General features: G+C 29.9%; 60 protein-coding genes and 1 tRNA gene (1 of these 61 running past the window's edge). 20 read left to right on the plus strand and 41 right to left on the minus strand.

Annotation, left to right across the window (positions count from 1 at the left end; translation table 11 throughout):
- Positions 1–442 (minus strand): transposase (locus ACIQ2Z_RS04225; protein ID WP_396182913.1); only part of this gene is annotated, 442 nt, incomplete at its 3' end.
- A gap of 198 nt (positions 443–640) precedes the next feature.
- On the opposite strand from ACIQ2Z_RS04225, the gene ACIQ2Z_RS04230 reads away from it, so the two are divergent.
- From ACIQ2Z_RS04230 to ACIQ2Z_RS04290, 13 genes are all read left to right on the plus strand, one after another.
- A complete protein-coding gene (locus ACIQ2Z_RS04230; protein ID WP_396182914.1) occupies positions 641–1,537 on the plus strand; it encodes an EamA family transporter in 897 nt (298 codons plus the stop codon).
- Positions 1,538–1,621: 84 nt separating this feature from the next.
- Complete coding sequence (locus tag ACIQ2Z_RS04235; RefSeq protein ID WP_396182915.1) at positions 1,622–1,933, plus strand: DoxX family protein; 312 nt, start codon at positions 1,622–1,624, stop codon at positions 1,931–1,933.
- Between the two features lie 65 nt (positions 1,934–1,998).
- Positions 1,999–2,706 (plus strand): aquaporin Z, encoded by a 708-nt coding sequence (aqpZ, locus tag ACIQ2Z_RS04240; RefSeq protein WP_396182916.1) that lies wholly within the window; start codon positions 1,999–2,001, stop codon positions 2,704–2,706.
- A gap of 64 nt (positions 2,707–2,770) precedes the next feature.
- On the plus strand, positions 2,771–3,373 hold the full coding sequence (locus tag ACIQ2Z_RS04245) for an alpha-ketoglutarate-dependent dioxygenase AlkB family protein (RefSeq protein WP_396182917.1): 603 nt from the start codon (positions 2,771–2,773) through the stop codon (positions 3,371–3,373).
- Positions 3,374–3,420: 47 nt separating this feature from the next.
- The gene (locus ACIQ2Z_RS04250; RefSeq protein ID WP_396182918.1) at positions 3,421–4,245 is read left to right on the plus strand and encodes a sterol desaturase family protein; all 825 of its coding nucleotides are present in this window, start codon (positions 3,421–3,423) and stop codon (positions 4,243–4,245) included.
- Positions 4,246–4,347: 102 nt separating this feature from the next.
- The gene (locus tag ACIQ2Z_RS04255) at positions 4,348–4,620 is read left to right on the plus strand and encodes a TIGR03643 family protein (RefSeq protein ID WP_396182919.1); all 273 of its coding nucleotides are present in this window, start codon (positions 4,348–4,350) and stop codon (positions 4,618–4,620) included.
- Positions 4,621–4,687: 67 nt separating this feature from the next.
- Positions 4,688–4,975, plus strand: a complete 288-nt coding sequence (locus ACIQ2Z_RS04260; RefSeq protein WP_396182920.1) for a TIGR03643 family protein — start codon at positions 4,688–4,690, stop codon at positions 4,973–4,975.
- 126 nt (positions 4,976–5,101) lie between these two features.
- A complete protein-coding gene (locus ACIQ2Z_RS04265; protein ID WP_396182921.1) occupies positions 5,102–5,389 on the plus strand; it encodes a DUF2089 family protein in 288 nt (95 codons plus the stop codon).
- Complete coding sequence (locus tag ACIQ2Z_RS04270) at positions 5,382–5,861, plus strand: hypothetical protein (RefSeq protein ID WP_396182922.1); 480 nt, start codon at positions 5,382–5,384, stop codon at positions 5,859–5,861. Before ACIQ2Z_RS04265 ends, ACIQ2Z_RS04270 begins: the two co-directional genes overlap by 8 nt.
- A gap of 11 nt (positions 5,862–5,872) precedes the next feature.
- On the plus strand, positions 5,873–6,451 hold the full coding sequence (locus ACIQ2Z_RS04275) for a hypothetical protein (protein ID WP_396182923.1): 579 nt from the start codon (positions 5,873–5,875) through the stop codon (positions 6,449–6,451).
- An 11-nt stretch (positions 6,452–6,462) separates the two neighbouring features.
- Positions 6,463–7,860 (plus strand): alpha/beta hydrolase family protein, encoded by a 1,398-nt coding sequence (locus ACIQ2Z_RS04280; protein ID WP_396182924.1) that lies wholly within the window; start codon positions 6,463–6,465, stop codon positions 7,858–7,860.
- A gap of 109 nt (positions 7,861–7,969) precedes the next feature.
- Positions 7,970–9,829, plus strand: a complete 1,860-nt coding sequence (locus tag ACIQ2Z_RS04285; RefSeq protein WP_396182925.1) for a peptidase M61 — start codon at positions 7,970–7,972, stop codon at positions 9,827–9,829.
- 140 nt (positions 9,830–9,969) lie between these two features.
- Positions 9,970–10,698: a DUF4369 domain-containing protein gene (locus ACIQ2Z_RS04290; protein ID WP_396182926.1), complete on the plus strand. Its 729-nt coding sequence runs from the start codon at positions 9,970–9,972 to the stop codon at positions 10,696–10,698.
- Between the two features lie 236 nt (positions 10,699–10,934).
- On the opposite strand, the gene ACIQ2Z_RS04295 is transcribed toward ACIQ2Z_RS04290, so the two are convergent.
- The 8 genes from ACIQ2Z_RS04295 to ACIQ2Z_RS04330 all read right to left on the minus strand — a co-directional run bounded on the left by ACIQ2Z_RS04295 (position 10,935) and on the right by ACIQ2Z_RS04330 (position 17,157).
- Positions 10,935–11,008, minus strand: a tRNA-Thr gene (locus ACIQ2Z_RS04295).
- A gap of 79 nt (positions 11,009–11,087) precedes the next feature.
- A complete protein-coding gene (locus tag ACIQ2Z_RS04300; protein WP_396182927.1) occupies positions 11,088–11,354 on the minus strand; it encodes a hypothetical protein in 267 nt (88 codons plus the stop codon).
- Positions 11,355–11,424: 70 nt separating this feature from the next.
- Positions 11,425–12,390 (minus strand): type I phosphomannose isomerase catalytic subunit, encoded by a 966-nt coding sequence (locus ACIQ2Z_RS04305; protein ID WP_396182928.1) that lies wholly within the window; start codon positions 12,388–12,390, stop codon positions 11,425–11,427.
- A gap of 61 nt (positions 12,391–12,451) precedes the next feature.
- Positions 12,452–12,907, minus strand: a complete 456-nt coding sequence (locus ACIQ2Z_RS04310; RefSeq protein WP_396182929.1) for a peroxiredoxin — start codon at positions 12,905–12,907, stop codon at positions 12,452–12,454.
- A 1-nt stretch (position 12,908) separates the two neighbouring features.
- The gene (locus ACIQ2Z_RS04315; protein WP_396182930.1) at positions 12,909–13,319 is read right to left on the minus strand and encodes a 6-pyruvoyl trahydropterin synthase family protein; all 411 of its coding nucleotides are present in this window, start codon (positions 13,317–13,319) and stop codon (positions 12,909–12,911) included.
- Positions 13,320–13,349: 30 nt separating this feature from the next.
- Positions 13,350–13,877 (minus strand): isopentenyl-diphosphate Delta-isomerase, encoded by a 528-nt coding sequence (idi, locus tag ACIQ2Z_RS04320; protein ID WP_396182931.1) that lies wholly within the window; start codon positions 13,875–13,877, stop codon positions 13,350–13,352.
- Between the two features lie 89 nt (positions 13,878–13,966).
- Positions 13,967–15,532, minus strand: a complete 1,566-nt coding sequence (locus ACIQ2Z_RS04325) for an NAD(P)/FAD-dependent oxidoreductase (RefSeq protein ID WP_396182932.1) — start codon at positions 15,530–15,532, stop codon at positions 13,967–13,969.
- A 95-nt stretch (positions 15,533–15,627) separates the two neighbouring features.
- Entirely contained in the window at positions 15,628–17,157 is a 1,530-nt protein-coding gene (locus ACIQ2Z_RS04330) for a T9SS type A sorting domain-containing protein (RefSeq protein WP_396182933.1), read from the minus strand.
- A gap of 136 nt (positions 17,158–17,293) precedes the next feature.
- Between ACIQ2Z_RS04330 and ACIQ2Z_RS04335 the strand changes: the two genes are divergently transcribed.
- Positions 17,294–17,536 (plus strand): hypothetical protein, encoded by a 243-nt coding sequence (locus tag ACIQ2Z_RS04335; RefSeq protein WP_396182934.1) that lies wholly within the window; start codon positions 17,294–17,296, stop codon positions 17,534–17,536.
- A 49-nt stretch (positions 17,537–17,585) separates the two neighbouring features.
- Here ACIQ2Z_RS04335 and recQ read toward each other — a convergent pair whose 3' ends face one another.
- A complete protein-coding gene (gene recQ, locus ACIQ2Z_RS04340; RefSeq protein ID WP_396182935.1) occupies positions 17,586–19,781 on the minus strand; it encodes a DNA helicase RecQ in 2,196 nt (731 codons plus the stop codon).
- A gap of 85 nt (positions 19,782–19,866) precedes the next feature.
- On the opposite strand from recQ, the gene ACIQ2Z_RS04345 reads away from it, so the two are divergent.
- The 4 genes from ACIQ2Z_RS04345 to lptB all read left to right on the plus strand — a co-directional run bounded on the left by ACIQ2Z_RS04345 (position 19,867) and on the right by lptB (position 22,868).
- On the plus strand, positions 19,867–20,832 hold the full coding sequence (locus tag ACIQ2Z_RS04345) for an SIS domain-containing protein (RefSeq protein WP_396182936.1): 966 nt from the start codon (positions 19,867–19,869) through the stop codon (positions 20,830–20,832).
- A complete protein-coding gene (gene tatC, locus ACIQ2Z_RS04350) occupies positions 20,832–21,671 on the plus strand; it encodes a twin-arginine translocase subunit TatC (protein ID WP_396182937.1) in 840 nt (279 codons plus the stop codon). The genes ACIQ2Z_RS04345 and tatC overlap by 1 nt, the downstream gene beginning before the upstream one ends.
- A 3-nt stretch (positions 21,672–21,674) precedes the next feature.
- Positions 21,675–22,022 (plus strand): carboxymuconolactone decarboxylase family protein, encoded by a 348-nt coding sequence (locus ACIQ2Z_RS04355; protein ID WP_396182938.1) that lies wholly within the window; start codon positions 21,675–21,677, stop codon positions 22,020–22,022.
- Positions 22,023–22,127: 105 nt separating this feature from the next.
- Complete coding sequence (gene lptB, locus ACIQ2Z_RS04360) at positions 22,128–22,868, plus strand: LPS export ABC transporter ATP-binding protein (RefSeq protein ID WP_396182939.1); 741 nt, start codon at positions 22,128–22,130, stop codon at positions 22,866–22,868.
- Positions 22,869–22,875: 7 nt separating this feature from the next.
- Here lptB and ACIQ2Z_RS04365 read toward each other — a convergent pair whose 3' ends face one another.
- A complete protein-coding gene (locus tag ACIQ2Z_RS04365) occupies positions 22,876–23,733 on the minus strand; it encodes a glycoside hydrolase family 25 protein (protein ID WP_396182940.1) in 858 nt (285 codons plus the stop codon).
- Positions 23,734–23,762: 29 nt separating this feature from the next.
- Positions 23,763–24,494 carry a CDP-alcohol phosphatidyltransferase family protein gene (locus ACIQ2Z_RS04370; RefSeq protein ID WP_396182941.1) on the minus strand — a complete coding sequence of 244 codons (732 nt, stop codon included), beginning with the start codon at positions 24,492–24,494 and terminating at the stop codon, positions 23,763–23,765.
- 263 nt (positions 24,495–24,757) lie between these two features.
- Between ACIQ2Z_RS04370 and ACIQ2Z_RS04375 the strand changes: the two genes are divergently transcribed.
- Together ACIQ2Z_RS04375 and ACIQ2Z_RS04380 are read left to right on the plus strand one after the other, a co-directional pair.
- A complete protein-coding gene (locus ACIQ2Z_RS04375; protein ID WP_396182976.1) occupies positions 24,758–25,741 on the plus strand; it encodes a PorV/PorQ family protein in 984 nt (327 codons plus the stop codon).
- 5 nt (positions 25,742–25,746) lie between these two features.
- Positions 25,747–26,874 carry a DUF4105 domain-containing protein gene (locus ACIQ2Z_RS04380; RefSeq protein ID WP_396182942.1) on the plus strand — a complete coding sequence of 376 codons (1,128 nt, stop codon included), beginning with the start codon at positions 25,747–25,749 and terminating at the stop codon, positions 26,872–26,874.
- Between the two features lie 4 nt (positions 26,875–26,878).
- On the opposite strand, the gene ACIQ2Z_RS04385 is transcribed toward ACIQ2Z_RS04380, so the two are convergent.
- The 29 genes from ACIQ2Z_RS04385 to ACIQ2Z_RS04525 form a co-directional block, all read right to left on the minus strand.
- Entirely contained in the window at positions 26,879–28,273 is a 1,395-nt protein-coding gene (locus ACIQ2Z_RS04385; protein ID WP_396182943.1) for an exopolysaccharide biosynthesis polyprenyl glycosylphosphotransferase, read from the minus strand.
- A 56-nt stretch (positions 28,274–28,329) separates the two neighbouring features.
- Complete coding sequence (locus ACIQ2Z_RS04390; protein ID WP_396182944.1) at positions 28,330–29,340, minus strand: glycosyltransferase family 4 protein; 1,011 nt, start codon at positions 29,338–29,340, stop codon at positions 28,330–28,332.
- A 32-nt stretch (positions 29,341–29,372) separates the two neighbouring features.
- Positions 29,373–30,050: a class I SAM-dependent methyltransferase gene (locus ACIQ2Z_RS04395; RefSeq protein WP_396182945.1), complete on the minus strand. Its 678-nt coding sequence runs from the start codon at positions 30,048–30,050 to the stop codon at positions 29,373–29,375.
- Positions 30,037–31,629 (minus strand): hypothetical protein, encoded by a 1,593-nt coding sequence (locus tag ACIQ2Z_RS04400; RefSeq protein WP_396182946.1) that lies wholly within the window; start codon positions 31,627–31,629, stop codon positions 30,037–30,039. Before ACIQ2Z_RS04400 ends, ACIQ2Z_RS04395 begins: the two co-directional genes overlap by 14 nt.
- Positions 31,622–32,596 carry a glycosyltransferase family 2 protein gene (locus ACIQ2Z_RS04405; protein ID WP_396182947.1) on the minus strand — a complete coding sequence of 325 codons (975 nt, stop codon included), beginning with the start codon at positions 32,594–32,596 and terminating at the stop codon, positions 31,622–31,624. The genes ACIQ2Z_RS04400 and ACIQ2Z_RS04405 overlap by 8 nt, the downstream gene beginning before the upstream one ends.
- Positions 32,586–33,473, minus strand: a complete 888-nt coding sequence (locus tag ACIQ2Z_RS04410; protein ID WP_396182948.1) for an O-antigen ligase family protein — start codon at positions 33,471–33,473, stop codon at positions 32,586–32,588. The genes ACIQ2Z_RS04405 and ACIQ2Z_RS04410 overlap by 11 nt, the downstream gene beginning before the upstream one ends.
- A 618-nt stretch (positions 33,474–34,091) precedes the next feature.
- Positions 34,092–35,228: a glycosyltransferase gene (locus ACIQ2Z_RS04415; protein WP_396182949.1), complete on the minus strand. Its 1,137-nt coding sequence runs from the start codon at positions 35,226–35,228 to the stop codon at positions 34,092–34,094.
- Positions 35,225–36,346: a glycosyltransferase family 4 protein gene (locus ACIQ2Z_RS04420; RefSeq protein WP_396182950.1), complete on the minus strand. Its 1,122-nt coding sequence runs from the start codon at positions 36,344–36,346 to the stop codon at positions 35,225–35,227. Before ACIQ2Z_RS04420 ends, ACIQ2Z_RS04415 begins: the two co-directional genes overlap by 4 nt.
- The gene (locus ACIQ2Z_RS04425) at positions 36,334–37,131 is read right to left on the minus strand and encodes an FkbM family methyltransferase (RefSeq protein WP_396182951.1); all 798 of its coding nucleotides are present in this window, start codon (positions 37,129–37,131) and stop codon (positions 36,334–36,336) included. The genes ACIQ2Z_RS04420 and ACIQ2Z_RS04425 overlap by 13 nt, the downstream gene beginning before the upstream one ends.
- A gap of 32 nt (positions 37,132–37,163) precedes the next feature.
- A complete protein-coding gene (locus ACIQ2Z_RS04430; RefSeq protein ID WP_396182952.1) occupies positions 37,164–38,453 on the minus strand; it encodes a glycosyltransferase family A protein in 1,290 nt (429 codons plus the stop codon).
- 50 nt (positions 38,454–38,503) lie between these two features.
- Complete coding sequence (locus tag ACIQ2Z_RS04435; RefSeq protein WP_396182953.1) at positions 38,504–39,406, minus strand: hypothetical protein; 903 nt, start codon at positions 39,404–39,406, stop codon at positions 38,504–38,506.
- A 3-nt stretch (positions 39,407–39,409) separates the two neighbouring features.
- The gene (locus tag ACIQ2Z_RS04440; RefSeq protein WP_396182954.1) at positions 39,410–40,837 is read right to left on the minus strand and encodes an MBOAT family O-acyltransferase; all 1,428 of its coding nucleotides are present in this window, start codon (positions 40,835–40,837) and stop codon (positions 39,410–39,412) included.
- A 9-nt stretch (positions 40,838–40,846) separates the two neighbouring features.
- On the minus strand, positions 40,847–42,058 hold the full coding sequence (locus ACIQ2Z_RS04445; protein WP_396182955.1) for a glycosyltransferase family 4 protein: 1,212 nt from the start codon (positions 42,056–42,058) through the stop codon (positions 40,847–40,849).
- Positions 42,018–43,199: a glycosyltransferase family 4 protein gene (locus ACIQ2Z_RS04450; protein ID WP_396182956.1), complete on the minus strand. Its 1,182-nt coding sequence runs from the start codon at positions 43,197–43,199 to the stop codon at positions 42,018–42,020. The genes ACIQ2Z_RS04445 and ACIQ2Z_RS04450 overlap by 41 nt, the downstream gene beginning before the upstream one ends.
- Positions 43,189–44,580 carry an asparagine synthase-related protein gene (locus ACIQ2Z_RS04455; protein ID WP_396182957.1) on the minus strand — a complete coding sequence of 464 codons (1,392 nt, stop codon included), beginning with the start codon at positions 44,578–44,580 and terminating at the stop codon, positions 43,189–43,191. Before ACIQ2Z_RS04455 ends, ACIQ2Z_RS04450 begins: the two co-directional genes overlap by 11 nt.
- A complete protein-coding gene (locus tag ACIQ2Z_RS04460) occupies positions 44,580–45,674 on the minus strand; it encodes a glycosyltransferase family 4 protein (protein WP_396182958.1) in 1,095 nt (364 codons plus the stop codon). Before ACIQ2Z_RS04460 ends, ACIQ2Z_RS04455 begins: the two co-directional genes overlap by 1 nt.
- Entirely contained in the window at positions 45,656–46,606 is a 951-nt protein-coding gene (locus tag ACIQ2Z_RS04465) for a glycosyltransferase family 2 protein (protein ID WP_396182959.1), read from the minus strand. Before ACIQ2Z_RS04465 ends, ACIQ2Z_RS04460 begins: the two co-directional genes overlap by 19 nt.
- Positions 46,607–46,673: 67 nt before the next feature.
- Positions 46,674–47,255, minus strand: a complete 582-nt coding sequence (locus ACIQ2Z_RS04470) for a serine acetyltransferase (protein WP_396182960.1) — start codon at positions 47,253–47,255, stop codon at positions 46,674–46,676.
- Between the two features lie 139 nt (positions 47,256–47,394).
- Positions 47,395–48,120 (minus strand): class I SAM-dependent methyltransferase, encoded by a 726-nt coding sequence (locus tag ACIQ2Z_RS04475; protein WP_396182961.1) that lies wholly within the window; start codon positions 48,118–48,120, stop codon positions 47,395–47,397.
- A gap of 53 nt (positions 48,121–48,173) precedes the next feature.
- A complete protein-coding gene (locus ACIQ2Z_RS04480; RefSeq protein ID WP_396182962.1) occupies positions 48,174–49,427 on the minus strand; it encodes a glycosyltransferase family 4 protein in 1,254 nt (417 codons plus the stop codon).
- A 79-nt stretch (positions 49,428–49,506) separates the two neighbouring features.
- Positions 49,507–50,448 (minus strand): glycosyltransferase family 2 protein, encoded by a 942-nt coding sequence (locus ACIQ2Z_RS04485; RefSeq protein ID WP_396182963.1) that lies wholly within the window; start codon positions 50,446–50,448, stop codon positions 49,507–49,509.
- Complete coding sequence (locus tag ACIQ2Z_RS04490; RefSeq protein WP_396182964.1) at positions 50,441–51,415, minus strand: glycosyltransferase family 2 protein; 975 nt, start codon at positions 51,413–51,415, stop codon at positions 50,441–50,443. The genes ACIQ2Z_RS04485 and ACIQ2Z_RS04490 overlap by 8 nt, the downstream gene beginning before the upstream one ends.
- Complete coding sequence (locus ACIQ2Z_RS04495; protein WP_396182965.1) at positions 51,408–52,193, minus strand: hypothetical protein; 786 nt, start codon at positions 52,191–52,193, stop codon at positions 51,408–51,410. The genes ACIQ2Z_RS04490 and ACIQ2Z_RS04495 overlap by 8 nt, the downstream gene beginning before the upstream one ends.
- Positions 52,194–52,195: 2 nt before the next feature.
- Positions 52,196–53,641, minus strand: a complete 1,446-nt coding sequence (locus tag ACIQ2Z_RS04500) for a hypothetical protein (protein WP_396182966.1) — start codon at positions 53,639–53,641, stop codon at positions 52,196–52,198.
- Positions 53,631–54,311: a cytidylyltransferase domain-containing protein gene (locus ACIQ2Z_RS04505; RefSeq protein WP_396182967.1), complete on the minus strand. Its 681-nt coding sequence runs from the start codon at positions 54,309–54,311 to the stop codon at positions 53,631–53,633. Before ACIQ2Z_RS04505 ends, ACIQ2Z_RS04500 begins: the two co-directional genes overlap by 11 nt.
- 1 nt (position 54,312) lies before the next feature.
- Complete coding sequence (locus ACIQ2Z_RS04510; protein ID WP_396182968.1) at positions 54,313–55,359, minus strand: nucleotidyltransferase family protein; 1,047 nt, start codon at positions 55,357–55,359, stop codon at positions 54,313–54,315.
- Complete coding sequence (gene neuC / locus ACIQ2Z_RS04515; protein WP_396182969.1) at positions 55,356–56,459, minus strand: UDP-N-acetylglucosamine 2-epimerase; 1,104 nt, start codon at positions 56,457–56,459, stop codon at positions 55,356–55,358. The genes ACIQ2Z_RS04510 and neuC overlap by 4 nt, the downstream gene beginning before the upstream one ends.
- Entirely contained in the window at positions 56,456–57,475 is a 1,020-nt protein-coding gene (neuB, locus tag ACIQ2Z_RS04520; RefSeq protein ID WP_396182970.1) for an N-acetylneuraminate synthase, read from the minus strand. The genes neuC and neuB overlap by 4 nt, the downstream gene beginning before the upstream one ends.
- Positions 57,472–57,671, minus strand: partial view of a NeuD/PglB/VioB family sugar acetyltransferase gene (locus tag ACIQ2Z_RS04525; protein ID WP_396182971.1) — the end only. It continues 439 nt past the right edge of the window; 200 of the gene's 639 nt are visible here — the last part of the coding sequence; its start codon lies off the right edge, out of view; its stop codon occupies positions 57,472–57,474. The genes neuB and ACIQ2Z_RS04525 overlap by 4 nt, the downstream gene beginning before the upstream one ends.

A 57,671-nucleotide genomic window follows, 5' to 3' on the forward strand; every position in this document is an offset into this window, starting at 1 on the left:
AACCAAGTGAACATTGACCTCGTTGTGCTATTCCTTTGAAGGTTTTATGTTGATGAATTCGTCGATTATCACAAACCCTTAAGGGAGTCGAATCAATAAAACTTATCCCTGTGCAATCTCCTAATCCAAAACTTTTTAGATAGGCAAAAAGATGCAACATACTTTTAGAGTTAAGATCTGTCATGCGATTGTAACTGACTGTTTTTGGAAACAAATCATTCAAATGAATACAAACGTATCCTAAGTAAAAATCTTTGAAGGTTCTGAAACCAGAATGATGGAAAATAATTTGTATAGTCATTACTTCAGACATAGAAAGTTTGCTGGGTGTATTCCTAATTTTTGCCTTACCTATGCGCTTGGAATTCAACATTGGTTCAAATTCTTGACAAAAATCGTCAACGGAAACAAAAATTTCTGTAATTTTATATCTTGAAAGCATAGCGGATTATTTAGTTAAATGTTTGTATTTCAGCACTATAAATATACTAAATAATTCGTTTTTTTAATACTTTTTTTTGATTTTTTATATCGAACTCACGATAAATAGTATTGACAATACAAAAAAAATTAAACTTGAAACTCTCAACCCGCAACTCGTAACTTTTCCCTATCTTTGCCCGCTTTTTAAAAATCAAATATGTTCGGAAATCGAGTACTGAAAGGAGTTTTCTTAGTTGCCCTTGGAGCGACAAGTTATGGCATGTTGGCTACGTTTGTTAAATTAGCTTATGACGAGAATTTCACAACTGCTGAAGTCACTACAGCTCAATTTGTATATGGAATCATTGGTGTGCTTCTTATCAACTCTTTCCAACTAGTTAAAAATAAAAACATAGCTTTTAAAGCAACCAGGAAAAATATTTTTCATTTAATGTTGGCAGGAACTTCTTTAGGCATGACAAGTGTTTTCTATTACTTAAGTGTGAAATACATCGATGTTTCCATTGCTATTGTCTTACTCATGCAAACCGTTTGGATGGGGGTATTATTAGAAATGATTTTAGATAAAAAACTACCTTCGATTCAAAAAATAATGGCTGTTTTCATTGTATTAATTGGAACAATTTTAGCAACAAATTTAATTCAAAATGAAATTGCTTTAGATTGGCGTGGATTATTTTGGGGAATTTTAGCAGCTGCCTCCTTTACGACTACCATGTTTACAGCCAATCGCGTGGCCACAGAAATTACCTCTGCACAACGAAGTCTATACATGCTCCTAGGGGGAGCAATCATCGTTTTTCTCTTTTCAATAGTAACACAATCAACCCCGTTTAATTTTGAAATCTTTTTAAAATGGGGAATTATTGTTGCTCTTTTTGGCACTATTATTCCACCAGTGCTATTAAATTCCGGTTTTCCTTTGACAGGCATTGGACTTGGAAGTATTGTATCCTCGCTAGAATTACCGGTTTCAGTTCTTATGGCTTATTTCCTTTTAAGTGAAAAAATAAATGGTTTGCAATGGTTTGGAATTATTCTTATCATTCTTGCGATTGTTGTCATGAATATCAATTTGATAAGAAAGATTTAATGCTTATTTCGAAAAAATATTTTACTGTTCTACTTTTTATTAACATTTTTTTTATAAATTCGTATTAAACAAAGCAATTCATTTATGAATTTACCTTGGCATTTGTACCTTATGTCAGCTACAGATATAATAGCCGCCGTATTTAGTGATTTTCGAAATCCGAAATTTTTTTTAAAAATAATTCCTCCCTATTTTTCAAATCCCAAATTATTGAATTACACTTCAGGAATTGCGGAGATTTTATTGGGATTCTTACTATGTATTCCAGAATTCAGCCCTTTTGCGTCTTGGGGAATAATCATATTATTACTGGCACTATTTCCGACAAATCTAAATATGTATAAGAATGAAAATGGATATTGGGATTACCAAAATGGATTAGAATATTACGTTTAACTTTACAATTTGCTTTGATTTTTTGGGCTTATGACTACACTAAATATTAATTAAACTACAATTTTATGAAAAAACTATTTGCAGAATTTTTTGGAACTTATTGGTTGGTTTTTGGAGGTTGCGGAAGTGCACTATTTGCTGCAGGAATTCCCGATTTAGGAATCGGGTTTGCCGGAGTTTCGTTAGCTTTCGGTTTAACCGTACTAACGATGGCTTATGGTGTTGGGCATATTTCAGGTGGTCATTTTAACCCGGCTGTTTCATTTGGACTTTGGGCTGGCGGACGTTTTGACGCCAAAGAACTTTTACCTTATATCATTTCTCAATGCATAGGAGCTCTTGCCGCAGCTGCAACGCTTTACTTTATTATGAACGGTCAAGATAACTTTGTTGGTATTGACAACACCCAAGCTGGTGCTTTTGCATCCAATGGTTATGGTGCTTTTTCCCCTTCAGGCTATTCGATGACAACAGCTTTTGTAGCAGAATTCATATTGACAATGTTTTTCTTATTGATAATACTTGGAGCTACTGATAAATTTGCTAACGGTAAATTTGCAGGAATTGCAATCGGTTTAGGTTTAACGTTAATTCATCTAATCAGTATTCCTATTACAAATACATCTGTTAATCCGGCTCGTTCTACTTCCCAGGCTATTTTTGTAGGAGGAGAACCTTTGAGTCAACTATGGCTTTTCTGGCTTGCCCCAATTTTAGGAGCAATTGTTGCCGGATTTATTTATAAAAATGTGTTACAAAAAAATGAAGAATAATAATTTTACTTCTTAATTTACCTTAAGCGATGGAGTTTTCCATCGCTTTTTTTATTTTTACCAAATGAATTCATTATTTCCAAAAGAAAAAATTGTATTTGATCTACCCGACGCTGAAATCGAGTATTATCCAAATTTATTTTCAGTAGAAAAATCTAATGAATTATTTCAAAAATTAAAAAATGAAATTCCTTGGCAACAAGACAATATTACTGTTTTTGGTCAAACATATCCTCAACCTCGATTGACCTCTTTATATGGAAATGCTGGTAAAAAATATTCTTATTCTAATATCGTAATGCAACCTCATAAATGGAATCCTTTGCTAATGTTTATCAAAAATGAAGTGGAAGAAATTTGTCCTGAAAATTTCACAACAGTTTTACTAAATCAATATCGTGACGGTAAAGACAGTAATGGATGGCATGCAGATAATGAAAAAGAACTAGGTCGAAATCCAATAATTGCCTCAATTAGTTTTGGGGCAGAAAGAGTTTTTCATTTACAACATAATGAAATTAAAGAGTGTAAACAAAAAATTACGTTAGAACACGGTAGCCTGTTAATTATGAAAGGTGAAACACAACATTTTTGGAAACATCAAATTCCGAAAACATCAAAACCAATTGGCACTAGAATTAATCTAACTTTTAGAATTATAAGATAATCGCTAAAATTAAATCAAAATATTATTTAAATTAGTAAAAAAAATAAATGCAAACTATCATTGATTATTTTGAAAGCATTTCCTCACTTCACAGAGGTCTCATTCTAGTTGGAGGTATTACCCTTTTTTTGCTAATTGAAAACGCTTATCCATTATTCAAATTTCAATACAATAAAATTGAACATGCAGGAATAAATATTTTCTTCACGATAACCACTATAATCATCAATTTTCTGATGGCTTTTATTTTGTTATTAGCAGCCGATTTTGCCGTACAACAAAATTTCGGAATTCTACAATGGCTGCCGCAAATGAATATATGGGTTTACACCATTGTTGGTTTACTTTTACTCGATTTGATTGCAGCCTATTTGGTTCATTTGATTGAACATAAAGTAACTTTTTTATGGCGTTTTCATTTAATTCATCACACCGATACATGGATTGACACTACTTCGGCCAATCGACATCATCCAGGAGAAAGCATCATTCGTTTCATCTTTACTGTTATTGGTGTTTTAATAGTAGGAAGCCCGATGTGGATGGTTTTTTTATACCAATCACTTTCTGTATTTTTTTCACAATTTAATCATGCCAATATTCCACTTCCTAAAAAAATTGATAAATTGTTAAGTTATTTTATTATATCACCCGATATGCACAAAGTGCACCATCACTATAAATTACCTTACACAGACAGTAATTATGGAAATATATTTTCTGTTTGGGATAGACTATTTGGAACGTTTTCATATTTAGATAGAGAAAAAATTATTTATGGCGTTGATACCCATATGAAACCGGAAGAGAACAACCAACTAGTCAATTTGTTAAAAATACCATTTCAAAAATACAGAGCTCCTAAACTTTAATTTAAAAAAATAAGTGTAGTTTGAAAAAGTAATTTATTTTTTTACTAATATTGGTTTAGAATTTGAAACTTTAAATTAAATATTAATTGTGCTTTTGAACTAATGAAAAAAAGTAAAAGAGTGGAACTGGATAACGAACAAGTTGAACGCGTTATCAGTATGGCTCAAGAGGAAAAAAAACCTTTCGAAGTAATTAAGGTTGAATTTGGAATTTCCGAAAACGAAGTTACTGAAATCATGAGAAAACGACTTTCAAAAGATGATTTTGAACTTTGGAAAAAGAAAGTTACGGCTAGTAAACCTAAACCAAAACCAATTATTGATGATTTTGATGATTTAGACAGCAAATACTATATCAAAAATAAATTTGATTAAGTATATTTTAACTTTTGTTCACCAAGAGTTTTTTTATTTTCTGACGTTATTTGCTTTTTGATTAAAAATGTCTCTACTTCCAAAATATTTTACAGCGGTGCAAATAGACCGAATAATAGAAATGGCTTGGGAAGATCGCACCCCTTTTGAAGCCATCACTTTTCAGTTTGGAATTTCTGAACAGCAAACCATTGAACTCATGCGAACAGAAATGAAGGCTTCGAGTTTTAAAATGTGGCGGGAACGTGTACAAGGAAGAGCTACCAAACATGCTAAGAAAAGAGTAAATGGCATTGATCGCTTCAAATGTTCACTCCAACGTCAAATTACGCACAACAAGATATCCAAACGATAAAATATATTCAATAAACACATAGCATTCTTCTCTCGGAATGCTTTTTTTATTCAAAAATTAAAATAAACTTAAATTATATTGATATTTATTTAAACATTATTTACTTTTGAATAAACTTTGTTTAAAATGAAGCCTAAACTACCTATCCACTGTCCGAGTTGTGAAAGTTCCCTCTCTGTTTCACAATTAACTTGTGAAACTTGTCAAACACAAGTTTCCGGAAACTTTTCTTTACCATTACTATTGAAACTTTCGGAAGAAGAACAAAATTTTATACTGCAGTTTTTTCTTTCTAGTGGAAGTTTAAAAGAAATGGCCATTCAAATGGGCAATAGTTATCCAACTGTTCGAAATAAACTGGATGACATGATAGAAAAAATTAAAAAAACGCAAAATAAATTAGTCAATGAATGACAAACTATTATTTCAGGAAAATCAAAAATTCACACAATGGTGGGTTTGGACAATCATTATTGGAACAAATCTAACAGGCGGATATTTATTGTTAAATGAATTTGAAAACAATAAAATATCAATTTTATTTCTTAGTTTCTATTTTATATTTTTTGGGATTTTTATCTTAGTTTTTTATTTTTTAACCCTTGAAACAATCATTACAAAAGACTATATTTCAATACGTTTCTTCCCTTTTCATTGGAAAGAAAGAAAATATTTTTTTTCAGAAATAAGTCAAATGGATGTAATCAAATATAGTCCAATTTTTGATTATGGAGGTTGGGGTGTTCGATACGGCAGAAACGGAAAGGCATTTAATGTAGCCGGAAATATGGGCTTAGAATTGCATTTTTTAAACCGAAAAAATCTTTTAATTGGCACCCAAAAACCGGAAGAATTAAAAAAAATAGTAGAAACAATTATAAAGTAATTGACTAAATAATGAAACAATTATATAATCCTTTTGAACTTTACTCAGAACGTCAACTTTTAATTTTTGGATTAGTAATGACCTTAATTGGTTCCTTTTTAGGCTACTCTTTCAATGGTCGCTTTGACGGTATAATTGATTTTCATTTATTAGAATCAGTCACTTTTTTTGAAGTAGTTCTCGATAATTTTTTTAATACTGTCCTATTAACTACGCTATTGTTTATGACCGGGAAATTAATCAATTCGAAAACGCGTTTTGTAGATGTATTAAACGCTTCTTTAATTGCCCGAATTCCTTTTTATATATTACCTTTTTTTAATTTCAACAATGTAATGTATGACGTGAGTAATCGTACTTATGACATTATGGTAGCTGGAAGTTTTAATGCTATTTCAACTCCGGACATAATACTGTTAATGCTATTCAGCTTTGTAGCTATATTTACTTTGATTTGGTTTTCCGTGCTTTTATGGAATGGTTTTAAAGTAGCGACAAATGCTAAAGGAATTAAAAACATTATACTATTTATTTTTACCATTCTTGTAGTAGAAATTGTTTCAAAATATATAATTACCACTTTTAATTAATCTTTATAAAAATGAAAAAAATCAGTTTATTAGTTGTCCTTTTTTATTCAATAGCATCATTTTCTCAAGATATTACCGGTGAATGGTATGGAAAAATAAGTGTCACGGGATCCGAATTAAGACTAAGTTTTACAATTTCCAAAAATGAAAACAACTATTCCGGAACCATTAGTGTTCCGCAACAAAATGCAAATGGCATTCCCTTATCATCCGTTACTTTTCAAGATAATCTTTTAAAAATTACGTTTGACGCAGCCGGATTTTCTTATACGGGAAAATTAAATGCTGAAACTGTTTTTGAAGGTACTTTTTCTCAAAACGGCCAAAACTTTCCATTAAATCTGTCCCGGGAGAAAATGGAAGAAACCAAATTAAATCGACCACAAGAACCAAAAGGTAAATTTGATTATGGAATTGAAGAAGTAACTTTTGAAAATAAAAAAGACAAAATAACTTTGGCAGGAACCTTAACATATCCTCAAAACAACAAACCTTATCCGGTAGTGGTATTGATTTCAGGAAGTGGACCACAAGACCGTAATTCAGAAATTTTTGGACATAAATCTTTCTGGGTGATTGCCGATTACTTAACTAAAAATGGCATTGGAGTGCTTCGCTTTGACGACAGAGGCGTTTCAAAATCTCAGGGTGATCGTTCACTTGCCACTTCTTATGATTTTGCTACAGATGTTGAAGCTGCAGTCACATTTTTAAAAACAAAATCAGGAGTTGATTCTAAAAAAATTGGATTAATAGGGCATAGCGAAGGTGGTATGATTGCCCCTATTGTTGCTTCAAAAGATAAAACTATCGATTTTATCATATTGTTAGCCGGTCCCGGAATTCCGTGTATGGAGCTTTTATTGGATCAAGCCTATCAAATTGGAAAAGTTGCCGGTATGACGGAAGAACAACTAAGTGAAACCAGAAAAATAAATCAATCTATTTACACAATCGTAAAAAGTGATGCTGATGATGAAACGGTTAAAAAGGAATTAGTCACCATTCTGGAAAAAACAACAAATGAAAACTCCCAATTAGAACAACTTAGCGAATCTGATAAAAAGCAAATGATTGCTCAACAAATCGAACAATTAAGCTCTCCTTGGTATCGAAGTTTTATGAAATTTAATCCAAGTCTCTATTTAGAAAAAGTAAAATGTCCTGTTCTGGCTTTAAATGGAGAAAAGGATTTACAAGTTCCCTCTAAAGCAAATACAGAAGGCATTAAAAATTCGTTATCAAAAGGTGGAAATAAAAAAGTTACCCTTAAAGTATACCCTAATTTAAATCACTTATTTCAAGAATGTGAAACCGGTGCAGTTGAAGAATACGGAACAATTGAACAAACCTTTTCTCCTACTGTATTAACAGATATAAAAGATTGGATTCTATTACAAACTAAATAAACTTTATCAAACACTTAACAGTTAAACGCTTTGAATAAAAGCGTTTTTTGTTGTTATTTGTAACAAAATAAGAACTATTACAACTTATTATCAATTATATAATTATTTCATGAAAAAATCATTTTTATCGATAGTCGTTACCAATACATTTTTACTGTTAAACCTTTCCATTGCAACCGCTCAAAACAAAACCAACGAAGTTCAGGTTTCTATTGACTTAGTCAATATTAACAATGACAGAGTAGCGGTTACCATCATTCCACCAAAAATAAAAACCAATGAAACTACTTTCTATCTTCCTAAAATAGTTCCCGGAACCTATTCCGAAGATGATTACGGACGTTATATTGACAATTTCAAAGCCTATGATGCTAAAGGAAAAGAACTTGTGATAGCTAAAATGGATGAAAATTCATGGGTAATAAAAGAAGCTAAATCATTAGCAAAAGTTACTTATTTAGTAAATGATACCTATGATTCCGAATCAGGTTCTGAGTTTGGAAAAGGGGATATATTTTCACCGGCAGGAACTAACATTGCAGAAGGACTCAATTTTGTTATCAACACGCATGCTTTCGTAGGTTACTTCATAGACTTGAAAGAACTTCCTTATCGGTTATCAATCACAAAACCTACCAATTTATTTGGAGCTACTGCAATGATTGATTTGGATAAGAGTGAAAGTAGTGATGTATTTACAGCTTCAAGATATGCTGAATTGGTAGATCATCCAATTATGTATAATAAGCCAAATTACACCACATTTATGGTGGATGATATGGAAATTATTTTAAGTGTTTATTCACCTAAAGGAACATTCAAAGCGGAAGATTTGAAACCAACGATGGAAAAAATGATGAAAGCCCAAAAGAAATTTTTAGGAAAGGTAAATAGCACAAAAAAATATGCCATTTTACTTTATTTATCAGATTATGAAACATCGGATGCTAAAGGATATGGTGCTTTGGAACACAATACCTCAACAACTGTTGTTTTTCCTGAAGCAATGCCGGCAGAACAATTAGAACAAAGTTTAGTTGATGTGGTTTCGCATGAATTTTTTCATATTGTTACGCCTTTGAGTGTACATTCTAAAGAGATTCATTATTTTGATTTCAACACTCCAAAAATGTCACAGCATTTATGGATGTATGAAGGGATTACAGAATATTTTGCCAATTTATTTCAAGTGAACCAAGGACTAATTTCAGAAGATGATTTTTATGAAAGAATGGCTGGTAAAATTACTAATTCTAAACGCTATGATGAAACCATGCCATTCACTAAAATGAGTGCAGAGGTTCTAAAAAAACAATATAAAGATGCTTACTTAAATGTTTATGAAAAAGGAGCTTTAATTGGAATGTGTTTGGATATTCAATTACGGGAGAGCTCAAATGGGGAAAGAGGAATTCTTGATTTGATGCAAAAATTATCTAAAGAATTTGGTGATGCTAAACCATTTGATGACAGCGAATTGTTTGATAAAATTGTTTCTCTGACCTATCCTGAGATTCGAACATTTTTAACAACTTATGTAGCAGGTTCTACACCGCTTCCTTATGATGAATTTTTTGGCAAAATGGGTGTTACCCAAACTAAAATCCAAATTCCGGGAAATGTTTTTCTAAAAGGTCAAACACCCTATATCACCGTAAATCCTTCGACCAAAGAAATTATTGTTCTACCGGGAATTGAGTTAAATAGTTTTATGAAATCGCTAGGATTACAAGGCGGAGATATTATTCTTGCCGTTGATGATACAGCATATAATTTAGACAACATTTATGATATGATTATTGGAAGCATGTCATGGCAAGAAAATGACCCGATTACTTTTAAAATAAAAAGAGAAGATAAAGAAATTACCTTAAAAGGAACAGTACAAATTCCAATGGATGAAGTAGATGGATATCAAGCTACAGACGATGCCAAAAAAACAATTCGTGAAGCTTGGCTAAAAGGTTAAATCAAAAGATATCAAAAGATAAAAATCCCTGAAAGTAATCATTCAGGGATTTTTAATTTTTAAAACTATCCTCTAAAAAAGAACTTCAGTTTTTCAAAAAATCCCTATTTTGCAACCAAATTCAAAAGACATATAAACAAATGAAATTCATTACTAAAATAGCCCTACTTTTTACCATACTTCTTTTATTTGTAGCCTGTGAGAAAGAAAATAAAAAAGACTATAACCTACATATTTCAGGAAACATAAATGGAATCAAGCAAGGAAAATTATTCATACAACAACTAAAAGACACCAGTTTAGTTGTGATTGATTCTATAATTTTCAATGGAAAATCATCTTTCGACAGCTATTTGACAATTGATTCGCCGGAAATGTTATATTTCTTTTTAGACAGAGGTCAAACAAACTCCTTAGACAATAATTTAGTAGTTTTTGCTGAACCCGGAGAACTTTCATTAGAAACCAATTTAGAAACGTTTTATGCAGATGCTGTTGTAAAAGGTTCAAAAAATAATGACCTCTATTTGAATTTCAAAAAAATAAATGCTCGTTTTTCAAATCAACAATTAGGATTGATAGAAAAAGAAATAAATGCTCAAAAAAACTACAATCTTGTTCAACTAGACAGTATTCAAAAAGCAAAAGAACAATTACTTAAACGCAAATATTTATATGCTATAAACTTTGCTTTAACTCAAAAAGAATTTGAAGTGAGTCCTTATATTGCTTTGTCTGAGATTTATGATGCCCAAATTAAATATTTAGATACCATTCATCATTCAATGTCGCCCAAAGTAGCTCAGTCTAAATATGGAAAATTACTGACCGAATTTATTGAAAAAAGAAAAAAGGAAGAACAACAATAAAACTAAAAACCATAAGATTAAAACTTATGGTTTTTTTAAATACATTTAAAGCAACTTCCATACTATCAAATTAACTTATCTTTAGGTTCAAACTATTTCAAAAAAAAAGGACAACAGTAAAAGTTGTCCTTAAAATTGAGCCGATAGAGGGCCTTCCGTATAAAAATCGGGATAAACTTCTCGTACCGAATTTCACAAAAAAAGGATAACCGTTAAGTTATCCTTTCAAAAAATAGAGCCGATAGAGGGACTCGAACCCACGACCTGCTGATTACAAATCAGCTGCTCTAGCCAGCTGAGCTACATCGGCGTCTCAATCTGAGTGCAAATATAATTTTGAAATTGAATATTCCAAAACAAAAAGGCACTTTTTTTATCAAAAAATTGGATTAAAGTGCGTTCACTTTTTGAACCAATTGAATCGCAGCTGATTCCAAATCTTTTTCTACTTGTTTTAAATGAGCTTTACGACTTTCAACTTTTTTGTTGTTTACTTTAGAAATTAACGTGTCAAAAGTTGCAATAGCTTCATCAATCAACGCATTTGATTTCTCAGTTGGTTTTCCAGTAGTTGTCATTTCGTGGATATAAACCGCCTCAATAATATCTCCCATCACAAAATTGATGTCTTTCTTCAAATTTTTAATACTTGCCATTTTTATATATATTTTAATTGCGGTGCAAAAGTACGTAAAAAATTAGAATTAAATAAATTGGTTTCGTTTCCTAAACAGTAATTTCTAATAATGTTGCTTTTCCCTTTAATAAAAATGATGTTAGAACAGCCGATATTAAAACGGTATTACCTGCTTTGTAAAAGTACTTTTCATCATTTAAACATAACTCAAAATTTCCATCAGTACACATCAATACAGTAAATGCATCTTTGCTTTTATGAATTGGAATTTCTCCGTTGAGTTCAATAATATTTGTTTTAAAATAAGGACAATCAAGAACTGAAATCTTTTTGTTTTCAATTACCGAATATTCTTTTTTTGTTGATACTATTTGAAAGTTGATTGCTTCTAAAGCCAAATCCGTATGTAATTCACGCCCTTTTCCGTTGGAATCTACCCTGTCCCAATCATAAACTCGGTAAGTAATATCACTAGTTTGTTGAATTTCTGCTAATAAAATTCCACCACCAATAGCATGAACAGTTCCGGTTTCTAACAAAAAAACATCACCCTTTTTAACTGGAATTTCATTTAATATATTGAGTAAAGTTTTATTGTTTAAGTGGCTTAAATAGTCAGCTTGATTAGTTTCTTCTTTAAATCCAATAATCAAACGAGCACCCTTATCAGCTTGCATCACATACCACATTTCCGTTTTTCCAAAAGAATTGTGTCTGGCTTTGGCCAATTCATCATTTGGATGCAATTGAATCGACAAATCTTCCCGAGCATCTAGGTATTTGAATAACAAAGGAAATTGTTTTCCAAATCTGCTATAAACTTCTTTTCCTAAAATTTCTTCCGGAAATTGATCTATTAATTCATTTAGATTTTTCCCTTTTAAAATGCCATTATTGATAACACTTACATCATTTGGAACCGTTGATAATTCCCAGCTTTCTCCCGTAATTTCAGAAGAAATGGGTTTGTTCAAATAATCGTGTAGTTTTGTTCCTCCCCAAATGCGTTCTTTAAAAATGGGCTCAAAAGTAAAAGGATAAAGTGGTGTGGTCATTTTTTTTCTTGCAAAGGTCAAAAATAAGCAATTGATTTGATACTATCTTCTTATCAAACACTTATACTATTTTTTTAAGCATCTCAAGTGCTTTTTCAATGTGAATTTTAGCCGATAAATTGTCGAAAATCAATAGTATAATTCCATTTTCATCTGCTACATAAGTTACACGTCCCGGAAGAAGTCCAAATAAAGCGGTTGGTACACCAAAAAGTTTTCTGATATTTTTATCTTCATCCGATAATAAAATAAAAGGAAGCTTGTACTTCGAAACAAACTTTTGATGAGAAGCGATTGAATCACTGCTGACTCCTATTACTTCAGCACCTAAATAAGTAAAATCTTCATATTGATCTCTAAACGAACAAGCTTGCGTTGTACAACCCGGTGTATCGTCTTTTGGATAAAAATAAATTACTACCGGTTTTTTATTCAATACTATTGAACTGTCAAAAATATTTCCGTTTGTATCTTTTGCGGTAAACCGAGGAATTTTGTCTCCAACTTTCAGTGCCATTTTAGTTTCCTTTATAGGTTACAAAATTGCGTGGTGTTTCATACAAAACAACTTCCAATTCTAATTCATTTTTTATTTGATGTCGCAATTTATTCCAAATTACAACGGCAATATTTTCAGCTGTTGGATTCAAATCAAAAAAATCAGGTACATCTACATTTAGATTTTTATGGTCAAAAGCCTCTTCAATATGCTCTTTAATTAAATCGGATAAAATCTTTACGTCCAAGACAAAACCTGTTTCCGTGTCAATTTCTCCGGTTACACTGACAATTAATTCATAGTTATGTCCGTGAAAATTTGGATTATTACACTTACCAAAAACCAAATCGTTTTTTTCCATCGTCCAATCTTTACGATACAATCGATGAGCTGCGTTAAAATGAGCTTTTCTGGAAACAGTAACTTTCATGGCAAATGGTTAAAAGTAATTGGTAAAAGGTTATAGTTTGTGCTCTTCTAAATAATGATAAAACTCGTCAAAAATAATTTTAAACCAAACGGTATAAATGTCCGGGTGAATTTGCATGTCTTCTTTAATGGCTTCAATACTCATCCATTTCCAATCTTCCACTTCATCAGGATTAATTATTGGTTTGTTATTGTAATATCCAATCATCACATGATCTAATTCATGCTCTGTCAAACCATTATCAAAAGGAGCTTTATAAATAAAATGAAACAACTCCTTCAATTCGGCAGAAAAACCCATTTCCTCACTCAACCGTCTCGTCCCTGCTTGAATGTTGGTTTCACCTTCCCGTTGATGACTACAACATGTGTTTGTCCACAATAATGGAGAATGGTATTTTTGATGAGCTCGTTGTTGAAGCATGACTTCGTTTTTATCATTTAAAATAAAAACAGAAAAGGCACGGTGCAAAACCGCTTTTTCATGAGCTTCCAATTTATTCATCAAACCAATTGGTTCATCTTTCTGATTGACTAAAATTACTTTTTCTTCTTTCATAGCACTTTTATAGCTCTTCAAAGGTATGAAAAAGTTCGTTTTTATTTCGATTTATATGGTTTTGTGAAAAATTTAACGGGTGTTGAAGTCTATAAGATATGTAAACTCTCCTTAATTTTCACCGCACATTTTTCGCCGTCAATAGCAGCAGAAACAATTCCTCCGGCAAATCCTGCTCCTTCTCCACAAGGATAGAGTCCTTTAATTTGAAGATGTTCTAAGGTTTGAGTATCTCTGGGAATTCGAACCGGTGATGATGTTCGACTTTCCGGTGCATGCAAAATGGCTTCGTTAGTTAAATATCCTTTCATTGATTTACCGAATTGCAAAAAACCTTCTCGCATGATTTGGGCTAAAAATCCGGGAAAAACCTGTCCCATTTCAACCGAAGTTGTTCCCGGAACATAGGATGTTTTAGGAATCGAAGTAGAAATTTTATTTTGCGTAAAATCAATCATGCGTTGTGCAGGAACTTTCTGTGTCTGTCCAGCTAAATGCCACGCTTTTTGTTCGATGGATTTTTGAAATTCCATTCCGGCTAAGGCTCCAAATTTGGCAAAAGGTTTAAAATCTTCCAATTTTAATTCTACTACAATACCGGAATTGGCAGTAGCTTGGTCTCTTTTGGAAGGCGACCAACCGTTGGTAACCACTTCACCCGGACTGGTAGCACACGGAGCAATTACGCCACCCGGACACATACAAAACGAATACATCCCACGACCATTCACTTGCTTAACGATTGAATAGGGAGCCGGTGGTAAATAGTCACCTCGAAAATCGCAACTATACTGAATCGAATCAATCAATTCCTGTGGATGTTCTGCACGAACCCCTAAGGCAAAAGGTTTGGCTTCGATCAGAATTTTTTTTCTTTCTAGTAATTCAAAAATATCACGAGCGGAATGTCCGGTGGCTAAAATGACTTTGTTAGCCGAAATTGATTCTCCATTTTGGGTTACAATTCCTTGCATTTCATTGTTTTTGACAATAAAATCCGTCACACGGGTTTCAAACAAAACTTGTCCGCCGCATTCGATGATTTTTTCACGAATATCTTGAATAATTTGTGGTAATTTATTGGTTCCAATGTGTGGATGAGCTTCTATTAAAATATATGGAGAAGCTCCGAAACCTACTAATAATTGTAGAATTCTATCGACATCACCTCTTTTTTTGGATCGGGTGTATAATTTTCCATCGGAATAAGTTCCTGCTCCGCCTTCGCCAAAACAATAATTGGAATCTTCATTCACAATATGGTCTACATTAATGGCTTTTAAATCTCGGCGGCGACCGCGAACATCTTTCCCACGTTCAATAACAATAGGTTTTAAGCCTAATTCTATAAGTTGAAGAGCTGCAAAAAGCCCTGCCGGACCTGCCCCAATAATGATAACTTCTTTTTGATTGGCTACATTTGGATAATGGGGTAATTCGATTTTTTGTTCAGAAAAAGGTTCTCCTTGAAAAAAAACAATCAACTTCAAATTGATTTTAATAGCTTTCTGACGAGCATCAATTGAACGTTTTAAAATCGAAATATGCTGAACTTCTGATAGCGTAATACGAATCATCTTCGCCACATGATCTTTTAATAAAAAATCATTGGCGGCAACTTCGGGTACTACTTGAATGAGAAGTTCTTTGGGCATGGTTATCTTTTTGCAAAAGTAATTTTTTTAATTTGTACCGCATAAAAAAAGGTTCAGCAATTGCCAAACCTTTTAGAACAAGATTTTAAAAAAAACTAATTTTTAATGAACTTATAATTTAGTTTTTGATTATTTACTTCAATGTAGATAAAATATACTCCGGATTGTAGTTGACTCACATCTATATTTTGATAGGAATCAGAATTTTTCAATTCTTTGATTAGACTACCATTAATCGTAAATATTTTAAAATTATCAATTGAAAAAGTACTTAAATTATTGATGTTAATTACATTATTTGCCGGATTTGGGTAAATGGATATTGCTCTTTTTAACTCCGATACATCTGTTAAACTCAATGCTACACTTTCTTCTAAAAAGTCAGCAATTCCGTTAGAGTTTGTGTCATCATCCATCGGGTTATTATTTCCGTTGTAATCTTCATCAATGGTTAATATGCCATCTCCGTCATCATCATTATCAAGATAATTGGGAATTCCGTCTAAATCTGTATCAACATTAGTTATGTCATCTGAACTTCTTCCGGAATCAAAAACATATTCAAATTCGGTTAAAACCATATCTCCATCATCATCATTATCTAGAAAATCAGGAATTCCATCACCATCAGTATCGTCATTAGCTAAATTTCCATCACCATTTACATCTTCTAATTCGGTAGAAACAGAATCTGAATCATAATCATTTGCACAATTAACAACTGAAATTTCAACTTCTGTTATCGTACCGCCACCAACGGCATAAAGTGTTTGATTGTTTGGATTTATGTTAATATAATTTGTTCCAGACAAAGCATTTACTCCCGTTGTTGCATCTGATAATGTTTCATGAATTGTTACATTCTGCGGTAAATTAGAATCGATAGCTTCTTTGATTAAGTCCAAATTAAACGATTCAAATCCATCTAAATCATTATCACAAACCGTGTAATAATATACTGAACTTACATTTGGTCTTGCAAATCGCCATCCTTCATTTGATGCTGTCCAGACTCCTGTATTTCTTCCGGGAGGAGTGAAGGAAATACTACCACTTTCATTTATTATACCAATTAAAGCGTTTCCACCATTCCAAGCAGAACAAACCGGTTTGTCAACAATTTGTACATCGATGAAGTTAAATGTTTCATATAATATCAATTGAAATGTGCTTTTTAACTGCGAACAGGAAAAATGTGGTTGATTTTCGAACAAGACAACAAATTTTCTATATGGTGCATAACCAACTAACGAGTAAGTTATAGAACCTGTTTGATTTGAATTATACAAATCGTGATAACTTGCAAAAATTGAGTTCTTTATGTTAAGTTGAGAAATTTGAGCATTTAAACTCCACTCACTGAAAGTGCTTGCTAAATTTAAATTAAAACTGACATAACCATTTGTACTGATAGTCAATTGATTAAAATTATTTCCGAAATAATTAAAATCAAAACCAATTGGAATTACTCCAGAGTGCAAATCATCGCTTGTAGTAATTGGTGTAGCAGTTGAAGTATAAATCTGATGTGGAATTGCAGAAACGGTATAGTTTGTTTGTGAAAAACCGAGGTTAATAACAAATAAAAAAAGAAGGTGAATTTTTGTTAAGTAATTGTTTTTCATATGATTTTTTTTTTCAAATGTAAAAAAAAGTTTTAATTTTTCATGTTTTTCTAACTAATGTTTAAAAAGTAATAAAAATAATAGTTGAAAGAATTATTAATGTAATAGAAATGAATTTACTTTTGCTAAAAAAAAGATGTCAAGAAGGATAAAATTGATTTGGGATTTCAGAGGCCCTGCTTCCTCCAAAACTGCGGAACACCATGAAATTCACTTAAAGGAATTTATCACTACTGAAAAATTATCTATAAATATTACCGGTTTTGAAATATACAATGAAATGTATTCCATCGCATTTATTGTTGTTTCCGATGAAAACATGTTAGCAGTAAGAGATGCTTTAAAACCTCATCGAGGGGAAATTTTTAGTGAGCAGTAAGCAGTTTTTAGTGTTCAGTAACTGCCCACTAAAAACTGATTACTGAACACTAATTTGCTACTTCGCTAATAAATTTAATACGCATTAAACGCAATTCTTCAATATCATATTCACCATCAAATTCTTTGAGAGCATCTTCTATTTTATCGGTTTGAGAATCCATAAAATACTCGTGAATTTCTTCTTGTTGGTCATCATCCAAAATTTCATCAACCCAGTACTTAATATTTAATTTCGTTCCGGAATAAACTATCTGTTCCATCTCTTTCAACAAATTATCCATAGTCAATCCTTTAGCTTTAGCAATATCTTCTAAAGATAATTTCCTGTCAATATTCTGTATAATATATAATTTGTTAGCCGAATTAGCTCCGGTTGATTTAACAATTAAATCATCTGGACGAATAATGTCATTCTCTTCGACATAGCGAGCAATTAATTCGATAAAAGGTTTTCCGTATTTTTTTGCTTTTCCTTCTCCCACACCATGCACATTACTCAATTCATCAATTGAAATTGGGTATTTCAATGCCATGTCTTCTAAGGAAGGATCTTGAAAAACTACAAAAGGAGGCACACTCATTTTTTTTGCTTCTTTTTTACGTAAATCTTTCAATATAACCATTAAGGCCTCATCTGCGGTGCCGGTAGATTTAGATGCAGCTACAATTGCATCATCTTCTACTTCACTGTATTCATGATCTTCAGTCATCATAAAGGAACTTGGATTTTTAATATACTCTGCTCCTTCTTTTGAAAGTTTTAAAATTCCATATGTTTCGATATCTTTATATAACAATCCTGCCACTAATACTTGACGTATCAAAGCCATCCAATACCGTTCATCATGATCACTACCGCAACCAAAAAGGTCTTGCGTATCGGTTCTATGTGCTTTAATTACGGCATTTATTTTACCCATTAAGGTAAATACGATTTCTTTCGATTTATATAAATGTTTTGTATCCCGAACAACCTTAAGCACTTTTACCACATCTGCTTTCGCTTCTGCTTTCGCTTTAGGACTGCGTACATTGTCATCCATGTCACCACCTTCTCCGGTTTCATTGTCGAATTCTTCCCCAAAATAATGTAATAAAAATTTACGTCTGGACATCGAAGTTTCGGCATAAGCAACAACTTCTTGTAACAAAGCAAAACCTATTTCTTGCTCAGCAACGGGTTTTCCCGACATGAATTTTTCAAGTTTTTCAACATCTTTATAAGAATAATAAGCCATACAATGCCCTTCACCTCCATCACGACCTGCACGACCTGTTTCTTGATAGTAACTTTCCAATGATTTAGGAATATCATGGTGAATTACAAAACGAACATCCGGCTTGTCAATTCCCATACCAAAAGCAATTGTAGCTACAACCACTTCGACATCTTCCATCAAAAACATATCTTGATGCTTGGCTCTGGTCTTAGCATCTAATCCCGCATGATAAGGAACGACACTGATTCCGTTAACTTGTAGAACTTGGGCAATTTCTTCCACCTTTTTTCTGCTTAAACAATAGATAATACCTGACTTACCTTTATTATGTTTTATAAATTTGATAATATCCGATTCTATATTTTTTGTTTTTGGGCGTATTTCATAAAATAAATTAGGACGATTGAACGATGCTTTATAGGTTGTAGCATTAGACATATCCAGATTTTTAAGAATATCTTCTTGCACTTTTGGAGTAGCAGTCGCAGTTAATCCAATGACCGGTACATTTCCCAGATGTTTAATAATATTTTTTAGGTTTCTATATTCAGGTCGAAAGTCATGTCCCCATTCTGAAATACAATGAGCTTCATCAATGGCTATAAATGAAATTGGAACCGATTTTAGAAAATCCACATACTCTTCTTTTGCTAAAGATTCGGGAGCAACATATAATAATTTGGTAATTCCTGAAACAATATCTTTTTTAACTTGATTTATTTCTGTTTTGGTTAACGAAGAATTCAATACGTGTGCTATACCATCTTCCGAAGAAACGCTTCTGATGGCATCAACTTGGTTCTTCATCAAAGCAATCAAAGGAGAAACCACAATTGCAGTTCCGTCCTGAATTAAAGCAGGCAGTTGGTAGCACAACGATTTACCACCACCAGTTGGCATTATAACAAAAGTATTTTCTTTATTCAAAATACTTTTTATGACTTGATCTTGTAAGCCTTTAAAATAATCGAAACCAAAATACTTTTTTAATTCCTTGTGAATATCAATTTCGTTGGGATTCATTCTTATGTAATGGTATTTTAATTAAATTTGCATTCATAAAGATACAACTTTCTTTTATTCATACAAATTTTATATCTATTCCGTTTTGATAACAAAAGAAAAAATTTTAGCAATCGCTAAAGAAACCATTCTATCAGAAAGTAAAGCCATTTCAAAACTCTCTGAATTACTGACAGATGACTTAGCTGATTGCGTGCGGTTGATTTATGAATCAAAAGGGCGTTTGATTGTAACCGGAATTGGGAAAAGTGCCATTATTGCACAAAAAATTGTAGCTACTTTAAATTCTACCGGTACACCCTCTTTATTTTTACATGCGTCAGAAGCTGTTCACGGTGATTTAGGTATGGTACAACCCAACGATATCATAATTTGTATTTCAAAAAGTGGCAATAGTCCTGAAATAAAAATTTTAGTTCCCATTTTAAATCGTTTTGGTAACACTTTAATTGCTATGACCGGGAACCTATCCTCCTTTTTAGCTAAAAATTCAACTTATGTTATAGATACTACTGTTGAAAAAGAAGCTTGTCCGAATAATTTAGCACCAACAAACAGTACAACAGCACAATTAGTAATGGGTGATTGTTTAGCAGTTTGTCTAATGGAAATAAGAAATTTTAAAAGTGAAGATTTTGCCAAATATCACCCTGGCGGAGCTTTAGGCAAAAAATTATTACTTCGGGTTAAAGATATCTTGGAGGATTCCAGAAAACCAATGGTTCGAGCAGATGCAACTATTCAAATTGTTATTTTTGAAATTTCTGAAAAAAGATTAGGTGTTACTGCTGTAATAGAAAATGATAAAATTATTGGTATCATTACCGACGGCGATATTCGAAGAATGCTAAGTAAAACAGAAACAATCAAAGGCATTACAGCGAGGGACATAATGACCGTAAATCCAAAAATGATTGAATCTGATGATATGGTGGTGAAAGCACTAAACATCATGGAAGATTTTTCAATCACACAACTCATTGTGAGCGATGACTCTATTTATAAAGGCGTTATCCATTTACATGATATTTTAAAAGAAGGAATTGTATAATGGCGGATAAAAACACCAAAGAAATGTCATTTCTAGACCATCTTGAAGAATTAAGGTGGATGTTAGTTCGAAGTGTTTCAATCATCTTGGTCCTTGCTATTATCGCTTTTTTCTTCAGTGATTTTATTTTTACTGATATTCTATTCGGTCCTAAAGATCCGGACTTTATAACTTATCGTTTTTTTTGTAAAGTGACCCAATTCTTTGGTTTTACAGATTCTGATATTTGCAATGTTGAAATGCCATTTATTATTCAGAATACTGACATGGGTGGACAAGTATCTTTATTAATATGGGTATCTATAACGGTTGGATTTGTAGTAGGTTTTCCTTTTATATTGTGGGAAGTTTGGAAATTTATAAGTCCTGCTCTTTATTCTAAAGAAAAAAAATATGCAGGAGCTTTTGTAATCATATCTTCTTTCCTTTTTTTCATAGGAGTACTATTTGGCTATTTTATTATTACCCCACTTTCTGTATACTTTTTTGGCTCTTTCTCTACCAGTACTGAAATTGTAAATGAATTCAATTTAGAATCTTATACCAGTATGATTAAAACATCTGTGATTGCTTGTGGTGTTTTATTTGAATTACCTATTATAATTTACTTTTTGTCCAAAATGGGCTTAGTTACTCCTGAATTTTTAAAAAAATACAGAAAATATGCTTTGGTAATTGTATTAATAGTTTCTGCCGTAATTACTCCACCTGATGTTATTAGTCAAGTGATTGTTGCTATTCCCATTATGATACTCTATGAATTTAGCATTTTGATTAGCTCTCTTGTCACTAGAAAAGAATTGAAAGAATTGAAAGAATCAAAAAAAATTAATAGCTAATCTATGTCAGATATAGTCCAAGAATTTAATGATTATCGTTCCAAAATGAACGAAAAACTACTTACTGATAATAACTTAATTATCAAACGTATTTTTAATTTAGATACCAATGCTTATGCTGAAGGAATACTAGATGTAAAAACAAAAGAATTATTAGGCTTAGTCGCTTCGGCCGTTTTACGCTGTGACGATTGCATCAAATACCATTTAGAAACTAGTTATAAACATGGAATAACTCGTGAAGAAATGATGGAAGCAATGGGAATTGCTACCTTGGTTGGAGGCACAATTGTTATTCCACATTTACGTAGAGCTTACGAATTTTGGGAAGCTTTAGAAAATCATAAATAAGATAATCTATTGTTAATTTAAGCTAATCAACCTACAAAATTTGTTTATTTGCACTAAAATATAATCTCAGAACTTCAATAACTTAGGTACCCAGCAACTATTAAAATGAAATTAAGAGCCGAAAATATTGTTAAAACATACAAAGGAAGAAGTGTTGTGAAAGGCGTTTCTGTAGAGGTAAACCAAGGAGAAATTGTGGGTTTATTAGGCCCAAATGGTGCTGGGAAAACTACTTCTTTTTACATGATTGTTGGTTTAGTTAAACCCAATAGTGGTAAAATATTTCTTGACGATTTAGAAATCACCGCCTTTCCAATGTACAAAAGAGCTCAAAATGGAATTGGGTATTTAGCTCAAGAAGCATCCGTTTTTAGAAAATTAAGCATCGAAGACAACATTTTAAGCGTTTTACAGTTAACCAAACTATCCAAAGCTGAACAGGAAGCAAAAATGGAAAGTTTGATTGATGAATTTGGATTGCAACACATTAGAACGAATAGAGGTGACCTATTATCAGGTGGTGAACGCAGAAGAACTGAAATTGCAAGAGCGTTAGCAACTGACCCAAAATTCATCTTATTAGATGAACCTTTTGCCGGAGTTGACCCTGTTGCAGTAGAGGATATCCAACGCATTGTCGCACAATTAAAAAATAAAAACATCGGTATACTGATTACCGATCATAATGTTCAAGAAACGTTGGCAATTACGGACAAAACTTATCTAATGTTTGAGGGCGGCATCTTAAAAGCCGGTAATCCAGAAGAACTTGCTGCTGATGAAATGGTTAGAAAAGTATATTTAGGACAGAATTTTGAATTACGTAAAAAAAAGTTGGAATTTTAAAATTACGTCATTGCAAAACGGAATAATTCAACATTTTTGGAGTTCCATTATAAATATTGATATCGACAGGACCTTTGATGCCTGGAATCGTAGCTTTTTCAGTAAACTGCCAAAAAAGCCAATCATCTTTAATTTGCTCTACAAAAAAATTATAATTGGCAATCCAAAATGAGTAGCCTTTAAATTCATTTTTCAAAAAATCTTTATAATAACTTTCGCCTGAATAAATAATTGGTTTAACACCATAGTGGTTTTCAACTTTTGTTAACCATCGACGTAATCCAACTTTTAAACTATCGATTGATTGTGTTTTAGGTAAGTTTTCTATATCTAAAATTGGTGGAAAATCTCCTTTTTTAAGCGTAACTGTTTTGATGAAATTATCGGCTTGTTTAATTGAATTTTCATTGGGACGATAATAGTGATAGGCTCCACAAACAAATCCGTTTTCTTTTGCTTTCGACCAATTATGTTTAAATTTAGCGTCAATTTTATCTTTCCCTGCAGTTGCTCTGATGAAAGCAAACTCTAGTTGGAAGGTATCTTCGACTGTTTTAACTTCTTCCCAATGAATATCACCTTGGTATTCTGAAACGTCTAAACCAAAGACATTTGAGGAATGTTTGCTTAATACTTGAAAAATTCTTGCTCCTTCAATTTTTGTAGTATTAGTCGTTTTTAATTCGTGTCTGGAGCGAAAACTAAAATAGTAAGCCAATGCTTCTCTATAATGATATCCTGCAATTCCAATAAATAATAAAAATAATAAAAATGCTCCAATGGATAAAAACTTTCCTGAAAAAGGCGATTTTTTACGGCTGGATTTTCTTTTTACAGTAGGTTTTCTTTTAACCGGTTTTCTCATTTATTAGAAAATAATGAAACTTAAAACGATTATTGAACCGTTTTATTTTGAATTACAGAAAGTAGAACATAAAGTAATATTACTAATGGCAATCCTAGTATCTTAAAACTAAACAATAAAATTAGGGAAAACAGTAAAAAAAGCACTTGTATCTTGTGCCTTTCCCATGAAAAATTCTTTATTTTTAAAGAGAAGAGAGGAATCTCAGCATTTAAGATATAAGCACTAAAAGCTGAAATCGCCATCAAAAAGTAAGGGTTACTCAAGAATTCTTTTAGTCCTAAAAAAGTAGTAGAATCTATAATTAAAGGGATACTTAATATAAATAATGCATTCGCCGGGGTTGGCAAACCAATAAAAGAATTAGTTTGTCGGGTATCAATATTAAATTTAGCCAAACGATAACAAGAACCTAATGTTATTAGAAAACCTGCCAAAGGCAAAATATGGTTAGTTGGAAAAAAATCATCCAATACTGAAATACCTTGATTTTGATACTTAAAAATCAATTGAAACATCACAAATCCGGGAACAGCTCCACTGGTTACCATATCTGCTAAAGAATCTAATTGAACCCCCAATGGGCTTTGAACTTTAAACAATCGTGCAAAAAAGCCATCAAAAAAATCCAAAAAAATACCTAAACAAACAAAGAAAAACACAATATCAAACCGATTTCTAGCTACAAAAACTAAAGCTATACAGCCTGATAATAAGTTTAATAAAGTAATAAAATTGGGGATTTTCGACTTAATATTCATATTCAATGGTTTGAAAACAAATTTAATACAATAACTCACAAACAAGTGCGTTTTTTACTTGATATTTTTATGGGAATATTTTTTCTGTTTTATTTCATCATTAGAAAGAAGCACCTCACTAAAATTTTCTATTTTTGAGAAAAAATTGTAAAACCCAAAGGGTATATAAAAAATTTGCTTTGAAAAAAACCTTTATATGTTTATTGCTGTTCATCACGTCCTTTTCTTATAGCCAATCCATCAGAAAATATTCTAATGAGTTCATGAATATTGGTGTAGATGCAGCGGCTTTAGGAATGTCTAATGCTGTTACAGCCAATTCAAACGATGTGAATTCAGGCTATTGGAATCCGGCAGGATTAATCCATTTAGAAGATAATCAGCTATCCTTAATGCATGCCAGCTATTTTGCCAATATAGCCCAGTATGATTATGCTGCCTTTGCCATGCCAATTGATGATCGAAGTGCTTGGGGATTTTCATTAATACGATTTGGAGTGGATGACATTTTAGATACTACTCAACTTATTGACAGCGATGGAAATATTGATTATAACCGAATTAATTTATTTTCAACGGCTGATTACGGGGCAACTTTTTCATATGCCAGAAGTCTACAAGTACCCGGTTGGCAATACGGAGTAAATGCAAAAATTATCCGAAGAATTATAGGAAAATTTGCTAATTCTTGGGGTTTTGGAATAGATGTTGGGATTCAATTTGAACGAAATGACTGGAAATTTGGGTTAATGGTCAGAGATATCACAACAACTTATAATGTTTGGAACATTGATGAAGAGAAATTCCAAAGCATTGCCGATGCGATACCCGGTGAAAATCAGGAATTACCGGAAAGCACAGAAATTACACTTCCAAAAGCTCAATTTGGAATTTCAAGAAAATTCGAATTTAATTATGATTATACTTTACTGAGTTCAATAAATTTGAATATGCAGTTTGCTAAAACCAATGATATTATTTCAACTGATGCCGTTAGTATTGATCCGGCTTTTGGTTTTGAATTTGGATATACCGATTTAGTATTTTTAAGAGCCGGAGTTGGGAATTTTCAAAACATCCAACAAATTGACAATTCAGAAAAAGTGGGATTTCAACCTAATATTGGTTTGGGCTTTAAATACAAAGGAATTCAAATTGACTATGCACTAACCGATATTGGCGATCAAAGTGCCGCATTATATTCAAATGTTTTCTCGGTTAAAGTAGATTTGGGAATTTTTAGATAGTTCTTATGATTCAAAAATTACATTTCTATATTTTTTTATTATTTATTTCACTTTGTGGCCAATCGCTGTATTGTCAAACCTATCCCTTGTCACCAAAATCAAAAATAAGTATCCTGACTTGTGGGAGTGGTGAAGAATTGCATTCTATTTTCGGACATACCGGTATTCGTATTCAAGAACCTTCTCGTGGAATAGATGTGGTCTATAACTTTGGTATGTTTGATTTCAGTACGCCCAATTTTTATTTAAAATTTGTAAAAGGCGATATGCAATACTATGTTGCCAACAGTTCATTTGAACATTTCATGTATTCCTATCGAATGGAAAACAGAAGTGTTTTTGAACAGGAATTAAATTTAACAACGGAACAAAAACAAAAACTTTTTGATAATTTAAATCAAGCTGTATTTTCTGAAGGAAGATTTTATACTTATAAATTTATTGATAAAAACTGCACAACAATGGTGGTTGACAAAATAAATGATGAATTAGGAAAACCTGTTATTAAAAAAGTGGGCAATGTCGAAGAAAGTTATCGTGATGTGCTTAATCCCTATTTAGCTAATTTATTTTATGAAAAATTAGGGATTAATATTATTTTTGGCCACCGAACCGATGAAAAAGCTGAACAGTTATTTCTTCCAATTGAATTATTAAAAAGTTTAGAGCAACTTGAAGTTAACAACAAACCTTTAGCCGGTAAAACGGTAACATTATTCCAACAAGATGTCACATTGCTTTCAAATTCATGGTGGAATACTATTTATACTTTTCTATTATTTTTAGTATTAGTTGTGGTTTCTAATAGAAATTGGATATATCTGCTCTTTTTATTCCTTCTGGGTAGTTTAGGAATCTTCTTGTCATTAGTGGGATTTTATTCTTTACATCGGGAAGTATTACAAAACTATAATGTTCTGCTTTTTAATCCGTTTTTAATTGGAATTGTTTATTGCTATATCAGGAAGAATTTGATTTGGTTTAAACGCATATTTTACTTTGTTTTGACAAGTTTTAGCATTTATTTACTGTTTATGATTAACAAAACACATTTATTTCAAATGCTGCCTATTCTACTGACGATAGTAATAATTCTTTTTAAATTGAGAAAAAGAATCCTTTCAACTCAATAACTACTTATTGCCCCCTAAAAAATAAGATTGTACTTAAGGTTTTAAGCATTATATTGAAATCTAAAAAGATGCTTCTATGTTTGATGTAATACAAATCATATTGCAATTTGATTAAACTGTCATCAATAGAATCTCCATAGGAATAATTTACCTGAGCCCAGCCTGTTAATCCCGGTTTTACAACATGACGCGTTTGATAAAATGGCATAATTTCAGCAATTTCATTGACAAAAACAGGTCTCTCAGGTCTAGGACCGATAACAGCCATATGTCCTAATAAGATATTTATAAACTGAGGAAATTCGTCAATTCTGCTTTTTCTCAGAAATTTCCCAAACGGAGTTATTCTAGCATCATTAGTAGTAGCAAAAACAGCTCCAGCTGATTCTGCATTTTTGACCATGGTTCTGAATTTAATAATTCTGAACTCTTCTCCATTTTTACCGACTCGAATTTGAGTATAAAAAAGTTTTCCCCGATTTCCTATAAAATTACCTATTAAAATAAATGGTAAAAAAAACATACCAAGAGTAATTCCTATTATCGCAATTACGTATTCAAATATTCTAACAAAAAACAAATACAATTGATTTTGATTACTTCGACTAAAAGGAAAATATCGATAAAAATCTCTCGCAACGTATTGAACGGGAATACGGTGCGTCAAGCTTTCATAAACATGGGTATATTCTCTAATGATAAAACCATTTTCAAGTAGCAGTAATAATTTATTATATAAATCAACCGTAATTTCTTCCGTTTTTTGAGTAGCTATAACTAATTCAGAAATTGAATTCTTAGAAATAAATTTTTCTAAACCGGCCACAGAAATAATAGAAACCGCTTTATTTTGAATAGAAAAATCTGAATTTTCGTCTGTATTAACTAAGGCAACTATGGTATAATGTGGATCTACACTTTTTAATCCCAAAATCAATTCATTGGCTAATTCTTTTTCACAAATTAAAATAACTTTCTTTTCAAAACGATTTGAAGCCAAATATTTTAAATAAAACATCCTCCATAAAAATAAAGCGATAAAAAATGCAATAAAAAAATATAGAATTTGCAACCGATTTGAGGGTAATGTTGGTGTAAAAAATGGCGTCAATAAAAAAACTAAAACAGTGGTAGAAGAGGTCAATATTATACTCTTTAAAACCTGAAATTGATTACTGGCTACTTGGAGATTATACATTTCAAAAATGGATCCAATCACAAGAATATAAGTTCCTAAAACAATAGTCCAATAAAAATTAGTTGGTGTAATTGAAAAATAGTCGAATTTAAAAACAATTCCTACAAGGTAAAGTGAAAGCAAAACGAAAAGTACATCAAAAACACGGAGCAAAATTTTCCGTTCAGAAACTTCAAAATGTATTTTCTTTTTACTTTGCATTATATCAATTGTTAAATTGAAAGTGCAATTTAGTAATTTATGATAGATTTTTTAACCTATTCTAATATTTCTTTCCATTGGTTTTTAACAACATTCCAATCAAATTGTTCTGCCAATTTTCGCCCGTTAGTTGCTAATTTTTGAGCTAATTCCGGATTTTCAATCAATTCTGTAATAGCTTTCACCATTTCGTCTTCATCAGAATCATTAACTAACAGAGCTGTTTCTCTATCCTTAACCAAATAAGGAATTCCACCCACATTTGTTGAAACCACAGGTAAACCAAGTGCTAGGGCTTCTATAAGACTTACGGGTGTATTGTCAACATGTGTTGTATTAATAAAAATATCATAATTTTTTGAAAGAGCAATCCATTCTGTCTTAGATAACTTTCCTGGCAATTTAACCTCTACTCCATTTTTTTTAACTAATTCTTGAACTGTTTCTTTTGTCAAATCTTTATACGGTCCAACCATGCATAATTCTGCATTAGGATAAACTTTTCTCAATTTAGAAAAAACCTTTAAAGCCATTTCAGGATTATAAATTTTTGAAAAAGCCCTAACCCAAAGAAATTTTGGATTAACGGTCATTCTTAATTCATTATAATATTTGGATATTGATATTGTATTGGGAATTAAAATTAGATTTGGATATTTATGATTAAGAAAAACTTTATAAAGAAAACCAGAAGGAGCAATATTTCTATAAGAATTAGAAAAAATTAGTCTAGAAATTTTTGGTGAGTTATTTAAACGGTAAGCCAAATTTCCACCTCTCAAGATAGGAATATATGGTATCGCCATAATTCTACAAAGTTGGCTGACATAAAAAGTATACCAAAAATTTGTAGTACTGTACGTATCAATAAGAACAAAATCAACCTTTTTTCCAATTAATAATGTTTTGAAAAACATTTCTGCAAATCTTAAAATTTTATTCTTTTTAGAAGATGCATAGTAAAGTTTGTAATTTTCACTTTCTAATAAGGGCCCAAGTGTTTCTATAGAAGTAGCAGAATATCCATGTTTTAGGAGTTTATTACCAATATATAGAATACTTTTCATTGCTAGCTTAAATAAAATTTTAAATTAAAATATTATATTTTTTTTGCATAAAAAATTTCAAATAAGAAAAAAGGCCAAATGAGTTTACATATTGTATTTACTTGAAAAGTATTTTTAAAAACTGCTTTAATTTCAGAAATATTTGTTTCATGATAATGACCAGTGAAATCATTTCCTGCTATTTTTCTTCCAAGTTTATATAATTTATTTTCAGTTGGGCCAGAAACAATAAAATATCCATTAGGTTTTAATATTAAATCAAATTTTTCTAAATAAATAGGTAAAACATCTAATGAAATATGCTCTAAAACATCTAAAGCAACTATTACATCAAATTTTTGAGTTTCAAAATTCATTGTCAAAAAATCATCTTGAATAAAATTTATACTTTCAGGATACTGTATTTGAGTTTTTAATAGTTTTAAAGGAGATAAATCTAAATCTAAGGATGTCAAATTAAAACCATTTTTTGCCAAATCATATGAAAAAATACCAGTTCCACATCCAAAATCTAATATTTTTGAATCCGGCATAACCTGTTCAATAATAAATCTTTTTGCAACAGACAATCTTTTCCAAAATATATAATCAATGATAGGATTTTTATGAGCATAAGCCGGTAATGCTGCTTCTGACAATACCTCATCTGTTCCTTGTTTCTTTAAAATTTCAGAAATTGCATTTTTGAATTTAATTTTAGTCTCTTTCATCAAAATTTATTTTATATAAGTAAATATCTCCTATCTTTTTTATTGGTATTAAATCATCCCATGATTTGTCATCAATTATATAGTCAGCATTTTTATTTTTCAAAAATACAATCTTATCATTTGTACTTAAAGTTTTAAACTTGGATTTATCATAATACCAATTAATAAATTTAGCTGGATTACCTTCAATAAGCATACCTGCACCTTTAGAATCCAAAATGACTGGTTTATTAGCTCCCGTTCTGATTAAATAAGAACCATAAAAAACAGCATCATTTTCTGTGTTTTTTTTAACATAATCAATCATTTTTGATAGATTATAATTTGATAAATTATCTGAGTAACAACTCATTGATTTAGGCAAAACAGATGTTGTTAAATCATCTCCTATTATTGGAATTCTTGATAAAAGTGGTGATGTAGAAAAAAACAATAAAACTAGATAGCCGAAAAACATATATGGCTTATACTTGTTAAGAGGTGATAACAATTTAAATATTTCTATTAGCATTAAAAACAGTCCTATTTGAAATAAAAGAATTATTAACTTTTGATATCTAATAAGTTGGAATGACATTCGAATATTTTTATTAAACAAAATATTTATTAAATTCTCAATATAAACAGAAAAATTTGCTGTAAAAAATAAAACAAATGCTGAAATAAATAAAATTTTAAAATTGAATTTATTTTTTGAAGAATCAAAAAAATAATATACAATAAAAAGGATGCCAAAAAAATACATTACAGGCCTATTCCAATCAAGAATATAACGGATAGGGTTGTTAAATTTACTTGGTATTCTAGATAAAAATGCTTTATTAAAAAGAGCTTGATCAAAAGAAATAACATTATCTACTTTTGTAGCATAAGTTATTATAAATGGCAACATTCCTATAAAGCAAAACAGTAGTGCAATCAATAATTTCTTCCCTATATTTAGTATTTTTTCATTTAATAAATAATAATTATACAAAACAAATATTGAAAAATAGAGGATTATTCCTCCTAATCCAGTTATAGGATGAAAATTAAATATCAATCCCAAAACAAAAGAGGCTACTATTAAGTTATATTTTTTTAATTTAAAATAAATTAAAAAAGGTATAGGTAAAAAAGCAGAATAAACAGTTCGAGGCATTATGGTCCACAAATCTGAAATACCTAATAACTCACCTCCTGGAGGCCATAATATTCCTCTAATAAAAACAGAAAAAAACAAAGCTAACCAATAATCTTTTTTAAGGCTAAACAACAACATAAACCAACTTAAACCATAGATAAAATGTGCACAAAAACTAAGTAAATTTAGGGCTTGTAAATAATCATATTCTACAAATTTTGCGAAAAACCTCAAAGACTGTACAAAGAAAGGAGTATAATATTCAACATCCTCAATGTTGTTTAGATATAAGTCATTTTGATATAATTTTGGGTTGTCAATTTTTTTACAAATTGGAATTATATTGGCCAAATCAGAAGAGATATCTTCAACTTTAGCCTCTAAATTACTTTTATAAAATCCAGCAGCAATTGTGAAGTTCACAAAAATTAGTAAAAACCATTTTAATCTATTCATTTCGACTTACATTAGGTGAATTCTGTATATCATACTGAATAGCTTGTAACAAAAATTGAAACCCTAAAATAATTGTCAAGGTAACTAACATAATTGTACCTGTTGGAGCAAGCATATGATGAGTAGAATAATAAATCCAGCTATAAATACCGTGAATAACTCCAAAACTAAAAAGAGGAATTCCAAAAAGAATATATATAGATGCAATATTAAAATCATATAGAAAATATTGTTTAATAACTCTTTTAATAAAGAGTTTCAATAAATTCCAAGAAAACAACAACGGCATTTGCCAAACTTTCATACTAGATTTTTCATCTCCATAAATTGCTGGCATGGTAATATCTTTTATTTTGACATTAAGATAATATAATTGAGCAATTAATGACGTTTCGAAAAAATAACGATTAGAAATTTTATCAAAATCCAATTCCTTTAAAATACTTGTTTTTAAAGCAAAATAACCATTTGTTGGATCAAAAACATTCCAATAACCCGTTGCTATTTTTATTAAAAAAGACAAAATTAAGTTTCCAAATCTTCTAACAAAAGGCATTTTCTTAAGAGCTTTCATATCTCTAAACCGATTGCCTTTTACGTATCCTGCTTCATTATTTACTAGAGAGGATATCATTATTGGCAAATAACTTAAATCCATTTGATTATCTGAATCTATTTTAACAACAACATCACACTTTAATTCAATAGCTTTCAAAAAACCTATTTTAGTTGTTCCACCAACACCAAGATTTTTTTCATTTTTTATAAATGTAACCTTAGTTACTGAATTAATAACGCTCAAAATAGCTTCTTCAGGCAATATCTCTATACTACAATCATCAACTATAATTAAATGATTTACAGAAATTGGTATGCCAGCTACCACTTCTTTTATTTTAGTAGAAGCATTATAAAATGGAATAATAACTGCAATATTTTTTATTGAATTAGTTTCTTCAGGATTCATTATTATGTAATGATGAGATTAATGCATTAACAACTATTAAAAATAAACCTAAAATAGCAAATAATGGCCGGTAAATATAAAGATGTTCTCCAAAAAAAAGAGCTACTAGCATTGATAATATCAATCCTTTTAATGCCAAAGCATAACCACTATAATTTTTAAATGATATTTGAAGATATTTCAATAGCCATCCAAAGTATAGCACAAATCCTACTAAACCTAGTTCTTTAATTACATTTAAGTACATATTGTGAGCAGAAAAACCTTTGGTAATTCGATTATTAAAACCCATACCAAAAGGAATAACTTCCGGATAATTTCCTAAATAATTTATATAATTCATCGATAACCTCCCTCGTCCTGCACCTAAATCTTCATATAATTTACCAACATTCGCATTCTCAATATCTTGGTCATCTTCAATCTTGTTAATAACCCTATTAGAAATCACATCATTCATCTTTTCATATAAACCTGGATTAGACATTATAAAAAAAGCAAAAAAAGAACCAATCGAAATTGAAAAAAAAACAAAACCTCCTGTTTTATAAAATGAAAAAAACACAATAAATACTAACAATCCAACATAACTAGTTCTAGACCCTGATAATAATAAAACATATAAATTTATAAAAATAACTAATATTACAAATACTTTATTAATTTCTATTTTTTTATTAAATACTAGTCCAATTGCAAAAATTGACATTATTAAAGAGAACATTCCTGTTACAATTTTATTAGGGCCTAGTGTGCCGGACAAAAAGCCTGCATAACCTTTATAATAAATATCACTCCAAAGAAAAGGTATGATTGAGAAATTTTGAAGTACAATAACCAAACACGAAAGCGTTGAAAAAATCAGTAGTAAATACACAAACAATTTCAATCTGTTTTTATTAAAACTTATTACATAAAATAAAATAGATGTAATAAAAAAAACCCAAAGATGATACAAATATAGAACTGATTGAAAAAAAGAACTCAATTTATCATTAAAAACGCTAAATAAAAAGGTGAGAATAATTGAAAATGAGCACCACAAAACAAAATAATATAACCATTTGAATACATCAATTTTTTTTATTACAATGTAATAAAATTTAAAATTTTGTATAAATATATAAAATACAAAAACACCTAAAAGATCATATAGTCTTAATTCATTATCGCCTTTAGCACTATAAAATAATACAGGTAAATTATAAAAATAAGAAAAAATCATTAAAGAAATTAAAACAAAATGCGAATTATCTCTTACTAAATATGAGAATTGATTGATAGGCTTAAAACTCTTATTATTATTTTTATTAATTGAAACAGTGTTCATATAATGTAAAGTAAAGAAGAAAATAAATGAAATCTAAAGAATTACAAATTATACTAATTTAGATTATTTTTCAAAGGTAGTATAATTCAATTAAAATAAAATAATATACATTTTTAATAATAAGAAGTTCTGTAAACATTTAGCAGATGTATTCCTTAAAACTCTTTATTTTTCTAGTATATTACTTTTTAATTTTTGCAGATAGTTATCAAAAGTAAATAATGATGATACGTTTAAAATTTTATTAGATTTAATATTTAATTCGTTAGAATTTGAATCAATTGCTTTCTTTAATATTGATTCATAGGTAATTTTATTATTTTTAATATTCCACACGAAACCATTTGTTTCATCAATATAATGAGAAATACTTCCAACATTTGAAACGATAGGAATAACTCCATAACAAGCAGCTTCCGCAACAACTTTAGGAAATCCTTCTGCCGAACTTGGCAGTAAAAAAAAGTGTGCTTCTTTTAAATATTTATGAACATAATTTCTATCTTGAAAACCATGAAAAATTATTTTATCTGACAAATATTTTGAATCCTCTTTATATATATGAAAATCTATTCCATCTCCAATCATATGGATAACTTTAATATCTTCAGAAGAAACTCCTTTAAATGAATCTATGATTTTTGAAATCCCTTTAACTTCATCCATCCTTCCAACAAAACAGAATGTAAATGGTTTCTGAAATTTTTTATTTTTTGCAATCTTATCACCATTAAGAATATCTTCTTTTGTGAGACAAGGGTTTTCAAATGACTTACAATGACTTGGCTGATTTTGCCAAAAACCATTAATCGTAACATTACATTTAGACCAATTTTTTCTAAGCCAATAACGTTGCAATCTATTTGAAAAAGGCGGTTTTTTTTGATTCCAATCACCAGCATATTTAACCCAAAATGTAAATTTCCTAGGAATTATAAATGAAAACATTGGAAGTAAAAATAAGCCCATTGAAGTTGGTAAACGCAATTGGACTTCTGATGCTCCTTTAATACTTTTTAAAACAGTAATAATAATAATTGGAATTTTAAATAAGATTAATATTTTATCTAAAATTTTCTTTCCTCCATATGGTGGTATTGATTGGAAAAAAATATTTTTTTTCGAATAAGGTAATGAACTTTTAGGAACATCTTTCTTGTGCAAACAGGCAACATGAACAACTTCATCCCAATAATCTGCAATAAAGTTCACTTCGTTTATTGTGGCTCCCCACCCTACTATTTCACCTTTACTATAAAAATGCTCAGTATGAGAAATAATTACTAATTTTTTCCTTTTCATAATTCTATAACCTGATTGTATTTTTGTATAATTAAATCCCATTGAAAATTAAATGACCATTGAATTGCATTCTCGGAATAAACTTCATAATCTTTCATAATTAAGTCAAATGCAGCCGAAACTTCTTCACTATTTTTAGAGTCCACTACTAATCCGCTGAATTTATGTTTAATTGCATCTGAAATACCTGAATTATTTGAGCCAATCGCTGGAATCCCAAGTGAATTAGCCTCTAAAATTGCAATACCAAAACCTTCTACATCGCCATTTGACAACACATTACTTAACATAAAAAAAACGGTTGATTTTTTTAATAAATATTTCAATTCATTATTACTAACTGCACCATGAAAATATACATGATCATCAACACCTAATTGAGTGGCCAGATTAAGTAAAGATTCTTTTTCTGTTGGGATTCCAACAATTTCATACTGAATTTTAGGATATTTAACTAGTAAACTAGGTAAGGCTCTAATTACATTTTGTTGGCCTTTTCTTTGTGAAACATTTCCAACAGTTATTATTGATAATTTATCTTTAACTTTGTTAAAAACTTCTCCTTCTTCAATATCTATTTTAGAAAAACCATTATTAATAACTTCTACTTCAAGATTGGGATTTACTTTACTTATTAAATCTCGTGTAAAATTTGAAACCGCAATATTTTTGTGAAATGATGACAAACTATATTTTGTTAATTTTTGTTCAAAATAATTACCTGAAAATAATTCAGAACCATGAATAACCGAAAATGAATTCTTATTTTTTTTGAAAAAATTCAAAATGCCTACTGTCCACAATGAAAATCTGCCTGAAGCAAATATCACTGAATTTTTATGTTTATTAATGGTTTTTTTTGCAGCTAAAATTCTATTTAAATAAGTAAATAACAAATTATTTTTTCGCTCAATTCTAATTACCAAAAAAGGCAAAGAAGAATCAAAATCAATCTCAATTTCTTTTTGATTAACCCTGTAATCTGTTATAACTGTAACATTATGTCCCAATTTAGAAAAGTTTAAAGCTAAATTATAGGCATGATTTCCAATACCACCGGGTAGAGGCGGAAATTCTGAAGCTAAAAGAACAATATTTTTCAACTCTAATTTATACAAAAAACATTATTTGGAATACCCTTAAACTCTTTTAAATTTAAATTAAGTAATTTATAATTACAATTCTTTAAAAACTGTAACACTTCCTCACTATCATTAGTTTCTACTACCATAATTGGTTTATATTTATTTATTGTGTCTTGCAAACCTTTTAAAACATTCAATTCATAACCATCCACATCTATTTTTATAAAATTTGGAATAATATTTCGATCAAGTAAATAATCATCTAATTTAATTTGATTTATTTTAACTTTCTGAACTACTTTATTTCCGGTATCTAAAATATTACTGGTTTGTCCGAATAAATTAATTTCAATCAGTTCATTATCATTTCCAACTGCAACATTTTCAAGAATAATATTTTTGATATCATTTTTTAAAATACTTCTAGAAAATGCTTTAACAATTTCTGGATGTGGCTCAAAAGAAAAAATAGATGTTTGACTTGTCAGATTTGATTGCAAAGCAAGACTTATAAAACCATAATTAGAACCCACATCCAAGATAGTAGGATTTGTAAAATTATCATTTTTAAATAGTTGTAAAGTATTCTTTAAAAGTAAATTTTCAATTCCTTTATTTTTAGCTTTTGTTGCAACTTTTATTGGTGCAAAAAAATAAAATTTTCCCTTTCCCCAAGTTACTAATTCATCAATAATAACCTCTTTATTATTTGGTCTTAAAACCAAATCTCTGAGAAATTTTAACCCGTTACTTTTTCCTAAAAAAAGTATCCACTTTTTTGGCAAATAGGTATATAATAACCTGATAATTTTATTCATTTTTTTATTTTAACTTAAACATTTCTTAGAAATTAAGAAAAGTGAATTTTTTGTCCTTCTTTTAATTTTAATGATGCTAATTTCCATGACTTTACTACTTGATAGCAAATTAAAGGGAAAAGGAAAGGCACTAATAGTATACTTACTAATTTTAACATCCTGTTTTTTTTGTATTTATAAGGAATCAAAGACGGCAAAACTGCGCTAAATATATAATATTTCGCAGACTTTGAACCATAATAATTTCGAGCTAAATACAAAACACTGGGAATTGGTCTTGGATCAAACATTTTTTTCGGTCGCCAACCATCCCAGCTTCCCATTTGTCTTAATCCCCCTTCACTCACTTTCAAATGAATTCTTTTTGCTCTATAATTTGATATATTTTTATACCCGTTCAAATAGCATCTCAAACCAAATTCTCCATCTCCCATTCGTTGCTTCTCAAATTGTAAATCAAAAAAACCTATTGTATAAAATATTTCTTTTTTTAACATTACATTCCCTGTATCTAATTGGTCGCTCCAACGAAAATAGCTGTAATGCTTTGGGATTTCAGCTCCGGTCTTACTGATAGAAACACCTGAAGACAAATCTGCATTAAAATAATCCAAACATTTTATGTGCTCCTCAATCCAATTTGAATCAATTAACGAATCATCATCATATAATAATATTAAATCCCCTTTTGACTTTCTTATTGCTTCATTTCTAGCTTTCCATAATGCTTTTTCTGTTTGATTCCAATACGTCAAATTTAATTTCCAATTTTCATAAAACTCTTCCTGAAATGGTTCAGATTGATCCACCACTATTACTTCAAAATTTTTATATGTTTGATTTTCCAAATCTTTCATAACATCCTTAAGATAATTATATCTGTTTAAAGTAGGAATAACGACAGAAATAAAAGGTTTAGAATTCAGCAATTTACTTTCGAAAGATTCATAATCAGAAAATTGATAAATTTGTTTTAAATATTCAACCCTTTTTGTTTTTCTAGTTTTAAAAAAACATAAAAGTTCAGTTATAGGATTATGAAATGTTATAATTCTAATTATTAGGACATAAAACACCCACGCTTTATGAACATTTTTTCTTAAAAAATAATATTCATCAATTATAGGAATTTTAACCTCTTCCCAAAACTTCAAACCTGGTTGATACTGTTTATTTATAAAACCGGATTGAAAAGCGGTCCAAGCTAAATCTCTTAGTTGAGATTCTTTACTTAAATAATTAAAATCAAGTTCAATTTGTAAACCAGATTCTTCTATTTGTTTAAGGGTAGGGAAATAACCATTGTCAATTTGAGGTTTCAAATTAAAGTACCATATAGGCCTGATATATTTCAAAAAATAAAAAATCATAGTTAATCTGTATTTTGGTTTTCATTAAAATACATTTCAACTACCTTTTTTGTACATAACTCTCTCCCCTTCGTATTAACATGAATTCGATCATAAAAACAATCGGGGTTTGTTAGAAAATCTGAATGATTAATAATATTTACCGTTTTAGGGAATATGATTTTTGTATTATAAATTGGTGATTGATAAAGCGTAAGTTTAATATTATTTTCGTTACAAAAATTAATTACTTTATTCAAATATGGATTCTTATATTCAATTGTTCGGATTAAATTCTCTGCGTTTTTGAATTTCTTATTAGAATTATCTATTGGATAACTATAATTACCCTTATCATCAAAACGATTTCTAGCCGAAGGATTAAATATTGATACTAAGGATGGATAAAACAATTCTGTATTGAAATAGCTTAAACCAACTAAAGGAAAATAGTTAGACAATAAATAAACATTCTTATTTTCACCATCAATTTCACGAAAATAATTATAAACATTATAATCACTTATAAAAGGTATAAATCGATTATCATTGCCATTTACCTTGGGATTTATGGTTTCTAAATCATCTGGCATGACACATAAAATAAGACTATTTGTTTTTTTACCACAATTGTAAAAATGCTGCAACATTAAATATTGGGAACTTAATGCAGAATCATCCATACTAATGTTTAATCCCTTTTTATTAGTTATTGAGTCAATCTGCTTCGTATCAAGTGTTGTTAGCCCTGTACTTGAACCCAAAATTACATAATCAAACGAAACTTGATTAATACCATTTTTAATAAACTGTTGCTTATAGAAAGTTGAATTTGCTAAAAAAAACAAACACATAAATGAAATAAGATTTAATACTATAAAAATAACAAAACCATATATTCCTATTTTAATTAAAAATCTTTTCATTGATTAAAATTGAAAATAAATAAAACTCAATTGATTTTTAAAAGCACCCATAAAAAATATCATACAAATTAGGGTAATTAATTGAATTTTATTTAGTTGTATTTCATAATTATTATTTTTCACATTCTTCCATTCTATTTGTAATAACCAAAAAATTGATAGGAAACAAATACCTGTTAATAAACTATACTTTGAATTTTTAATAAACAAATCATAACTTAAATCAGAAAAATCAATCATACCGGTAAAATAAATCCAAGCATCTTTTAATGAATCAGCTCTGAAAAATATCCAAGCAATGCACACAAAAGCAAAAGTAGAGCTTATTTTAAATATATCTACCAATTTATAACCTACTTGTTGTAAAGAACTTCGATTGGAATCAGATAAAAGTAATGGCATAAATAAAATCGCATGAATAAGTCCCCAAATAATAAATGTCCAATTAGCTCCATGCCAAAATCCACTGACTAAGAAAATGATAAAGGTGTTTTTTACACTTTGCCATTTTGAACCTCTACTGCCACCTAATGGAATATATAAATAATCTCTAAACCAAGTGGAGAGCGAAATATGCCAACGTCGCCAGAAATCAGCGATGTCTTTTGAAAAGTAGGGGAAATTGAAATTTCTGAGTAAATCAATCCCAAATAATTTTGAAGTTCCTAAGGCAATATCGGAATAACCACTAAAATCACCATAAATTTGAAAGGCAAATAAAATGCTTCCCAACCATAATTCGGGTGCTGAATAATTAGCTGAATTATCAAAAATTTGATTGACAAAAAAAGCACAATTATCGGCCACAACAACCTTTTTAAATAAACCCCAGATAATTTGTTTAACACCTTGAATAGCTTTGTGATAATCAAAATTTCTTTTTTTCTTGATTTGCGGTAATAAATGCGTTGCACGTTCGATTGGACCAGCCACTAGCAAAGGAAAATAGCTCACAAATAAAGCATATTCTACAAAATTATGTTCCGGTTTAATGCGTCTTTTATAAATATCGATGACATATGAAAGTCCGTGAAATGTATAGAAAGAAATTCCAACCGGAAGAATAATATTTAGTGTAGTATAATGAACTTGAAACCCGAAGTTACCTATTAGATTTGCAAAAGAATCAACAAAAAAGTTATAATACTTAAAAACACCTAAAAAACCAATATTTATTGAAATGGTGAGCCAAAACCAAAACTTTCTATTGGCTTCTTTCTTAGCTTTTTGCATCATTAAACCTGCCAAATAATCTAATCCTGTAGAGAACATCAATAAAAAAAGGAATCGCCAATCCCAACAAGCATAGAAATAATAGCTCGCTACTAAAAGCAATCCGTTTTGAAGAGATAATTTTTGTTTTTGTAATATCCAATAAAGAAAAAATACCAGAGGTAGAAAAACAAAAAATTCGATTGAGTTAAATAACATGAATTCTTTTTATGATAAATCTGTGTAAAATGATCTAAATTCTTGATTTTGCTTAGTTAAATTAAACTCTTCTTTAACTCTTCCAATTGCATTTCTTCTAATTTCATTTTTTTCAATTTCATTTAATCCAATAACTTTCTCTATTATTTGAGCTAATAATTTTGGGCTTCTTTTTGGAACAACCCAGCCTGTTTCTTCATCCAAAACATTTTCATTCAATCCGTCTGCATCACTAACAATACAAAAAAGTCCCATTGCTTGTGCTTCCAAAACTGCGTTGCAAAATCCTTCTTGCAAACTGTATTGTAAATAAACATGACTTTGTTCCATGTGTTTAATTACTTCTTGCTGGGATACTTTTCCAACAAATATAACATTTTCAGTTAAACCCAATTGGTAAACAGCAAATTTCAAACGTTCTTTCTCAATTCCTTCTCCAATAATTCTATATTCAAATGGAATATTATTATTCTGTTTAAAATAAAATAAGGCTTCTAACGTATATTCCAGTCCTTTTTTCCAATGCAACCTTCCTACTGTTAAAAAACGAATAGGACTATCAAAACTGAAAGGTGTTGTTCTTTTAAAAGACTCAAAATCAATAGCCGGGGTAATTTTAAAGATGAATTGGTCAGAAATACCATTTTCTATTAAAGTTACTTTCATCTCATTAGAAAGCACATGGTACCTAACCTTTTTTGAAAATAATTTTTGATAACAATTAATATGTTTTGTTGGATAAATATACAAATCAAATCCTCTGAAACTTACCGCCATTTTTGCATTAATTGCCTGAGCTACATTTTCTCTTTGAAGAGCCATTGTCCCAAAACCAAAGTGAAGCCACTCTAATTTATAAGGCAAAAAGTGATTATTAATCAAAACTATACGAATTGAATCAAGAGCAGTTGCACCGTCTTTTCTACTTAAACTAAACAAACAAATTGCTTTTTTAAGATTTGATAATAAAGTCCGAATAATTATCAACATTTCAACTATTAATTTAAGTCGAACGGAAAAATCAGGAGCTGAAACAACTTTAGTTAAGACAAAGGAATTTGATGGCTTTCCACCCACAAATAAAATGACTTCGAAACCATTTTTCTGAAGTCCTTTAATCATAGATGTAAAGAAAGTCTCCGAATAGGCCGGAACATTTGGCAAAACCAATCCAATTTTTTTACTTCTCAAATTCTTCATCCCATTGTACATATAGTTCATTGAATGCTTGAATCATTCTTTTTATTTCATGCTGACTTTCAACTTTATTTTTAGCCTTTTCAATAAGATTGATTTTATTTTCTATTGTTAAAGATTGTGTATAAACAATAGCTTCTGCAATTGCCAAGGGATTACGTATTGGTACTATATAACCATTTTCTTTGTTAACAATCAATTCTGAAATACCTCCACAATCTGTTGAAACAACCTGTACTCCAAGAGCCATCGCTTCTATTACAACATTTGCGATACCTTCTTTAGTGCTTGATAGAAGTAAAATATCTGATTTTATCAAATATTTTTCAACTTTTTCAAAAGGTACTTTATCTATAAAAGTAACTTCATTGTTTAAACCTAATTGATTTCTTTGAAAAAGTAATTCTTCATTTTGACCTAATCCAATAATTGTATAAGTAAATTTGAATCCTTTTTGTTTTAAAATAGACATTGCATCCAATGCATAAGAATACCCTTTTATCCAATGTCCTCTACCTATTGAAATAATATTTACAGTTCCTGATGAATTACTGATTTCAAAATTATTTTCTTTCAAAATTGGTAAACCACTGTAGATTACTTTTGTTTTTTTATTAATATCGCCATATTTTGATGCCTCCTTTTCAATTTCATTGGAAACAGCGTGAAAAAAATCTACTTCAGGAAAGCATTTTCTGTATTGGTCAGCAATTTCTGGATGACATATTGGACTATAATTAATATGAGCTCCTCTTAAACTCACAACTAATTTCATATTAAATTCTTTTATCCATATCCAATCTGAAATACCTTTCACCCATTGTAAATGAAATATATCCGGATGATGATATAAAATGGGATAATATTTCATCTTTTTCAAATAAGTTGAATTTCCAACACTCTTAATTATGTTGTCTAATTTTTTTTTATCTGCATGCTTGAAAAAATATAATAACAAACTATATTTTAGTAGGTGGCCAATTTTATTCCATTTATTAGTGTAGCCAATAACTTTAATATTTTTGGGATAATTGGTCATTCCCTTTTGAATTGCTCCAAACAAATAAATAGTATGCCCTTGTTCAGCCAATCCTAAAATTAATCTGTCTACAAAGGTAGGCGGAGGAAGTTCTCCTGTATAAATAGCAATTCTTTTATTCTTCATTCCTATTTATTTTACAAAACAAGGAAAACGTTAGAAGTGTACTGACCGGATGAGAATAAAGTAAAGAATTTGTGTTTTTAAATTTTGCATAGAATTCCTTCACTAGTTCAGGATTAATAAATGCATCAAAATCTTTGTTATCAAAAAGCCAATGTTTTAAAAACTTTTCATTTGATTCTCCTAAAAATTGATTCTCGTAATTATTTACAATAGAATTATTTCTAAATAGTATTTTTTTACTTTTTTGCAAAATTCGATAGGGAATATTCCAAGGTAAATTGTTCCATTTATAGGAATATAAATTAAATGGTCTGTGATCTTGCCAAGTAATTTTAGCTAAAGCTGGGTTTCTAAATTTCAAATATTCAATTTGGATTTGTCTTCCAACAAGATACTTTTCTGGAATGGTGCAAATAAATTCACAAATTCTATAATCATAATACGGCAATGTAATTGGCTTCACAGATTGAAAATAGGATAAATTAACACTAGTCCAACGCGGAGCCCAAAATAAACTCTTGAAAGCCCTAATTTGAGCATTGGCATTGTTAGTTATTTTAATTTGACTGTGTAAAAATTCAATTCTGGTTTTTAAATATTTTTCAAAATCACCTTCAATATTCCAACTTTTCCATAATGCTTTAGCCAATTCCATCCCTCCTTTTTTAAGCACTTTTTTGTAAAGCATTGCAGTTTGCTCATCAAATGACATATCATCAGCTACTTTCATGTCATCAAATAACACATCACCCCAGTGACCCAAACTAAAAACATCACCCATGTGTTGAAATTTATCCAAAACTGCAGCTTGGCGAGAATGAGTAAATTCGGTATAACAACCGTTTATTTCCGCAATATGTTCGATATTTTTCCACAAATAGCCTTTAGGTATAATCCATTTTTGAAATGGAAAATCACAAACTTTTGCTATTTGTTCTGCATAATTGGTTTCATTATGCCCATCTTCAAATTCATAACTATAAGCTTGTACATTTTTCTTCAAATAAGTTAAAGCGGCAGCTTGGGTTCTACTATCTAATCCACCTGATAATGGGAGAATTACTTTTTTATTTCCAACTTGTTCGTCTATTATTTTTTCGAAAAGAGATGCGAATTCAGAAACAATTTGAGACAAAGGCCGATCAACGGGTGAATAATGCCACTTAAAATAAGGCATATTTGATTCTATTGCATTGCTAAAATCATTAATAACATAATCTGATGCAGGCTTTAAAACTTTTTGTTCTTGAAAATAAGTATCGTCATCCAGAAAAAAACCGGTAGCGGCAAAAACACAAATTGCTTTCAAATCATATGTTTTTTTCTCACCTATAAAAAAAGGTGTCGATGGAATTATATCCGTTTTATAATTTATGCTCATTATTTTTCTAAGATTCTTTTATAAAGCTCTTCATGTTGGAGAATACATTTTTCAATAGTAAAATTAGTAACTGTATAATCCCTCAAAAGTTTTCCAACTTTATTTCTTTCTTCTTCATTCATAGTATAGAAAAAACTAATTTTTTTGCTCAACTCTTTTTCATTACCAGGTTCAAAAAGTAAATTTGTAAAATCTTTTAGCACAAAATTAATTCCAGAAATATTTGAACCTAAGACCGGAATAGACATGCTCATTGCTTCCACAAGTGCCATTGGCATTCCTTCCTTCCTTCCTTCGTTTAATGTTGGTATAATATATAAATCTGAATTTTTAATAAAAGGCCTAACATCTGGCTTTTTTCCTAAAAAACGTATTTGAGATTCAAGTTCCAATTCAATTATAAGCTTCTTTAAATCATTTACATACGGATCTCTATCATCACCTAAAATATCTAACACTATTGATTTCTCATTTGTTAATTTAATAGCTTTTATTAACACTTCTATCCCTTTAACCGGAACCAAATTAGCTACTGTTATAATTTTAAAAAATCTTAGATTTACTTCTTTCTCAAAAAAATCAGGATTATAATAAGTAACATCTAAGCCTAACGGGATCAACTGTTGGTTTTTTTTGTATGGATAAAAATCAATCATTTCATGATTAATTGTAATTATAAAATTTGCTAAATATGATTTTATTTTCCAATGAATATTTCCCCAACTCATTGCTTTCTTGGTAAAAATAAATTTTGCTCCTCCAAGTCTAGCTGATATAATTTCTGTCCAATCACTACTCCAATGCCATGAATGTACAATATCAAAATTGTTTTGTTTTATAAATTCTTTAAAGGGTTTAATCCGATTAAAAAAAGAAAAAAATGGTTTATAATTAACTGTAGTTTCTAAAAAATAAATTGGAAGACCCAAGGATTCTACTTCTTTAAAAAATATACCTTTTGAATTTCGACAGGCAATTGAAACCTCAAATCTGTTTTTATCAAGATTTTTTGCCAAATCATATAGTACTTTTCCGCTTCCGGCGGTATCAAAATTCGGAATAGTAAAAAGAATTTTTATCTTGTTCTTAGCCATAACTGATAAAAAGGATTATATTTTATATGTGAAATTTTTTTATTAATTAATAAACTTATTGGATTAAACAAGATTAAATTTAATTTAAAACCTTCTAACTTTTTATCATCAATCAAATTTGATAATTTAATTTTTTTATTGTGTAATCTTAAAATATCAGAATTTAATTGTTTTTTTAAAATTCCTTTCGCTTCAACATTTTTTGAAACAATATCATCTTGAAATAAATTTTTTCTAAGTTCAAAATAAGACAACAAAGTTGCGTTTTCTTGCTTATTTCGTTTAGAAATTGTTGATTCTGAATGTCTCCAATAAAAGTTAAAAACTTTATTGTAAAAATAGCCTCTATATGTTAGGCCTAATCTGATATATAAAAAAGTATCCTGTCCTGTTTTTAAAGTATGGAACCCCCCCAAATCTTCAAAAACTTCTCTTTTGGCTAAAATTGCACCGGGACCTTGTAAATAAAAATAATTTTTCAACCAAACAATACCCAACAATGGCGGCTCTAGAATACCTTCTTCAATACCCTTTAAAGGCTGAATCATCTTTCTACCATCAGTATATTTTCGCTCAGTTCTACACAAAACAAAATCTACTTCATTTTCTTCTAACAGTTGAATATCTGTTTCTAATTTTCTGTAATCTATTGAATCATCACAATCAATAAAAGTAACATATTTTCCTGAGGCATTTTTTAATCCTTTATTTCTGGCAAATCCTGAACCTTGAGTACTTTCCGTTAAAATTTTATATTCAAATTCTGAATTTGGCAATAACTGTTCTAAAACTTCAATCGAATTATCAATAGAGTTATTATCAACAAATATAAGTTCAAAATCTTTAAAGGTAAAGTCTTTTAAATGTTCGATAAAAGCCGGTAAAAAGTTAGCACCATTATAAACAGGCGATATTATACTTACTATTTTCATACCATTTATCTAATCAAAAAATTGCTAAAAATATTTTTACCCTTTTGAAAATGTCTAATAATAAATATTAATTAATTTCACAATTCTGTTTTAACACCTTGGCAGGATTACCCGCCACTATAACATTGTCCGGAATATCTTTGACAACAACAGATCCTGCACCTATAATAACATTATTTCCAATAGAGATGGGTCCGATTATAACAACATTTGCCCCTACCTCAACATTATCTCCAATTATAGGTAATAAACTATTGTTGTTACCTTTATTACCAATCGTTAGTCCATTTCTAAAAATAAAATTCTCCCCAATCATTTTTGCGTTAATTACTGTTCCAAATGGATGATAAGCAACAATCCCACCTTTTATTTTTGTACTCTTAAAAATTTTACATGAATATTGTTTTAAGAATAAAACTTTCCATAAAAAGAAATTACTGTTTATTCTCCAAAAAAATAAAAAAGCAAATTCAGGATAGTAAATTAATAAATGATGTAATTGTTTAAATAAAGAAACATTTTTAAAGGTTGCTCGTTGTTTAAAATTATATTGAATATCTTTTATCAAAATAGCATTATCAATAACATAAAACTTAAATAAATAATATATAAATATCTTTGCTATAGCGACTCTAAATTTTAATTTCAAACTCCGATAATTCATGAAATTATATTATTATAAATTAAAACCCAAAGATAAAATCTTAATGAATTAAAAACATAAAGATTAGCACTTTTTATACCTCAAAAAAAGAAATGAATAAACTATAGTTTTTATAAAACAAAAGCTATTTTTTTTGAGCAACAATAACCAAATGAAGATTTAATAATTTTTTACTTGTCAATTCATAAAACCAATTACTCAAACCCAACCTTTTTACTAAAAATTGAACATACTTATTAGAAATAAACTTATAAATTCCAAAATCTCCCTTTGCCTGAATTAATGAATGACAAGATTTAATCTTAAATTTTTTAGAAACTATTTTTTTCAATTCCGTTGGGTATAATATATTTTCTATGGGTTGCCGTGAATAATTCCCGCCTTTTAGCCTGTCAAAATAATATTTATTTGGAGTGGTTAAAATTAAAAAACCATTACTTAACAATAACTTATTACATTCTTCTATATATTTATCTTGATCAATGATATGCTCAATAACTTCTTGAGAAATAATAATATCATATTTATTAGAATCATAAGATGAATTGCACGCATCACCAAATTTAAAGTTTATATAAGGGTAACGAAGTGATGCTTCTTTCATGGCTGTTTCTGATAAATCAAAACCATCCGCAGGCCCCACTAATGACCAAACCGGAACTGAACGCCCGTCACCACAGCCAAAATCCAATATTCTTGGATTTTTTTTAATCTTGCTTAATTTTTTTAATATTTTTAAAAGTTCAATAATTCTTTGAAGTTTATAGTCTCCAAATGGCTTTAAATCACTCCAATAGAAATTATAAAATGCTACTTGCTCATCCAAAGAAGGGTTGTTATTATTTACCATTATATTGTTATAAAAATTAAAAAATTTGTATTTGTATAATACTTTTTAGCCATTTATTGATTAATTTGATTATAAATCTCAATAAATTTATCTCCTAAAATTTCACTTTCAAATTCATTCAAAACATATCGTTGACCTTTTTCTCCCATATCCTTACTTAAATCAGGATTTTTATAAAGTAAGATTAATTTCTTTACAAAATCCTCTTCGTTCTCACTTTCAATTAAAAAGCCGGTTTCATTTGGAATCAAACCGTATTTGATTCCACCAACATTAGAGGTAATAACAGGCAACTTAAAATATTGAGCTTCTTGAAGAACTAATCCTTGAGTTTCGGTGCGTTGCGTATCTTGATCTTCAATTCCAGGATATAAAAAAACTGAGCCATTAGCCATAATTTTAAATACATTTTCTTGGTTTATTGTACCATGAAAAATCACGTTAGACTCCATATTCAATTCCTTAGTTAAAGCTTTTAACTGTGGCATCATTTCACCATTCCCAATGATGTGCAAAACGACATTCTCACAATCTTTTTTCATCATTTCATGCACTATTTTTATGGCTCTATCAGGGGCTTTCCAATTGATTAGTCTTCCGCAGAAAATAATGTTAAAAACGCTGTCTTTTGGTTTTTCTATTAAGTGTTTTTTCAAATACTTTTCTTTGAACCCAACCGATATAATATGGTGATTTGAAATGTCTGACTTTACAGACAACAATATATTTTGTAAATAAACCGAATTTGTTGTGAAAGCACTAAAATAATTAAAAACACCTTTGTACAATGTTTTATAATAATCAATTTTTGAAGGAGTCAAATCTGAACCGTGAAAAGAAACTATTGCTTTGGCATCCCCACACATGGAAAGTTCCAAGGCATCAGCAACTTTTTTACCATTAAAACCAAAATGACAATGAATAATATCAAAATCATTTTTAAATAATAATATTGGTAAATCATAATAAATTTTGAGTTTTTCTAAATTTTTACTTAGTTGAAATGGATTTAATAACTGAAGAATCTTAAAGTGATTAATTTGAAAAAAATACTTTTTATAAAATAAGATGGCTTCTTCAATAACCTTCAATTTATTACCGTAATTTTTAAAGTGAGTAACCGCAATTTTATCTAAATTATAGTCTGCAAAAATTTGGTGTTCAGGTTGATTTTTAGGCTTAACATAGGCAAATACAGTAACCTGGTGACCCTTGTCAAGAAGGTCGGTTATATGGTTAAGTATAAAAGTTTCCGTTACTGTGGGAAAAGTTGTAACGACAACTAAGATATTGAACTTTGTTTTCATTTTTCTTTCAACTGTAGATATATCAACACAATGTAAAAATAGATTTAATTATGAAAACTAAATATAAATGTTTGAAAATTTAGTTAAAAAAAGAATATCCCTTTCTAAATAGCAAATATAAAATTATCCCAAAAGTTATTTTAAATATTGAAAAAAATGAATTGTTTTTAAAATATAACACACATGCTTTTTTGTAGTAAACAAACCAATTTTTTTGATGAGCTATTAATTTATTTCGTACCGTTTTTTTGTAAAAATGAGCAATATGTTTTGAATAAATTTTATGATTTGAAGGATTTTGGTCGGTTAATAACTTTAAATGTTTAAGTCTAGCTTTTATAGCTGATTCTATTTGAACATCATTCGCTTTTTGAATTTCCTTTTTAAATGAATTTTGATGTTGATAATAGATTACCAAAGGTTTATGAATTTTTACCAATCGTGCTTTTGCATAAATCATTCTTAAATTAAAATCCCATTCGTCATGGTGACCGAGGGTTTCATCAAATAATTCTGTTTGTTGATTTAAATAAGATTTTTTCCATAAAACTCCGCAAACAAAATAGCATACTTTGTTTAAAAAATAATCTTCAATTAAGTTTTCAGAATCAATACGATTTACATCCTGTAAAACACCTGTATTTCTGTCGACACGTTCAACTTGTGCTAAAACACCATCAGTATCTGATTTAAATGCATTGATATAGGTTTCTAAAGCATCTGGTTTTAAAAAATCATCACTATCAAAAAAATAAACAAATTCACCTTTGGCATTTTCAAAACCAAAATTCCGACAAGCATTAGGGCCTTTTATTCTGTTCAATGGTCGTTTATGAAATTGAAACCGGTTGTCTGAATCAATAAATAGTTGAATAATTTCTTCTGAATCATCTTCAGAACCGTCATCAACAATTAAACATTCAAAATCTTTATATGATTGGTTTTGAATACTCTCGAGCGTTTTACTAATTAAAGCTGCTCGATTATAAGTCGGAATTATTATGGAAACCAATCTATTCATTCCAATTGAATTTGAATTTTAACCACCTGTCTCTAAGCTTTTGAGGTGATTTTTTGAAAACATACATCACTCTTCCTAAAAAAATTAATTCTAACGCTTTTAATTTATCATACTTCAATAACCGTGGATAAAACATCTTTAGGATAGATAGTGTTACTTCTTTGTGCTGATTTCGATTGCTTGTTATGAATAGTTTTAACAATCTATCATAAAAATAATCAAGTAATTCTATTGATTTAATTTGCTCGCTTCTTTTAAAATTTTCAAAAAGATAAAAAAACAATGATTCTTTATATCCTTTGTTATAATTGCTGTTTTTAGTAGATTTTGTATCTTGATGTTGCCGATATAGAAATCCTAAATGTGGAACAATAAGGTATTGATTGGCTTGACATTTAAAAAAAAGTCGGGCAAAAAACTCGGCTTCTTGTCCTCTTTTCATTTCTGGATTAAATAACGGTTTGTTCTCTAAAAAAGCTTTTCTAAACAACACGGAATTGGTGATAATTTTAATTCGCCATTGGGCAAATTCAACATATAATTGATCGGTTGGTTCGACTTTTAAAATAAATTGGGTGTCATCACTTGGATTCCAATAATAACCAGAAGCTATCACAAAATCAAGGGTTGGTGTAAACGCTTTTATTCGTTGCTCAAGACAATCAGGCAACATCACATCATCACTATCAAACCAATTGATAAATTCACCGGAGCTCACTTCAAAACCATAATTCCGACATGAATTTGCTCCTTTTATATACGTTATAGGACGATGATAATAGGCAAACCTCTTATCTTTTTCAACAAAAGTTTGAATACAATTTTCAGTAGAATCCGTTGAACCATCATCAACAATAATACATTCCCAATTGGTATACGATTGATTTTGAATGCTGTTTAAGGTTTCAACAATCAACTTTTCACGATTGAAAACGGGAATAATTATTGATACTAAGCCACTAATCATGCTTTAAATTACTTAAACTTTCTTCTGAAATTTCATTTTCAAAAAAGCTTTTGTTCTTCGCTATTTTTTCATCAGGCCAATTCCACCATGCTAGTTCTTCAAGTTGTTTGATTATGGATGGTTCAAATCGATAACCTATTAATTTTGAAGGACTACCTGCCATAATTCCATAAGGCGGAACGTCTTTAGTTACTACGCTATTTGCAGCAATAATTGCTCCATTACCAATTTTGACACCCGTTAAGATTACGCAATGGGTTCCAATCCAAACATCGTTATCCAGCATAATATTTCCTTTTGAAACTTTTTCATTAACCCATTTTTCATCAAAGAAATTCTGCCCAATGAAGTAGCTTGTTGGTTTTTTAAAATTATGATTAAACGTTTGAAAAGTAACATTCCGAGCAATAGAACAGAAGTTACCAATTGTCACACTTGCATTTTGATTAGAGTGTATGTCTAAATTTGGTCCCCAAAGTGAAGTATATCTACCAATTGCAATTTTTCCTAAAAGTGTGGCCCCGTGAATTTTGTTATTCTCTCCAATTTCAATTTCCCCTTTGAGAATACTGTTCGTAATTTTAGTAGAATCTCCAATGCTAATTTTACCTTTTAAATTACTTGAATGGATAGTGATTTTATCAGAAAGTTTAATATCTCCTTTTAAAGATGAACCAACTATTACAGCTTTATTTGGAATTTTTACACTGGAACTTATTGCGTTTAACTTGTCTAAACGTGATTTAATTTTTAATAAAATTCGATTATAAAAGCTCATCGCTACTCAAATAAATTTTCTTGAAAAGAAGTTAAATTTTTATCTCTTGGTAAGTTGTTCTTTTGTTGGATAATAGCATTAAATTTTTGTTGAAAATTAGAATCAACAGGATTCAAATATACAGCCTTTTGTGAAGAAATTAAATCTTGAAATGAAAAAATGCCAATCTCATTTAACAAAACAGTAAAAACATTGAAGAAAGAGGCTTCTATCACAGTGCCAGAAAAATGAGTTAAATGTAGTGTTGCTTTAGAGAGCAACAATGGTAATGGGTCATATGTTGCTTCATCAATATTTACTAGTTCTACTATGCCTTTACATTTTAAAAACGATTTTATTGTTCCCATTTCATTTAATTGTCTTGGATGCAAACGAATAAACCACTTGTGCGGATTGTTTTTAATAAAATTAAGTATGGATTCTGGGAATAACTGTTCAATTGTAAGTGGACTGGGTTGCAAAGAATAAAGAATAAAATTTTGATGTTTATAATTCATTTCTTTTGCTTTCCAATAATCAATCCAAGGATTACCGATAACTTTCACTGAATAATTCTGATTGTTTTTTGTCCAATCATGAATAACATTATAGCTTCCCTGATCCCAACACCAAAAGTTTTTAGGAATCATATCATAACCGGATTCGGGTAAAGAAGACCAATTACTATAGGCTAAATGAACATTAGGTTGTGGACCATGCTGCATTTCAATAGTACTAATTTTTAATTGATTTGCAGCAGAGGTAAGTGCATAAATATCCTGAACATAATAGCATAATATTACCACTTTTTTAGGTTGAACAATTCGTAAAACTTTTTGAAAAAACAACACTTTTAAATAAAATACTTCTGCTGCCCATTGAGCCACTAATTCTACTGAATATAAATTTGTGAATCGTTCAAAAAGTTTATCCTTTTTTAAGAAATTTAAAAAAGAATCATATCCTGCTAAATTCAAATCATTTGGTGATTTAACAAATTTATTCAGAAAGAGAAATCCTTTTAAAGCCTCAGAAAATGTAAAAATCAGATCCGAATTGTATTGTTTTTTAGTATTTTTACCATATTCAAAATAAATGGATGTATCTTGTATTAAATATTTTTCAATCATAACATCAAAATATCTATTAAACCTCGAATGCTTATAATCTACCCGATGAGCATCAGCACCTACAAACAAATTTTCTTTTTGAGTTAAAGACTGTTTCCACCGTAAATAAAAAAAAACAGAACGAATATTTCGATATAAAGATTTTACTTTGTCGATTCTACTTTTAGATTTGTTAACTTGGGTTGAAACTAATGGCTTTTCGATTGAATTAATCAAATAAAAATAAATTTTTATTCGAATATATGGCCATATGTGTATAGAGTTTATTTTCCAATTATTTACAGGAAATTTTTTTTCTAATCCTAGGATAAAATCCTTGATTTCTTCTCTATTTTTCATTTAATAGTATTTCTGATATTTTCCAATCTAAAAGTGTATCAACATCGTGTGAACTGATTTCGTCCATGACATATTTTCTAATTTTTTTAAAATTTGAAATAGTTTCATCTTTTAAAGATTTTATATTAATGATATAAATAGCCCCATTATACTGCCAAACAGCTGGACAATCCTGTCTTCTGTTAAATGAGGCAGCTTTTGACTTTTTTAAAAACCCACTAGGATTCTCTTCAAAAAGATTATAATATGGATTGGCTTTTGCTTCTTTAACAGAAACCACCATATCAATTTTAGAATTATATAAATTGATTGCCTCTTCTATATGTTTTGAAGTCCTAAATGGTGAAGTGGGTTGCAATAATATCAAAGTATCCGGATAATACCCATTATTTTCATAAAATTCAATTGCATGAAGTAATACCTCATAAGTTCCACTTGTGTCTGTAGCTAATTCAGATGGCCTTAAAAACGGCACTTTGAAATCTAATCCTTCTGCACATTTTTTTATCTCTAAATCATCAGTAGATACGCAAATAATATCTCTTGGAAATAATGCTTTGGCCGCTTCAAGGGTATACTGAATTAGCGGAATTCCTCCCAGCAACTTTATGTTTTTACCCGGAATTCCTTTTGAGCCACCTCTGGCCGGTATGACGACTAATGGTTTCAAATTAAAATTTTATTTGATTTATATCACGTTGTGCTTTTTCAAAATCTTCATGCTTCCCAATATCTAACCAATAACCTAACAAAGGATACGAAACCACTTTATAATTATCATGAATTAGCTTTTCCATAAAATCGGTAGCATTAAAAAATACGTTTTTGGGAAGCATCTGTAAAACGAATCGCTTCATTAAATAAATACCTCCGTTTGAATAGTAGGTATAGGTTGGCTTTTCTTTTAAACTTAATATATGTCCGTTACTAGTTTCTAGTACCGCATAAGGCACACTCACTTCGTAAGGAATAGAAACTACTGCAAAATCTGCATCTTGTTTAATGAAATCTAAATAAAAGTGTTCATAATCTATATTAGTTAATACATCAGAATTGATTATCAAAACATATTCATGTTCAAAATTTGTAATTTTACTAACTGCACCAATCGTTCCCATAGGCACTTCTTCCTGAACGAAGTTCATAACAATATTTTTTTTGTATCGTGGGTTAAAATGTTCTTTTATCTGTTCTCCAAGATAATTTACTGAAATCCAAAAATCATCAATACCATATAAAATCAATCGATCAATATTGTGTTCTAAAATTGGTTTACTTCCAATTTTTAATAAAGGTTTGGGCGTGTAATCCGTCAAAGGTTTAAGACGTTCTCCCTTACCTCCTGCCATTATTACTGCATCAATAGGAAGATATGATCGTATTTCACTAAAATTAATCACATTCACCACCTTTGCTTCTTTATCTAAAATTGGAATAATTCTAAAATTGCCTTCCCTTAATGATATCATTTTTTCCACATCATACTCACCTTTGCATAAAAACTTTGGATTAGGGTGAACCACTGTTTCTATTTTATCATCAATCTTTGCACCATTTATTAATCCTCGCCTAATGTCGCCGTCAGTAATTGAACCTAATAACTTATCCTCTTTGTCAACTACAAAAATTATAGCATCTTTTGCCAATAAATCTAATTGAATTAACGCCTCTCTAATGGTACTTCCTTTAAGTATTAAATGTTCTCTGTGATTTTTCATACAAATTCTTTTAAAATTTTTATTACTTTATCAGCTGCACCATTTCTAAAATAAATGTTTTCTCCTTCGTATGGCTTTGATGTACCTAATTTCATTGCTGCATTATATATATCATTTGCAATAAAATCACAATTTACTATATTTTTACTTTGCAATCTTCCTTTTTGTCTGTTACCAACATTAATAACATACTTATTAAAAGAAGCTGCTTCAATTATCCCACTGGATGTATTTCCTATCAGCATTTTAGAATGATACATTGCTGTAAAATAATTATCTTTCCCAAAATTCTCAACCAGTACAACTCTATCTAAATGTTCTGAATGCAACAACATGAGTTGCTCTCTTATTACTGATCCCATTGTATCAGCATTTGGCATAGTAACAACAACATTCATGTGTTCTGAAATTTTACTTAAAGCTTGTCGCATTTCTTGAGCATACATCGTGTTTTTTTCAAAAGACATTGTTTCTGGGTGAAAAGTAACTAATACATAATCTTCCTTAGAAATTCCAAATTGCTCTAGAAAAATAGTCTTTGGTTTTGGTTGAAAAGAAAATAACTCATCTAAACTCAAAGAGCCGATAATGAAAACATTTGAAAAATCTTGAGTAATCTCTGAAACTCTTTTACTGAATTGCTCCGTCGCTGTAAAATGTAATTGGGATGCCAAAGAAATTTGATGTCTAAAAATATTATCAAATGCTCCTAATGTTGTTTCTCCACCATATAAATGTGCAAATTTGACACCAAAAGGTATTCCAGCCTGAACAGCTGCATTCATTTCAAATCTGTCTCCTAAACACAAAACCATATCATAGTTGTTCTCATTCCAAAAATCAGCAAAAACTGAGATTGTTTTAGCATATGATTTTGCAGTTCCTAACTGTGTATCATCATCAATCAATGTTTCTAATGCATAAACTTTTCCAAAATTATCTTTTTCAATAATCCTAAGTGTATAATCATGTAATTTTGATAGATGCGTTCCAAAAGCAATTATTTCCACCTGAAAACAGGAATCGTTACTCATTTTTTTAAGTAACGGCTGATAAATGCCGTAATCGGCTCTCGAACTTGTTAAAATGCCTATTTTCATTGTAAATCAGTCCAATTTAATTTTTCAAAAGCATTTTTATCAGTTATCAACTTTTTACCTATTACAGTTTCCCAATCCATAGCTGAAATACCGTCACCGGGTCGTAAAGGAATAATATCTGCCTCGGTTAAAATATGTCCTTTTATTAAATCACCTCTCAGGTGAATGCTTTTTCTTGCAATTAATATGTTCTTAAATTCGCTTTTACTTGGGTTTTTTTTACCATCTCCACTAATTGCTTTTTCTATATTTCGAATCGCTTCTACCATTTTCTTCAATTCTATAGGTTCTAAAGATGCTTTATGATCCGGACCAGGTAAATTTCTGTCTAATGTAAAATGTTTTTCTATTACTTTAGCTCCCAAAGCTACCGCAGCAATAGGAACTTCAATGCCTAATGTATGATCAGAATATCCAACATTCACACCAAAATGATTTCCGATGGTCAACATGGCTTTCAGATTTACATCTTCCATTGGTGTAGGATATTCTGTATTACAATGTAAAATTGTAATGCTAGATCGTTTTACTCCAAAACGTTCTAAAACATTTAAAGCATTTTTAATTTCTTCCAAACTTGCCATTCCAGTAGACATTATAACAGGCTTTCCCTTATGTGCAATTTCTTTCAAATATCTAAAGTTTGTTAACTCACCACTTGGGATTTTAAAAATTTCTAAACCCAATTTATCTAAAAAATTAATTCCTTCAACATCAAATGCTGTAGAAAAAAAAGAAATCCCTCTTTTTGTAGCATACGCTATTAATTCTAAATGATCTTGTTCAGATAATTCTAATTTTTTAAGCATTGAATATTGGAAGTCGTCTTCTTTATTGTCAAGAAATTGATAAGTTGCTTTTTTTGCTAAAGGACTTACAATAGTATCTGCTTTAAATGTTTGAAATTTAACATAATCTACTTTTGCATCAGCTGCAACATCAATTAATTGCTTAGCTAAGGTAATATTTCCATTATGATTTACTCCTGCTTCTGCTATAATAATAGTTTTCATCATCTTATCTTTTTGGCCGGATTTCCTAGGTAAACTCCTTTTTCTTGAATTGACTTAACAACAATTGCTCCCATACCGATGATGGTTTCACGCTCCACTTCTAAATTTTGTTTTATCGCTACTAGTGTCCCAATATCAACTAAACTATTAATTGTAACATTTCCACTGAGTACAGAAGCCGGAGAAAAATGCACAAAAT

The organism is Flavobacterium sp. (genome assembly GCF_044361015.1).
Classification (GTDB): Bacteria; Bacteroidota; Bacteroidia; order Flavobacteriales; family Flavobacteriaceae; genus Flavobacterium.

Bases quoted from the DNA above. Each gene is read 5' to 3' on its own strand.
- ACIQ2Z_RS04475 (WP_396182961.1), bottom strand. From the start codon at position 48,120: ATGGTAAATAATAACAACCCTTCTTTGGATGAGCAAGTAGCATTTTAT.
- ACIQ2Z_RS04325 (WP_396182932.1), bottom strand. From the start codon at position 15,532: ATGCCCAAAGAACTTCTCATTCAAGTAGTACCCGAAGTTGCCGCCAAT.
- ACIQ2Z_RS04245 (WP_396182917.1), top strand. From the start codon at position 2,771: ATGAATTCATTATTTCCAAAAGAAAAAATTGTATTTGATCTACCCGAC.
- recQ (WP_396182935.1), bottom strand. From the start codon at position 19,781: ATGAATCCCAACGAAATTGATATTCACAAGGAATTAAAAAAGTATTTT.
- ACIQ2Z_RS04330 (WP_396182933.1), bottom strand. From the start codon at position 17,157: ATGAAAAACAATTACTTAACAAAAATTCACCTTCTTTTTTTATTTGTT.
- ACIQ2Z_RS04355 (WP_396182938.1), top strand. From the start codon at position 21,675: ATGTCAGATATAGTCCAAGAATTTAATGATTATCGTTCCAAAATGAAC.
- ACIQ2Z_RS04300 (WP_396182927.1), bottom strand. From the start codon at position 11,354: ATGGCAAGTATTAAAAATTTGAAGAAAGACATCAATTTTGTGATGGGA.
- ACIQ2Z_RS04500 (WP_396182966.1), bottom strand. From the start codon at position 53,641: ATGAAAAATAGAGAAGAAATCAAGGATTTTATCCTAGGATTAGAAAAA.
- ACIQ2Z_RS04450 (WP_396182956.1), bottom strand. From the start codon at position 43,199: ATGAAGAATAAAAGAATTGCTATTTATACAGGAGAACTTCCTCCGCCT.
- ACIQ2Z_RS04395 (WP_396182945.1), bottom strand. From the start codon at position 30,050: ATGAAAGAGACTAAAATTAAATTCAAAAATGCAATTTCTGAAATTTTA.
- ACIQ2Z_RS04455 (WP_396182957.1), bottom strand. From the start codon at position 44,580: ATGAGCATAAATTATAAAACGGATATAATTCCATCGACACCTTTTTTT.
- ACIQ2Z_RS04265 (WP_396182921.1), top strand. From the start codon at position 5,102: ATGAAGCCTAAACTACCTATCCACTGTCCGAGTTGTGAAAGTTCCCTC.
- ACIQ2Z_RS04495 (WP_396182965.1), bottom strand. From the start codon at position 52,193: ATGAGCTTTTATAATCGAATTTTATTAAAAATTAAATCACGTTTAGAC.
- lptB (WP_396182939.1), top strand. From the start codon at position 22,128: ATGAAATTAAGAGCCGAAAATATTGTTAAAACATACAAAGGAAGAAGT.
- ACIQ2Z_RS04270 (WP_396182922.1), top strand. From the start codon at position 5,382: ATGAATGACAAACTATTATTTCAGGAAAATCAAAAATTCACACAATGG.
- ACIQ2Z_RS04445 (WP_396182955.1), bottom strand. From the start codon at position 42,058: ATGAACTATATGTACAATGGGATGAAGAATTTGAGAAGTAAAAAAATT.
- ACIQ2Z_RS04490 (WP_396182964.1), bottom strand. From the start codon at position 51,415: ATGATTAGTGGCTTAGTATCAATAATTATTCCCGTTTTCAATCGTGAA.
- ACIQ2Z_RS04510 (WP_396182968.1), bottom strand. From the start codon at position 55,359: ATGAAAAATCACAGAGAACATTTAATACTTAAAGGAAGTACCATTAGA.
- ACIQ2Z_RS04405 (WP_396182947.1), bottom strand. From the start codon at position 32,596: ATGAATCCTGAAGAAACTAATTCAATAAAAAATATTGCAGTTATTATT.
- ACIQ2Z_RS04280 (WP_396182924.1), top strand. From the start codon at position 6,463: ATGAAAAAAATCAGTTTATTAGTTGTCCTTTTTTATTCAATAGCATCA.
- ACIQ2Z_RS04435 (WP_396182953.1), bottom strand. From the start codon at position 39,406: ATGAAAAGATTTTTAATTAAAATAGGAATATATGGTTTTGTTATTTTT.
- ACIQ2Z_RS04460 (WP_396182958.1), bottom strand. From the start codon at position 45,674: ATGGCTAAGAACAAGATAAAAATTCTTTTTACTATTCCGAATTTTGAT.
- ACIQ2Z_RS04390 (WP_396182944.1), bottom strand. From the start codon at position 29,340: ATGAAAAGTATTCTATATATTGGTAATAAACTCCTAAAACATGGATAT.
- ACIQ2Z_RS04480 (WP_396182962.1), bottom strand. From the start codon at position 49,427: ATGAAAACAAAGTTCAATATCTTAGTTGTCGTTACAACTTTTCCCACA.
- ACIQ2Z_RS04380 (WP_396182942.1), top strand. From the start codon at position 25,747: ATGATTCAAAAATTACATTTCTATATTTTTTTATTATTTATTTCACTT.
- ACIQ2Z_RS04400 (WP_396182946.1), bottom strand. From the start codon at position 31,629: ATGAATAGATTAAAATGGTTTTTACTAATTTTTGTGAACTTCACAATT.
- ACIQ2Z_RS04385 (WP_396182943.1), bottom strand. From the start codon at position 28,273: ATGCAAAGTAAAAAGAAAATACATTTTGAAGTTTCTGAACGGAAAATT.
- ACIQ2Z_RS04440 (WP_396182954.1), bottom strand. From the start codon at position 40,837: ATGTTATTTAACTCAATCGAATTTTTTGTTTTTCTACCTCTGGTATTT.
- aqpZ (WP_396182916.1), top strand. From the start codon at position 1,999: ATGAAAAAACTATTTGCAGAATTTTTTGGAACTTATTGGTTGGTTTTT.
- neuC (WP_396182969.1), bottom strand. From the start codon at position 56,459: ATGAAAATAGGCATTTTAACAAGTTCGAGAGCCGATTACGGCATTTAT.
- ACIQ2Z_RS04370 (WP_396182941.1), bottom strand. From the start codon at position 24,494: ATGAATATTAAGTCGAAAATCCCCAATTTTATTACTTTATTAAACTTA.
- ACIQ2Z_RS04315 (WP_396182930.1), bottom strand. From the start codon at position 13,319: ATGAAAGTTACTGTTTCCAGAAAAGCTCATTTTAACGCAGCTCATCGA.
- ACIQ2Z_RS04375 (WP_396182976.1), top strand. From the start codon at position 24,758: ATGAATATTGGTGTAGATGCAGCGGCTTTAGGAATGTCTAATGCTGTT.
- ACIQ2Z_RS04260 (WP_396182920.1), top strand. From the start codon at position 4,688: ATGTCTCTACTTCCAAAATATTTTACAGCGGTGCAAATAGACCGAATA.
- ACIQ2Z_RS04290 (WP_396182926.1), top strand. From the start codon at position 9,970: ATGAAATTCATTACTAAAATAGCCCTACTTTTTACCATACTTCTTTTA.
- ACIQ2Z_RS04365 (WP_396182940.1), bottom strand. From the start codon at position 23,733: ATGAGAAAACCGGTTAAAAGAAAACCTACTGTAAAAAGAAAATCCAGC.
- ACIQ2Z_RS04485 (WP_396182963.1), bottom strand. From the start codon at position 50,448: ATGAATAGATTGGTTTCCATAATAATTCCGACTTATAATCGAGCAGCT.
- ACIQ2Z_RS04465 (WP_396182959.1), bottom strand. From the start codon at position 46,606: ATGAAAATAGTAAGTATAATATCGCCTGTTTATAATGGTGCTAACTTT.
- ACIQ2Z_RS04250 (WP_396182918.1), top strand. From the start codon at position 3,421: ATGCAAACTATCATTGATTATTTTGAAAGCATTTCCTCACTTCACAGA.
- ACIQ2Z_RS04255 (WP_396182919.1), top strand. From the start codon at position 4,348: ATGAAAAAAAGTAAAAGAGTGGAACTGGATAACGAACAAGTTGAACGC.
- tatC (WP_396182937.1), top strand. From the start codon at position 20,832: ATGGCGGATAAAAACACCAAAGAAATGTCATTTCTAGACCATCTTGAA.
- ACIQ2Z_RS04415 (WP_396182949.1), bottom strand. From the start codon at position 35,228: ATGAAAAGGAAAAAATTAGTAATTATTTCTCATACTGAGCATTTTTAT.
- idi (WP_396182931.1), bottom strand. From the start codon at position 13,877: ATGAAAGAAGAAAAAGTAATTTTAGTCAATCAGAAAGATGAACCAATT.
- ACIQ2Z_RS04335 (WP_396182934.1), top strand. From the start codon at position 17,294: ATGTCAAGAAGGATAAAATTGATTTGGGATTTCAGAGGCCCTGCTTCC.
- ACIQ2Z_RS04230 (WP_396182914.1), top strand. From the start codon at position 641: ATGTTCGGAAATCGAGTACTGAAAGGAGTTTTCTTAGTTGCCCTTGGA.
- ACIQ2Z_RS04310 (WP_396182929.1), bottom strand. From the start codon at position 12,907: ATGGCACTGAAAGTTGGAGACAAAATTCCTCGGTTTACCGCAAAAGAT.
- ACIQ2Z_RS04275 (WP_396182923.1), top strand. From the start codon at position 5,873: ATGAAACAATTATATAATCCTTTTGAACTTTACTCAGAACGTCAACTT.
- ACIQ2Z_RS04235 (WP_396182915.1), top strand. From the start codon at position 1,622: ATGAATTTACCTTGGCATTTGTACCTTATGTCAGCTACAGATATAATA.
- neuB (WP_396182970.1), bottom strand. From the start codon at position 57,475: ATGATGAAAACTATTATTATAGCAGAAGCAGGAGTAAATCATAATGGA.
- ACIQ2Z_RS04425 (WP_396182951.1), bottom strand. From the start codon at position 37,131: ATGAATAAAATTATCAGGTTATTATATACCTATTTGCCAAAAAAGTGG.
- ACIQ2Z_RS04305 (WP_396182928.1), bottom strand. From the start codon at position 12,390: ATGACCACACCACTTTATCCTTTTACTTTTGAGCCCATTTTTAAAGAA.
- ACIQ2Z_RS04285 (WP_396182925.1), top strand. From the start codon at position 7,970: ATGAAAAAATCATTTTTATCGATAGTCGTTACCAATACATTTTTACTG.